Origin of the sequence: Mucilaginibacter sp. L3T2-6 (genome assembly GCF_030519355.1) — a bacterium.
Classification (GTDB): Bacteria; Bacteroidota; Bacteroidia; order Sphingobacteriales; family Sphingobacteriaceae; genus Mucilaginibacter.
Genome location: NZ_JAUMKC010000012.1, coordinates 1 through 57,671 on the forward strand (window position 1 = coordinate 1; position 57,671 = coordinate 57,671).

The window sequence follows — 57,671 nt, forward strand, 5'->3', positions numbered from 1 at the left end:
CAAAATTCAAACACCTAAAATAAAAAACCATTAATATAAAAACCGCCTCATAAACTAGTTATGAGACGGCCTCTTTTGTATTAGTCAAGTTCGCGCTTACAGTTGTATAGACACTTGCAAATGCCCACCTAAACCTCTTTCAACTATGTTTCTTAGCGTAGATATACGCACATCCTTGACACTATTTTCCACTTTAGAGATGTAGGCTTTGGTAGTTTCGCACTTTTCTGCCAACTGGGTTTGAGTCATTCCCTGCGCCAAACGGGCTTCTTTGATCATCACCCCGACCAAGAATTCTTCAAAACCCTTTTCGTATTCGTCCCTGGATAGTGTGCCTATTGGGCCATATTCCCTGTCCTTAAGTTCCTCGAATGTTGTAATATCTTTATTTACTGTTTTCATATTCTTTCTTAATTTTTAAAGCTTTTTCAATTTCACTTGGCGGTGTCTTCATCGTTTTTTTGTGAAATCCGTTCATCAATACAACCAGTTTTCCTTTGTCAAAAAAACAAAATATCCTAAAAATGTCACTACCGGCCTGAACCCTGATCTCGTACAAACCATCAGTGCCTTCTAAGTGCTTTAAATATTGCTCAGGCACCTGAGCGACCGTTTCGATCACGTCAAGCGTCCATGTTATCCTTTTTTTAACCTTCAGCCGCTGGGACTCGAAAAAGTCTAAAAAGTAGCGCTTATAAAAAATTGTTTTCCTTACTCGTTCCATACAAATATAATTATTGTTGCCCTAATGGGCAACTTTTTTTGAATTTATTCATGTTTTAATTACCTATGAATGATTGTAAAATGCTGTTGGTTAAGCTTTGCCTGTCTTATGCCGTCGCTGCCTTTGCTGTCCTCTTTTTCACAGTCAGCTTACTTTGCAATTGCTGCATATCGGAACTGATCTTATGATCCATGACTTTCGCATAAATCTGCGTGGTCTTGATACTTGTATGCCCCATCATTTTAGCAACGCTTTCAATCGGAACCCCATTGTTTAGTGTAACAGTAGTGGCGAATGTGTGCCTGGCAATATGGAAAGTCAGAAGCTTTTTAACTTTGGCGATGTAGGCTATTTCTTTCAGATAGGCATTCATCTTCTGATTGGTCATCACCGGCAGCAAAGTATCTTCAGCTATACATTGCGGATGCTTATCATAAGAGCGGATGATTGCTAAGGCAACAGGTAGCACGGGAACGCGAGACAATGTATCCGTCTTTTGTCGGTGGGTATATATCCACAAATTGCCATCGATCCCTTTAACCAGTTCCTCACGCTTTAACTTGTGTACATCTACATAGGCAAGCCCTGTATAGCAACAAAACACAAAAATGTCCCTGACAGTGTTCAGACGCTCCACACCGAATTTCTTTTTATAGATCCGTTCTAATTCTTCTTTCGTCAGCACTTCCCTGTGAACGGCCTTTTGCTTGGGTTTATAGTTCAAATAGGGGTCAACCGTCAGCCAGCCATTACCCAAACAGATGCGGACGATTTTACCTAAGTTCTTTATGTATTTGATCGCTGAGTTATTACCACATTTGCGGACGCTGCGGAGGTAATACTCAAAATCGTTTAAAAATGAAAAACTGATTTTTTTTACTGGTATATCCGAAACATTATATTGCCATTGCATAAAATCCTTGGTGTGCATCAGGCAGGTTTTGTAACGCTGTAAGGTGCTTCTTTCAAATTCCTGCCCGAGCAGGCTTTCCATCTTCGCATTGTGATCTTCAAATACAGTGACAAGTGTGCGGGCTTTTTCTACCTTTCCGATAAACCTGTTCTTGAGCGTTTCCGCTGTAACCTCATCTTCATTGATCGTCATCAGATTATGCAACTCCTGCGCTTTGGCCTGTAAGGTGTCCAGGTACATATTTAAAACACGCACATCTTCTTTAGTGCCGTTAGCACGGCCGGCTTGCACATTCCAGCGGGAAGGGTCACAGGTTTTTCCGGTGGATACTTCGGCACGTTGCCCTTCAACAGTAAATCGTAAATAAATCGCGACGGGACCGCTTTTGTAGGTTGCTCTTTTTTTCAAATAGAAAAGCAAATTAACTTGTGTTCTCATTACAAATGATTTTAAGTGAAACAAAATTGTTTATTTCGTCACTTGCAGTCAAGATGTTTAACGATTGAACAGGCTGTAATACAATACGTTACAGCGTTCCTGGTGAGCATTCGGGCTTCTCAAATATGCTCACCGTAACGCTCACCTTTTTGATGGTAAAAATTAGATATTTTGGCATATTTCAGAAAACAAAAAGGCCTGTAAACATTTAATTTACAGGCCTTTAGTTGTTTTTAACTTTGTTATTGGCGGAATGGACGGGACTCGAACCCGCGACCCCATGCGTGACAGGCATGTATTCTAACCAGCTGAACTACCACTCCGTTTGGGACTGCAAATATACGCACCTTTTTTTCTTACGCAAGCCCTTTTTTAAAAAAGTTGATTTTGTTTAGAAAATAGCCCCCAAACTTCAAAAAAGCGCATTTTTAAGCGCCAAAAGCGTATTGCCGGCTAATGTACCAATGCAATTTATCTATCCGGCTAAAAAATAGTATCCTGCAAAAAATAATGATCTGATATTTATAGATGAACCTTCCCTCTGAGGTAAGGGTCGGCATCGGGCTGATTCGGTAAAGATTCGGTGAATGGGCTTGACTGTAAAATAAAAAGATCGGGACGAACGTAATTGAATTTTTCTCGGGCGTTTTAGAACATGAGTCGGCAAATTTTCATTTATTTTTCATAAATCGCATTCCCGGGCCAATTAAATTTGCGTTTTTGATGTAAAAAATTGTACATTTAGGCCTTAGATTAAATATCCTGGCAACAAACATATTTGCGACCGGGGTGATAATAAAATTTTAATTGTAGTTTTTTGGGGAAAGCTGTTCATGAAAAATGAACAGCTTTTTATTTTTTGAAGTTCAGCACCGTAAGCTCCGTTCAAAGAAAAGAGCTGTATCTACATACGGACAGTCAGGCACTTAAACCTGCCTTTAATGCGCGTCTACAGGCAGTTTTGCTGCCTTTTTAAATGGCTGCAGGTATAGCAGCGGGATAGAAAACAACATCACCAAACCCGACATCCAGTACGCATCATCGTAGGTTAGCAGCAATGTTTGTTTTACCACGGCTCCTTCTATAGCCGCATAAGCCATATGGGTTGCATCAAGCATTGATTTACCTTTTGCCAGAAAGCTTTGGGTTAACATATTAAGTCGTTGCGTAAACGCCGGGTTATAAGGGTTCACATGCTCCAGTAATATGCTCCGGTGGAAGCCGGACCTGATGTGTATTACCGTGGTCAGCACCGCGATACCGAAAGAGCCACCGAGCTGGCGCATCATGTTATTTAAACCGGTGCCCTGGCCAAGTTCGGGGCCTTTAAGGTCGGCAATGGCCAACGTAGTTAAGGGTACGAATAACAGGGCCATGCCCACACCACGTATCAGCAACGGAATCAGCACGTCTTTTTGGCCGGTAGCCAACGTCGAGTTGCTCAGCATAGTGGTGAACACGAAGAACAGAAACATGCCTGCAGTCGCCATGAATTGTGCAGGTATGCCTTTATTGAGCATCTTACCAATAAATGGCATCATAAAGATGGTACATAAACCGCCGGGAAACAACAGCTCACCGGTTTGCTGTGCCGTAAAACCGAGCAAATTCTGGCAAAATACCGGGAACACGAATACCGACCCATACAATCCAAACCCGAGTACGAACGACGTAAACATACCCACGGCAAAGCTGCGGTGCCGCAGGATGCCAAAATTAACTATCGGATAATCGATACTTAACTCTCTCCATATAAAAAGGATAACACCTAATACAGCAGTAATGGTAAGCACCAGGATGTATGTCTTTGCGAACCAGTCTTCAGACTCGCCCTTTTCCAAAATAGTCTGCAAACTTCCTACTGCTATGGCCAGCAGCGCTATTCCCCACCAGTCGATGGGTTTCCCTTTTTCATCTTTCGGAGTTTCCCTGATAAATGTATATGCACAGAATGCAGCTATCGCGCCAACCGGGATATTTACGTAAAAGATCCAGCGCCAGTTATAATGGTCGGTAATGAATCCGCCTATGGTTGGTCCTACAGTAGGACCAACAACGGCGCCAAGGCCAAACAATGCTGTAGCAGTACCAATTTGCTCGCGGGGCCAGGTTTCAACAAGGATAGCCTGCGATGTTGATATCAAACCACCGCCTGCAACGCCCTGCAGTATCCTGAACAGAACCAATTCATCGAGACTTGTTGCATTACCGCACAAAAAAGAAGCGATGGTAAAAACTATAATCGAGGTAATGAAGTATTGTTTTCGCCCAAAGCGGCTGCCTAACCAGCCGGACATAGGCAATATGATAACATTTGCTACGGCATAACCCGTAACCACCCATGCGATATCCTCCAGGGTGGCGCCCAGGTTACCCTGTATATCAGGCAGGGATACGTTTACTATCGTGGTATCTATCAGCTCCAATAATGAAGCTACGATAACCGTAATAGTGATAATCCATTTCTTAAAGCCGGTTTCAGCCATTTTTTCTAAGTCTTATGTCCGCAGTCGTCAGTCTTAAGTCAGTCCATTCCCCCGTCAAGCTGACGCGAAATCCTGGCTCAAAACTTTGGACTAAATTATTCCTTTACTCTTACCGAAACATTTACGCTCATTCCCGGGCGTAGTTTGGCAAGGTCTTCTTTTGACGCGTTTATCTTAATTTTAATAGGAACGCGCTGAACAACCTTCACAAAGTTTCCGGTGGCATTATCTGGTGGCAGCAGCGAAAATTTGGCGCCTGTGGCAGGTGAAAAATTGTAAACTTCGCCTTCAACCTTCATTTCGGGATAGGCGTCAACTTCAATATTTACCTTTTGCCCGTTCCTGATCTTGTCCAGTTGTGTTTCCTTAAAATTGGCAGTAACATAAATACTGTTATCATTCACTATTGAAAACAGGGTCTGCCCTGCCTGAACCAGCTGACCTACCTGGACGTTCTTTTTAGAGGTAATACCGCTTGACGGGGCCTTAACCCAGGTGTAAGATAACTGCAGCTTAGCATAGTCAACATCAACCTGTTTCTGGCTTACGCCGGTATGGGTTACATTTAGCTGGCTTTTGGTTGTGCCAACCTGTTCCTGGGCTGCCTTAAATTGGTCTTGCGCTGCGCGGTAATTAGCTTGTGCAACTTCCAGATCGGCTTTAGCCTGGTCGAATTGCTGCTGAGTTATAGACCCGTCTTTTACCAGGTTGGCGTAACGGTCGTAATCTTTCTTCACCTTATCCAGGCGTGCTTTATTAGAAGCCACCTGTGCTTTCGCACTGGCCGAATTTGCGGCGTTAGCATATATCTGCGATTCACTTACACCGATATTAGCGCTTGCGCCTGTTACTGCCGCTTCTGCCTGCTCAAGACGCACTTTATAATCACGGTCATCAATTTTTACGAGTACCTGATCTTTGTTTACGTGTGTATTTTCTTCAAAATAAATGCTGTCAACATAGCCGCCGACGCGGGCTACTACAGGGCTTATGTTACCGTCAATTTGGGCATCATCGGTATCCACGTGTTTACCGTAATATATGTATTCCTTTATACCGAAAATTATACCCCCTAGCAAGATGATGCCCAATATGATAGGTATAACCTTGTTAGGCTTTTTTTTCGGCTGATTTTCCTGTGTTTCGTTTGACTTTGCCATCGTATATATTGTTTTGGAGTTCTGGGTTATTTGTTAAGTTTTCCGGTTGATTTCAATAGGGTATAGTATGCAAGCCCTGCGTCGGCTTTTGCCAGCTCAAGATTTATCTGCGCCTGGTAAAGCAACGTTTCAGCATCGGCCCGGTCTGTTGCCGATGCGATGTTACTTTTATATTTCGATTCCAGGATTTTGTTATTTTCGCCAGCCTGTTCAATCGAGGTTTGCAGCAGCTTTATCTTATCAAGCGCCTGTAAATAGTTCTGGTAATTTTGATTTACTTCACGTTTAACGTTGTCCAGCTCGATGTTTTTATTGATCAATGTTTCCTCGCGCTGAATTTTTGCTTCGGCTATTTTATTTTTGTTGGTCCACAGCGCCGAAAAGTTCCACTTTAGCCCTAAACCAATAGTTACCGGGGTAATATAACTGCCACTTTTCGGAATCGGATTGGCAGACACATCAACGTAATATCCGCTTACAGAAGCACCCAGCGTTGGCGTAGAGTTAGCCTGGATATTTTTGATACTTGTTTCTGCATATTTGGTACGCAGGTCAGCCTGCTTAAATTCCTGACGACTACTAATTGCCGTATCGATATAGTTTGCCAAAGGCGCGACCGAACGTTCAGCCTCGGTGATCTGCGCGATATTGAGCTGAGTACTTTCGTTCAAACCCAAAAGCACATCAAGGTTGTAGTTAATAATCTTACGGTTAGTTTCCAGGTCTATACCGTTTAGTTCAATGTTTGAGCGCTGTAACTGAAAACGCAGTACATCGTTCTTGGTTACCAGGCCCTGTTCAAAAAAACGCTGTGATTGCTTGATCTGCTGATCTATCGACCTAAGATTCTGCTCAACTACCTTTTTGCTTTGCAATACTTTGTATAGATTATAGTAGGCATTTATGATGTCGTAAGTTATCTGGTCCTTATCAATGTCTGCATCAAGACGTGCAACCTGTGTCAGCAGATCGGTCGACTCTTTGGCATAACGCAACTTACCCCCGCCGAAAATCGTCTCGTTAAGCGACACAATGCCTAAAAACGCGTCAGCACTTTTAGGCAGCGAAATAGTTTGGGTACCGAATGCCAGCTTATTGGCTGGTATCTGCGCGCGGTTATAATCAAAGCTTACGCTGCCGCTTGGCAAAACATTATCTTTAGCCTGGTTATATTGCGATACAGCGCGGTCAATTTTACTTTGCGAAAGCTTCAGCACCTTACTGTTATCAATACCAAGCTTAATGGCTTCGTCAAGTGTAATGGTCCGGTCTTGTGCTTTTGCGGCCGCCGCAAGCAGCAGGGTAAGCAGCGCGGCAGGTATTAATATACGCAGAAAGCTTTTCAGCGTACTGTTCATAGCGGTAGGGATGTTATTGTTTGATGTGGTCATTGTCGGTCATTAAGTAGGCTTTCAAAAGTCGTTTCATATATGTTTTAATGCGAGGCTTGAGCTTCTCTTCCATCAGCTTTTCGTCGCGGACATCGTACCCCAGTATCAGTGATGATAATTGCGGGGTATTAAGTATATAGTTTTTAGTACCGAATATGGTAGCGATGACCATTTCGCAATCTATGTCGGCAAAAAAACTGCCGTTTTTAATGCCTTCGTCCAATATTTTCCGTATCTCTTTCACATTAACCATCAATATTTCCGTTATCTTATCGGTAAGCTCCCAGCGTTTGTTCATCGATATTTCCCTGTTGATCAGTTTCTGAAAGCAGTTGTTAACGATAATGCGATCGACATACTTGTCTATGGAAGTGGACAGCTTGTCCCACGAGCTCATGGTTTCATCATTGCCAATATTTTGCAACAGCGTTTGGAATGATGAGATTTTCCGTTCGAAAATTGCCAGGAACAATCCCTCTTTCGACCCGAAATAGTAATTAAGCATCGCCATATTCACCCCAGCTTCGCCCGAAATCAAGCGGGTGGAAGCGCCATCAAATCCAAGATCCGAAAACACGCGCTCGGCAACATCAAGGATGTGGTCTTTCTTATCTGGTTTATCAGTTTTTTCTTTCTCCATTGCTTTTTCCTTGACCAAAATTAATCAAACGATTGATTGATAATATCATCAATTTGTCAGTTTTTGGTAATTAGCTGATATTCAGCCATAAAAAATTAATCAATCGATTAACAACCGGAGGGTAATTATTGTTTCAAGGAAATAGTTAAATAGACCATTAAGCTACGTGGTCCATTCCGGGGCCCGGCTTTTAATCCCAGTATCGATTATTGCTGTAAATACCCAGGGCAATTTTCAGCCGGATAGAGGCAAGGAAACAAGATGGCCGGCTTTGGATGCTCTGTACTCCGTTAAGGGTTTACTTTACTTTAACCGGACACGAATCAGCAAATATCGGTGGCGGCTGGATTTACTCTTGTTTTTGATGCCATTTTCATTTGGGTTAATCTCTGGTATGTCTGCAAGATTGCCGGGAATAGCAGCATGCGTGCGGTCGCTACCACTATCTATTCTACCTTATATCTCAATATTTGTCTTCCCAGATTTCCATCTGCATCAATACCCTCAATCACCACCCGGTAAGTGCCTTTGCCATCCGCATTAAAATAGCTGAAAGATGCTTTGCCATTTTTATCGGTGATGATATTCGGGTTCCAGTAAATGGTGCTGCGCAAATCTGCCATTTTTTGATTGGTGTGCGGGTTATCATATTGTGGCGAGTAAAACTCGCGGGCTTTGTAAAATCCGTTTCCGCGATAAACAATTACCCCGGGAGCATCTTTGTAATAGTTGTTGATTGGCTTTGCACGTTTAGTGGTAACGATAATGAGACCGGCTGCTCCCTGGTTTCCGTAAATCGCTCCGTAATTTGGGCCCAGTAATATCTCTATACTTTCAGTGTCGTTAACTTCAACGTCATCCAGTGGGCCCCGCCTGATGCCGCCTGGAAGGACATATTCAGAATTAAGCATCGGCGTGCCATCAACAACTACAACCATGGGCTTAGGGATAATACTCCTATTGGAAGTGGCCATGTGGGTAATTGGATCAAAACTTAGGCCGGTCGCTTTGGCCCTCAATGCATCCCACAAAGTTGTATAACCGGAGGTTTCGTGCCAATCAGATGTAATTATCTGGTCGGCATTGCCTTTGCCGTTCAGGTTTTGCGAATATTCAAGTGGGGTGATCTTTTTATCCCTTATTGTCACTTCCTTTAGCATTCGGGCATGCTCATTTATGCCATACTTTAATTGTTCTGTACGTTGCTGTTTGCTGTTTAAAACATAGAATGCTAATGCAGACTCGCTGATGTTTTTGCGCGGTGAAGGAGCTGCCTGTATGATTGCTGCGGAGATCTGCTTATCGGGCACAATATCCAGATCTTTGTCCCCTTTTGGGCTCCTTGCCTGAATAACAAACCGGGCATTGCCGCTAAAGTCAAGGTTATCGAAAATAAACTTGCCTTCAGCATCGGCAACCGTATCAAGCAATAAGGCCGCCCGTACCCCTTTGCCGAATAGTCTTACCCTCGCGCGGGGTACAGGCTTATTATCCTTCTTTACAACCCCGCTTATAGCCAGCGTTTTTTCGGGCCGGTATCCTTCTGCAGCATAGATATTATTTAATACCGCTTTCCATTTAAAACTCCTGTAACCATGCGTAAGCATTACCAGGTCGAGCTCTTCTTCGGCTTTCTCATCATTTCGGGTAAAATAATACTCCGGCTGTTCAACATAACCGCGTAGTTCAGCAGTAAGCAACATGCTGCTCATTATAGTTGGTTCACCAAAATCATCTGCGTAAACTTTACCCTCGTCTATCACAGCTACAGAGTAATTCCCCGGAGCAGCCCCATCTTTGTCGTCGGCCTCTAATTGTAACTTAACTTTTTGACGCGATGAATAAATGTTTTTCGCCGTTAGCTTAAGCCGGGCGCTGTCATTCCGGTTAATGAATGCAAGCCGTTCATTCAGCGGTTCACCGTCAGCCGTAAACAGCGTAAATTGGACAATGCCCCGGGGAAAACGATTTTTTGGGATTACAGTTGAAAAAAAACGGCTTGCCCCCCCGGTTTCAGCAGTATAATAAACCACTCCTCCAGACTGGGCTATCAGGTTGAGCTTATTCACTTGCGCGCCTGCAGGCGCCGCAATCCGCAACCTTATGCTATCTGGGCCGGCAGCGTTCACGGTTAAGGTATATCCCTCATTAACTGCTGGCGGCAAAAGCATTGTATGCACTGTGCCATCCGCAAAAGTTATATTGGCCGAATAATGCCTGCCTGCTCCGGGAACAAAAGCAAAAACCCCCATACCTAAATGGATTGATTCAAACGTGCAAACCTCGTTCCCGGCATCATCACTAACTGTTCCTTTCACATCAGTACCCAGACCGTCGGGCGAAACTGCCCTAAATGCTATTTTGGAATAATTGCCCGTCACCAATGTGCCGCCCTCGGGCATAAATTGAACGTCGTATGCTTTGGGTGTATGTTTTTTTGTGACAGAAGATGCGCTTTCGGGGATTGCGGGCTTTTCAATTTTACCAACGGGAATTTCCTTTTCAAATAAAGAGTTTTCACCTTCGTTAAGCATCCAGTTAGTATAGGCCTGTATCCGGTAAATTCCGCCTTTCAGCGTATCCGGCAGGTTAAAATCACCCCAGGCAAGGCCGTTGTTAAGCTTTAGCTTAATTGTTCTCTCCGGGTTACCGTCCGGGCCGATTAAATCTACATTAAGGACGCCGCTTAACCCGGACAGTCGCCTGCCATTACCTCCTCCTGTTACATATGCCTTAAAATAAATAGTGTCGTTAACCGCATAATAAGGTTTATCCGTTTGCAGGTAAACCTTTTCGGCCTTAATGCTGTCTTCGTATTTCTTTAACTTATTGGCAACTTCTTTTATTTTCGAGTTTGCGTAAATCTTTTTAATCCCATCTTTCTGGTAATCTACGGGCAGCAGGTTTGCTATGCCCATGCGGGCCCAGGCGCCGTCGTAAGTTATACATTGCGGATTTAGCAAGGCGCCGTTGCTATCAAAAAGGGCCGGGATTTTTGTAAAGCCAACAAGGGTATTACCCGCATCTTGTAAACGGGTATAACTACCTGTGGCAAAATGATGGTATTTATTATAAGTAATATACAGCCGGTCGTTATTATTTAAAAGCTCGTACATACCATCCCTGTCGGGGCCTGTAGCCACCGGTGGCGCCTGTTTTTGCTGCATGTATGTTTTTTTATCGACATAAATAACGGTATCGGGCTGGTTATCCTCTTGCAATGGTAAACGCAAAACCCTGAAACCCTCTTCAAAAGTGGTATTACTTGCCGCTGCCCTTAAAAACTGCATCCGCGAACCTTCATAAGCCGCCAGGCGGTTCTTTGTCCATTTCTTTTCCTGCGCAGCAGTACCGCTCAGTTTTTCAAACAAAACGTATCCATGGTAGCTAAACGAGGTTATGTCAAAAATGGAATTATCAAGGGTGAAATCCTTTAGCAGGTATTTTATTTTATAACCGAGCGCCTTATTTTCAATTTCAATAAAGTCTGATGAAGAAGCTGTAAGCAGGCCTTTCTGCTCATCATAATTTAGTTGCAATACCCCGGAGTTTAATACTTTACACTCTTTGGCCTGGTCTGTGGGGCCTAAAAACGCCGCCAAAAACTTATCATAAGCCTTACGCCAGTGGCCGTCGGTTCGTGTAGCAGCTACCGTAACCGCTTTCAATGAAAGTGTTTTAGGAAACAGCATAATCACCTGAAGGTCTAAATCCTGGCCACTTATTACAACCGGTGTCTCAAGTTTTTCGAAGCCGAGCAGTGATATGATGAGATTGTATTTGCCGGCAGGTACGTTTTTAAGGGTGAACGTCCCGTCGTCCGCTGTTGTTGTACCAATTGTACTGTTACTTAAAAATACACTTGCATGGGAAGCAGGTTTAGTGTCGGCCTGGTTAATTACTTTACCTGTTATGGTGGATTGTGCGGATAAAGCCGCAGGCAGAATAAAGAACAGCCCCCAAAACAGCAATATCAGTGTTTTATTCAAGTGCATAAGGCAACCGCGGTTAGTCAATAGCTGTTTATTCAGACTTTGATTTTAGTTTATCCCTGCTTATATCTGTAACATTCAGTGCACCGGCCGCGCACGAAGAAATGATAAGTTTTACGCTAAGGTTTTCATTAAACTAAAGCTATGCAATCTGCCTGATTAAAACAACTATTTATTTAGTTTTTATTTTGCAGCGATATGTTACCGGCAGTTATTAATCGCTGGCTAACTATATACAGGCTCCCCCAGCAACCGCCCGCAAAGTTGCACTGCGCTGGTAAACGCATCTTCATGAAAGCCGTATTTAAAATAGCTGCCGCAAAAATATACCGGCCCGTTTTGGTTTAATTTATGCAACTCTGCCTGGGCTTTTATGGCGGGAATATCAAAAAGCGGATGTTCGTAATCCAGCTCTTTAATTATTTTTTTAGGGTCGAAGCCCTCATGCGGATTTATCGATACAAAATAATCTTTGTTGTTTGATACCCCCTGCAGCTTGTTCATCCAGTAGATGGTGGTGGGCGTAAGTTTGCCGTTCTGCATTTTTATACTATAATTCCAGCTGCTCCAGGCTAATTTGGCTGCTGGCATAATGCTGCTGTCGGTATGCAACACAGCCTTGTTGTATTGATATTTAAAATTCGATAAAAGGCGTTGTTCATCATTCGTCGGTTGTTCAAGCATAGCCAAGGCCTGATCGCCATGTGCAGCAATAATTACCCGGTCAAAACTTTCAGCGGAACCATCAGAAGCATGAACCGTAACGGTTCCATCAGCATTGCGGCTAACTTTTACAGCCTTGCGGTTAACCAGAATATTATCCTTAAACGGCTGTATTAATATTTCGCGATAGGCCTGGCTGCCATTTTCCAATGTATACCATTGATGCTGGGTATCCAGCCCGAGAAAACCGTGGTTCAGGAAAAAGCGGATTAACGTTACTGCCGGAAAATCCAACATCTGCTCCATGGGTGTTGACCAAACCGCGGAACTCATCGGAACCAGGTATTTCCATAACATTTCCTCGCCGTACTTAAATTCACGGATGTATTGCCCGATAGAATAATCAGCATACCTGGGATCGTTCAGTATTTTCACGCTTTCTTTATTAAAGCGGGCAATCTGGCTCAGCATCCTGATGTATTTCAGGTTGAAAATATTCTTCCGCTGCGCAAACAGGTGGTTAATGCTGCTGCCGCTGTACTCCAGCCCGCTTGGCAAATGCTGCACGCTGAACGACATATCAGTTTTCTTAACAGGAGCCTTTATCTCATCGAACAGTCGGCACAAATTAGGGTAGGTTTTATAGTTAAAAACCATAAAGCCGGTATCGATGTAAACGGGCTTCCCGTCTTCATCAACGGTAACCGTATTGGTGTGACCGCCAACATAGTTGTTTTGCTCATAGACAGAAAGGGCAGTATGCTGGTGTAAAAAGTGCGCGCAACCCATGCCGGCAATGCCGGTACCGATAATGGCAGTGCGGCCTGCTAAATCTCTAAAACGGGAGTTTATTCCTGGATGATTCATTTGTTAGTTCTGTCTTTGCTGTTTTTCCTGTATCAATCAGCGAGGCTGTGGGCGCCTTATTTATGATTCCCTTCAAAAAGGTTTCTACCGCATAGGTCGATAACTGACCGCCGGGGCCATTTAAGTTATAATCAAAGCCATGTGTAGCCCAGGGCAATTTAAGCCAGTAATGTTTAATACCGTTTTGTGCTAATTTCAAATTCAAACGGCGGCTATGTTCAGGCGACACCAGCACATCGTTTTCGCCATGAATAATAAGCGTTGGCGGCGAATACCGGTTTACAAATTCCAGCGGCGAACAGGCCGAATACTTGTGCGGCGCCTGCTTGTACGTTCCGCCAATGTATTGCTCCATTACCTTGCGCGAGTTCATTATCCAGGGGTTGGAGGGAATAGAATATCCCCATACCATATCTGCCGGACCGTAAAAATCTACAACAGCTTTAATGCCTGGATCATTAAGGGTATAGGCGGCCAGCAAAGCTACCTGTGCACCGGCAGACCGGCCTAACAATATAAATTCGCCGGTATCTATGTGCAGTTCTTCGGCATGAGCGCGGCAATAGTCTATTGAGGCCTGGACGTCTTCAACCGGCGCCGGTGTTTGCCATTTAGGCGCCAGGCGGTAGTTTATGGACGCCACGTTATACCCTTTGGCAGCAAGATAGCTGTTTAGTTCCGGCAGTTGCCGGCTATCACCGCCAGCCCACGAACCACCATGGATCATGATAACGCAAGGCTTTTTGCCTGGCAATTGCGACGGGTAATAATCTATCGTCAGCGCAGTGTCCTTATAATTTACATAAGTAATGGTTTTGTAGGCAACGCTTTTCACACCTTTAAACATTCCAAAGAAACTGAAAGGCGTTTCAGCAACAGGCTGTATATTCAACGCTTTGCCCATACCAGCCTTTATATCTTTAGCTACCCGATAAGCCCTTACCACGGGCGATAAAAAAATCATCAGCGTTACGAACCCTAAAATACTCCCGGCTATTTGCCATTTCGGCATCCAATAGCCAAGGGCCAATGCAACTATAGTTAAAATAGCAAACAGCCATGGAAACTCTGTTGTGCCGATCGCCAACAGCCATAAGTGATACTCCGGCGCCCTGAAAATACTTAGCAGCGAAATGAGGAACAGGATGAGAATAAGAAAAAAACGAATCATTTATTGGTTTTTGGATGGCTGAATCATTAGGCACAAATATTGCATCTTTACGATGTTCTGTGGAATAAATAATGGCTTACTATCCATTCGTTGCCCCTGTTGTAATTCCACAATTCGGCGCAGGCCATGTAAAATATCCGCCAGTAACACCACCATTTAAGGGCTTGGTCTTTGCCATAAGTTTGCTCAAACAGCGGTATAATTTCGGCCTTGTGATTATCCATGTTCTTCAGCCAGGCTTCCGCAGTTTTACCGTAATGGGTTCCGTTTACATGCCAATGCTTTTCTACCACAAGGTCATCGTTAAAATAAAATAGTAAGTCGTCGCTGGGCATTATTCCGCCCGTAAAAAAGTACTTGCTCATCCAATCTGTTTCATCAATCACTTCAAACAGGTATGTATATTCCTTATGGGTGAATATATGAATGAACAATTTGCCATCCGGTTTCAGAAAGGATGCCACCTTGTTCATTAGCTTTTGATAATTGCGCATGTGCTCAAACATCTCTACCGATACCACACGGTCAAACTGCTCGCCGATAGTGAATGTGTTCATGTCGGCGGTAATCACCGTCAGGTTTTTAATGCCTCTTGCTTGCGCTTCAGCATCGATAAATAGTTTCTGCGTTCTTGAATTAGAAACTACTTTAAACGTACTTTCCGGATATTTCACGGCCATGTACAGCGACAGCGAGCCCCACCCACAGCCCAACTCCAATACATGCTGGCCATTTTCAAGTTCCGCCCGGTTACAGGTAAGGTAAAGCATATCATCCTCGGCCTGGTCTAATGAACTTACGCCGGGCCTGAAATAGCAGGAGGAGTATTTTAAATTTTTACCAAGGCAATACTGGTAAAATTTGGTAGGGACTTCGTAATGCTGCTGGTTAGCATCGGCCGTATTGACAGCGATAGGCGATGTTTTTAATTGATCGATCAAACTCATCAGGTGCGCCTGTTGTGCTTCAACATTGCCTTTGTTTTCATAGCGGAGGCGCTGCTTTAATAATTTCCGTATCCCCTGTCTTAATAAAAAATCGGGAATTTTATTTTGTTCAATCAGTTTGTCGTACCACATGTATAAAATTTGGCAACTGCCCGTGTTTTTGATTTTTTATGATTACGTTTTTTATTGATCTGAGGATTGCAAAGCATAAAATTTAACATACATTAGAATGGCGGGCAACAATCAGGATAGTTAAATAAGGCATCTTTTTTAAGTTCTGACGCTTGATCTTAATTCCTGATTCTTTTTTTCACCCATGGCACAAAAACGCTAACCCTTTGCTGGTATTTTTTAAACTCCTCCGGCTTTGAGCGTAATGATTGCTGCTCGGTTGTGGGGATGCCTGTCACCTTTAACAGCAGGTATAATATTATAGCCGGACTGATAATGCCAATATATCCGTATGGAGACCCCAATGCAAAAACGAAGTACGACATCCACATCAGCCATTCGAAAAAATAGTTGGGATGGCGGGAATAGCCCCACAAACCTGTGTCGCACACTTTACCTTTATTTGCAGGGTTTTTCTTAAACGCAGCCAGCTGTGCATCAGCAATCGCTTCGCATATTACACTTACGGCCCAAAGGGCTGCGCCTGCATATTCAAATGGTGAAAGCGCGGTTTCTTTATTCAGCGTGATGATAAAAAACGGCACGGCCAGCAGTACGTTCGACACCGCCTGCATCTGAAAAAAACCGAACATCTTTACTTCTGCGTTAGCTCCCCATTCTTTGCGGATGTGTGCATACCGCGGCTCTTCCTCATGCAGGTGTTTTAACACCCTTACTGCCAGGTGTGTGCCCAAACGGATGCCCGCAATAATCACCATGCCGCATATCAGCAGTTTCCGGGTTTCAAACCCCGGGGCCAGTAAGAGCAATATCAGGCCGATTACAGGGAAGTTGTATGACCAAAAAATATCTACCACTCCCGCGTTTTTTATTTTATATGACCATAGCCACACCAATGCCATTATTAAACAACAGGCAACAAGGCAGTAAATTACCAGACTGTAAATCGAGCTATCCATTTTATTTGCTAAAAAATTCCCGCAATCCTTCGTTAGGCTTAAGCTTAAACAATTGTATCAGTATATAAGCGCAAGTGGCTATGCTGCCTAAAGCTACCAATAATACCAGCCATAAAATAATCAACACAATGTTTTTCTCTTTGTAACATACCCATAAAAATATAGCGGTTACATTGGCGTAAAAATCCCACAAGGTGGCGCGCATCCAGGGTATCGACCCTAAAAAATCCCATTCCTTAAAAAGATTACTGTGCAGGCTGGTATTAATTACCTGGTAGCACATCCAGCAAAACAGTATCGTAAAAAATATTTTGAGCCCGGTTATCATATTGCTGAATCTTGCTTGGCCTTGATAAAGTTGAATTTAAAGATAATGTTGTTGAAAATACGGCTTTAATGCTAAACTGGTTTTACCGAAGCCTTTGATATAGAAAATATTTTAATACAGATGCTTTTTATAACCTGCCTCCATATACCTGATGTAATCATTTATCGGTTCAGGCTTATATTTGTATTGCAGCAATATGGAAGCGCCCGTCCAAATATTTCGTAAGATCATCCATATCGATATGGATGCTTTTTATGCATCGGTTGAGCAGCGCGACAATCCGGACTACCGCGGCAAACCCATAGTTGTGGGAGGCCCTCCCGAAGGCAGGGGCGGCGTGGTAGCAACGGCGAGTTACGAAGCGCGTAAATTCGGCATTCGGTCGGCTATGTCATCAAAGAAGGCGGTACAGCTTTGCCCGCATGCCATATTTGTAAGGCCCAGATTTGACGCCTATAAGGAGGTGTCGCGCAAAATCAGGGAGATTTTTAGCCGATACACCGATTTAATTGAGCCGCTATCGCTGGACGAGGCTTATCTGGATGTAACTACCGACAAGCTCAATATCGGCTCCGCTATCGAAATCGCGCAGCAAATTAAACAAGCCATTAGGGACGAGCTGCAATTGACAGCCTCTGCAGGTGTTTCGGTTAATAAATTCGTTGCCAAAATAGCATCAGACATTAACAAGCCCGACGGACTGAAATTTATCGGCCCGTCGGCCATAGAAAATTTTATGGAGAAGCTCCCGGTGGAGAAGTTTTTTGGCGTTGGGAAGGTGACAGCTCAAAAAATGAAGAACATGGGCCTGCACACGGGCGAAGACTTGAAAAAACTAACCGAAGCTGAGCTTACCCGGCATTTCGGAAAGGTGGGCAGGTTTTACTTCAACATTGTGCGCGGCATTGATAACCGGGAGGTACAGCCACACCGCGAAACGAAATCATTAGCAGCCGAAGATACCTTTCCGTATGATTTGACTACCATTGAAGAAATGGAGACCGAGTTGGATAAAATTGCAATAACCGTATGTAACCGTCTGCAGCATTATCAGTTAAAGGGCCGTACAGTAACTCTCAAAATAAAATACAGCGACTTTAAGCAAATAACCCGCAACCAATCGTTCGCCAGCGGTATAAATGACCTGGAGACGATCAGCGCTACTGCAAAAAAACTACTGGCTGCTACAGAACCTGAGGATAAGAAAATAAGATTGCTGGGGATATCCCTTTCTAATTTTGGCGAGGTGGTGGTAAGAGCGAAAGGAGAAAAGCAAAGCGACCAGCTCAGCTTGTTCCCGTTTTGAATTTTCAGGATAAAGATCAGGAATGGCGGACACCGCCGGCAGCCGGAACCTGCTTGTATGCCTTAAATACAGGGCAATCGCAGCCTTTTTTAAAAATACCGCATGACGATAGCGCCACTATTCCCAAAAACGCCAAAATGGTCAACCTGCTTTTTTTCATCTGCTTAATGCCTTTGCTGTTATAAATATACTGAATGTTGCCATTAAAATACCAATGACATCTGCAAAAAGATCGTCCCACTCCCCGCTGCGCCAGGTGAAAAAATAATGCTGCAAAATCTCAATCATGCCACCGTAAGCAATAGCAATAACGGTAATTGCCAGTAATGCATTGTGTGGCAACGCCCGCGGTGTTTGTTTGCGCGCATAGCCCCACGCCATTAATACCGTAAACACAAACAATAACCCGCAATGTACCAGTTTATCAAACCCTGCAAAAAACAGCGGCGACGTTGAAACATCGCCCAGTTTAATGCTGCATACCGTTAAAATAAATAAGGCCCACAAAATTGCGGGCCAGTAATATCTTAAAGCAGGTTTCATTATGCGCCTACAAGCGATTGATAGCTCTCTGCCGATAACAAGCCCTCTGCTTGCGAAGCATCAGCAAGGGTAAGTTTTACCATCCAGCCTTCGCCGTATGGGTCGGAGTTAACCAATTCAGGGCTTTTATCAAGCGCCGGGTTAATTTCGGTTACAGTGCCGGTTACAGGCATAAACAAATCCGACACGGTTTTGACAGCCTCAACGGTGCCGAAAACTTCGTCTTTGGCAACTTCCTTACCAACAGAGTTAATGTCGATATAAACAATGTCGCCAAGCTCGCGCTGTGCAAAATCGGTGATGCCAACTACAGCGGTATCGCCGTCAACCTTTATCCACTCGTGGTCTTTAGTGTATTTTAATCCTGCCGGAAATTCCATAATGTTTTAATTTGATGGGTCAAAAATAACAAAAGTTTGGGGTAAGGCAATAGCACAGATAAAAGAGTAGCAGGCGCCGCGCGTGAGGGCAGTTGCGCGCAGTTAAAGCTGTGCTGTTTGACCAGAATGCCAGGGGATACAAACTGTCGGAGTAATTCCGGGATTACAAAAGAAACTCTATACACAGTGTGGAGAAAGTCAACAGTGCTATATTAATTACTTGCTTATCAACTGCCTAATTCTCATCATTTTAAACACAACACTCATCTTTGGCACACTTATGTGCTATGCAATTATATCATACAAAATTTAAAAATATACTATGAAAAGATTGTTTCTATCAGCAGCAGTAATAGTTGCAGGTTTAGCTTCAGTAAAAGCAAACATTTTACAAACCAACATGCACACTGTTGCAATTGTGGCCCAAACTGATACCGCAAAGAAAAGCCCTGTTAAACTGGATGCCCTTCCTGACCCGATTAAAACTGTTTTGACTACCGATGTTTTTAAAACATGGGTTCCTACAGAAGCCTATTCGGTTACAGCCGGAAATACCCAATATTTTGAGGTAGATGTAAAAAAAGGCACCGAAACCAAAGCTTTAAAGTTCGATAAAGACGGAAAAATAATTCAATAAACCCCAATCATATTGTTTTATCACCCCGAAAGGCCCCAAATACCGGGGCCTTTTGTATTTTTGCCATGCAGTATACCTTGAAAATGGCGAAAATATTAATAGTTGAAGATGATTCTACCTTCGTTCAATTATTGGAAGGCTTTTTAAAAAAGCACGGCCATAGCATTGTTACGGCTAAAAATATTAAATCTGCCTTAAAACTTATTTCAGAAAATACCTTCGATCTTTTATTGCTCGACTATCGCTTACCCGACGGCACAGGTATGGATGTACTTGAAAATGTCCGCGAGGCCAGCGGGGATGCCCCGGTTATTATCATGACCAGCTTTAACGATGTGCGTACTGCTGTAAAGGCTATGCAATCGGGGGCATTTGATTACATTACTAAGCCGGTAAATCCGGAAGAGTTGCTGATGATAATGGGCGAGGCAATAGGCGGGAAAAAGCAGGCTGCTGGAACAAAAACAAGCCCCGAGTTTGTAAAAGGCGTTAGTGCACAGTCGGATAAGTTGTTTGAACATATTGATGTGGTAGCGCCGACGGATATGGCTATATTGATACAGGGCGAGAGCGGTACCGGCAAAGAATATGTGGCGCGGGCTATACACCGGCAAAGTAAACGGGCTACCAAACCATTTGTGGCTATAGATTGCGGCGCGCTATCTAAGGACCTTGCCGCCAGTGAATTATTCGGCCATGTTAAAGGGGCCTTTACGGGCGCAATTGCTGATAAAAAAGGGGTGTTTGAATGGGCGGACGGCGGGACTTTGTTTTTGGATGAAGTAGGTAACCTGAGTTACGATGTGCAGGTGAAACTGCTGCGCACTTTGCAGGAAAAAATAATACAACCACTGGGCAGCAACAAACAAATTCCCGTTAACGTCAGGATAATAACAGCAACTAACGATGACCTGGTACACAGCGTCGGCGAAGGGGGCTTCAGGCAGGACCTTTACCATCGGATAAACGAGTTTAAAATACAGCTTACCCCCTTACGGGCGAGGGGCGGCGATATGGACATATTTATCAGGCATTTTATAAAGCTTGCCAATGCCGAGCTCGGTCGGAACGTTACCGGCATTGACGCTGAAGCAAAAACCATTCTTCACAAATACGATTGGCCCGGCAACCTCCGTGAGCTTAAAAATGTAATTAAGCGCATGGTGCTTTTGAGCCCTTCGGAAATTGCCGGGGCAGACACGTTGCCAGACGAAATGTTGTTTTCTGTATCTAACAACATCCCACAGAACCGCGAGTCGGATCTCAAAGCCCAGAACGAGATAAACGAAAAGCAGCTCATCCAAAAAACACTTATCCAGGTAAAATACAATAAGTCAAAGGCGGCAAAATTGCTGAACATCGATCGTAAAACGCTTTATAGTAAAATAGAGCGGTATGGATTGGATAGTTAAAATCAGTCTTGAATCGGCAGACTGAAGTCTAAGCCAAAACTATTATCTGCTTCCTGCTCAATATTTCAGATTATTTTCCATGTATGTTATAAAAATTGTAATCCGTCATGGGCGCATCGGTAAACCCGAGGTTGCGGCCGATGGTGATGATTTGCCCGCGGTGATAAGTGCTGTGATTAATGCATTGCATAATATACTCAAAATTTTGAAAATCGCACTGAAACCATGGGCTGATAACCTTTGTGTTTTCAGTAATTTCGTCGCTGGCCATCCCAGCGACATAATCCGCAAGCTCGTCTGATTGTTCAACCAGTGCAACAAAAGCATCTTCAATGGCGCCATTGAAAGGGCCGGCTTCGTTCGGCTCAGCGCCACTGATAACTGATAGCCAATAACGTTCAGTTTGCCAGATATGCACCATGGTAGCCTTGATTGTGGTAAAGCTGGATGGTACCTCCCGGGCCAGTATCTCAGCGGGTTTCGTGCGCAGCCAGTTTACAAGCGTGGCATTTGCCCACAGGTTGTAGTCGGCATAGTTTCTAATTAAATTCGCCAAAGGCGAAACGTTTACGTCTGTTAAAATGGTTAATTCCTGCTGTTCCATAATGTTGTTTGATGTATGAAACAAAGAAACAAGGAGACGATGACAGCCCTATGTCAGCAGTAAAATAGCGATGAATTTATTTTATGTAATGGAGGCCTATTCCTTTCGCGCCACCTGGCTGTTCACCTCAATTTCTTTCAGCAATCCGGGCGAGTTGACCGTGCTGGTAAAGGCTTTGTCAGGATTATTATGAGATAGCTTTTCCAGGTCATTATCCGTTTGGTCAAGTTCTTTAAACAAAGTTTGAATTTCAGTTAAATGGGAATTGAAAAACTTCACCTTGTTGTTATAAGCCGACAACTTATCGTTAACGGTCCTGGCCGAATCGGTTTTCGCCGTATCGGGCGGAATTATGGTGTATGGTGATAAGTTCCTCACAGTGGTTTGAATAGGTACGATAGAGGGCGATGGGTCTTTAGGATCAAGCGGCTGCAGGGTTAGCTTCACCGGGTCGGGATTGTAGGCGACAAGGCTTTTATATTCGTCGACGATCGCTGCAAGTATATTATGCTGGTTACTGCGCGTTTCTGCAATTATCTTGTTTTGAACGTTCTTTTTAAAACTGTTAAATAATAACGAGGTAAAATCATAAGCCTTGGTTCGTAATACCGCGTTTTGAACAGAATAATAGTTGCTTAAGGTTTTATTCTTGGTATACATTACCCCCAGGTTGGTGCTGAAAACCTGGGCCGGAGAGGCTATTGACAGATCGGCCTCGTTGCCAAAGTTGTAGTATTGCCTTCCAAAGATCTCCAGGTCGTCAATGCGCTCATAGGATGACAGGAAATAAAGCCGGTAGCGCTGGTACTGCTGGTCGGGATTGTCAATCTGGGCATAGCAATTCTGCAAAAATGCCTCAACCGATTTATCATTGAAAACCTGGTAGATATTTGCAGCGGGTGTTGGTTTCCAGCGGATAAGCGAAAGCTTTGCCTTAAATTCAAGCTCAGCCGTGTTGTTTACGCGCAGTGAATCAAACATTTTAGCCACAAAATATGCCACCTGCGCATTCGCCATCCCGCTGCGGCCTTTATTAACCATAGCATAAAGACTATCCTGTATGGTTAAATAGTTCTCGCTGCTGTTCCAGAATGACGGTTCGAGTGGTGGAAGCAACAGCCGGTTGGTTTTAACATCAACAAAAATAAAAGTACCTAAGGGATAAACGTTCTGGAAATTCTTCTCGAGCATCGAGAGGCTGCTCATCGACGTAGAGTCCATTTTTAACAAAAAGTTCAGCACCTTATTATGTTCCAGTTTAACACTCAATCCTTCGAGCGATTCGAAGTTAGATATCTGTTTTTCGGGAATGATAATAGGAACATAAGTAATTTTATCCTTGTCCTGCAGCAGCAGGTCGTAGGTCTTTTTTATGGTTACCGAGGTTTCATCTTCTGCATCCTGGCCGTAAAATGCTATTGTGTCATTTTTCGCCACGGATATGGCTTTTATTTTCTCCTCTCCCGGGCGCAGTTTAATGAGGGTTTTTAATTTAAACTTCCCTTGCGGCGTCGTGATTTTATAAAAAACCGCGACGCTTGTTTTAGCAGTATTTTTTACCTTAAACTTAAAACCGCCTGCGCCGGCAAATACCGGCGAGATCAAAAAAAATAAAAGTAAAAGTCCAAATAATATTGTAGTGGATTTGCGCTTACTTAAAAGACCAGCAATTGCCCGGTGACCGGTGCTGGTGGCACAACAAGGATGAGCGTTCATTATTTTCGGTATAAAAAAATATGTAGCAGCAACCAATATAGCGCAGTTAATAAGCCGCGGATTGCTGTTAACACGCCCGGGCAAACATACCGCTGCCCGGGTAACAGGATATTTTACGAATAATTAAAAATTAGCCCTTACCTCTTCTACGCTTTTGCCAACTTTCCCAAGGGCACTGTCTGCAAATTCTTTTGCCTTGTCGAACCAATCAGGAGCTTGGTCTGCCAGGTCGTCGATGATAGAACGGCCGTTTTCATTTTTCTTTGTGATGTAGTTAATGCCGTATCCCACGGCAGCGCCAACTATAATAAATTTTAATAAGTTCATGGGTAATTTATTTTTTAAATAAAACGGAGATTTCAGGGGAATGTTTTTTACAGCCGTATATTTACCTGAGCCGGTATATTAAAAGCGTTAGTTTAAAGTCCGCAATTTTCGGGTCGGTTTGGGTCTGATGGCGCTGTACTTTTGTTATGTACAATTAAGGAAAACAAAAATGAAAGACCAGGAAATAACAAATTATAGCCGGATTGAGGACGCAATCGGCTATATCAGGACCAACTTTAAAACGCAGCCAACCCTGGATGAAATAGCTGAGAAGGTGCACTTAAGTCCTTTTCATTTTCAGCGCATATTTACGGAATGGGCAGGTGTGAGCCCTAAGAAGTTTTTGCAATACATCAGTATTGACCATGCGAAGAAATTGCTGAGCGAACAGGCGACCTTGTTTGACACTGCGTTTGAAACCGGCCTTTCAGGCACCAGCCGCCTGCATGACCTGTTTGTAAATATCGAGGGCATGACACCCGGCGAGTATAAAAACGGAGGTGAAAACTTATCTATTAACTATAGCTACGCCGAGAGCCCTTTTGGCAACATTATGGTGGCATCCACACCGAAAGGAATTTGCCACATAGCCTTTGCCGGAAGCGAAGCTGAAGGATTGACAACGCTGCAAAGAATTTTCCCTAACGCAGCATACAGGCCCATGGTAGATATGATTCAGCAAAATGCCCTCTACATTTTTAAACACGACTGGAACAAGCTAAATGAAATAAAACTGCATTTGAAAGGTACCGATTTTCAGATAAAGGTTTGGGAAACATTGCTGAAAATTCCCGTGGGGAAATTATCTACCTATGGCAATATAGCCAGCAAGCTTGGGCAGCCAACAGCTTCAAGAGCAGTGGGCAGCGCGGTGGGCGATAACCCGGTAGCATTTTTAATTCCCTGCCACAGGGTGATACAATCCAGCGGAGCGTTTGGAAATTATCATTGGGGCAGCAACCGTAAAACCGCTATGATTGGCTGGGAAGCGGCACAGGCAGAGGCTTTGAATTAAAACCACAGATTTAAAAGATGACCACGATCAAGCAATCCATCCAAAACATAAATTGGCCTGCTGTAACAGACAGCATGAATGATAACGGCTATGCCCTTATACGCGGACTGATAAGTGATGAAGAATGCAGCAATCTTATCGCTAATTACAGCAACAACTCTTTATACCGGAAGACTGTTATAATGGAGCGTTACCGTTACGGCCTGGGGGAATACCGGTACTTTAATTACCCCCTGCCGCCCCTGGTTCAGCAAATCAGGGAGGCGGTTTATCCTCAACTGGCGCCAATTGCCAATAATTGGATGACGGCACTAAACATCCAAACTACATTCCCTGATACATTTGCAGAGCTGCAGCAATTGTGCCACAGCAATAACCAGGTAAAGCCCACCGCATTGATCCTGAAATACGGTAAAGGGGGATTTAATACGCTTCACCAGGATTTGTACGGCGACGTATATTTCCCAATGCAGCTGGTTATATTTTTGAGCGAACCGGACAGCGATTACACCGGCGGCGAATTTGTGCTGACGGAGCAAATACCCCGCGCACAATCAAAGGCAATTGTTTTGAAGCCACGTAAAGGCGATGTATTGATATTCACCACCAATTTCAGACCGGTTAAGGGGGCAAAGGGGTATTACCGCGTAAATATGAAGCATGGGGTAAGCCAATTGCAAAGCGGTGAGCGATATACCCTGGGCGTTATTTTTCACGACGCACTTAGCTAAAAGATTCAGGTCATTTACATCCCGTTTTTTGCAAGCCGAAGGTTTACAGGTACTTTACAGAATTTTGCTGCAACCTTGTCATAAATATTTGATAATAAGATAATTAAATGTTTACAGGTGCTTAAAACTGTAAAGGGTATTTAACCTGTACTGGATAGGGGTTAAAGCCTTGCTTTAACGGAAGATTTATAGGGGGCTATACATGCAATTGTCACTTAGGTTGACAGCTGCGGTGTCACGCACGTCCTGATCCTCATCCCTGCCATGTCAGCCATTTCAACACACTAAGGCCCTTTAAATTCTACCCTTATTCATACTAAAAAAGTATTAATTTAGCTTTTTATTTACGGGAGGGGCCACCGTAATTGTCCGTCTGATTTTTTGGAGAGCTAAATGATTAAACAGTATACGATTTCAGTACTTCGTTCCGGCGTATGCAGAATAGTATGTTTTTTAATTTTTATGGGGTTTGGCCTTCAAAGCAACGGACAGGGCCTTCAGTTTAACTCGAACGACAGCCTGCTTAGCAGGCGCACCTCGTACCTGGTTTTTAAAAAAGACCCGCCTAAGTTTAATGGTAAGCTCGATATTAATTTCGACCTCTCTTTGTGGGATATAGAGCACCTCGGCTATATTCTTAACATCACCGATACTAAAAACAACTCATACAGCCTAAGTTCGATACACTTAAACAATGCGCAGTTTTTAAATTTTAATATCGACAGCAAAAGCAATAAACTGCAAATCCCGCTTCCGTTGGGCCAGCTTAAAAGGCATATCTGGATGCCGGTAAAGATCCACCTTGACCTCAATGCAAATACCGTAGGTATCCATATAAATGGCAAATGGTACAGCGCCGGCGGATTTAGCTTTGATGGCGCTATCCGTCCCAGGATATATTTCGGTAAAAACGAACATTATTCTGATGTCCCCAAGATGGCTATCAGGAATTTAACAGTCACCGACGGCGACAAGAGTTACACTTTCCCATTAAACGAATGGAGCGGGAAAGATGTTTTTAGCGGCGATGGCGACGTTTTGGGAACAGTAGATAACCCGGTATGGCTCATTAATGAGTCGTATTTCTGGGCGCCGAGATTTACCCGTGGGTTTGCGCAAGTAGCAGGTATAAATTTTGATGAGGCGGCACAAAGACTGGTGATATTTAAAAGTGACTCGCTGATTTCGTACGATGTTCAACGGAACAGCATATCATCGCAAGCTTATCAAAACAACTGCCCGGTACCCCTGCATCTTGGTAAAAGCATTATCAATACCCGGGAAAACAAACTTTATGCTTATGAAACCCTGAAAGCGCCGAAACAGTTACAGCCGGCACAAAGTATTGCTTCCCTTGATTTAAACACGCTGAGATGGGATGTTACCGGTGCGGCCACAATTGCTGAACAACGCCATCATCACAATATTTTTTACGACAACCGCCAGGATAAATTTTATCTTTTTGGTGGTTATGGCTCATTTAAGTACTATAACGACTTTTTTGAGTATAACAAACAAACCGACAGCTGGGACAAGGTACCGTTTAATGGTGATAAGATAATGCCCCGCTTTTTCTCCGGCTTTAGCCAGGCAGATGCAAATAACGATGTTTACATATTTGGTGGCTATGGCAATCAAAGTGGCAACCAGGTGGTTGGCGGGCAACATTTTTATGATCTGTACCGGGTTAATCTAACCACGCATACCATCAAAAAATGCTGGGAAATAAAACCGCCTGCTGTGGACTTTGTGGCGGCAAACAACCTGATCATCTCAAAAGATAAACAACATTTTTATGCAATATGCTACGCGCATGATAAACCCAAAACCAGCTTAAGCCTGTATAAGTTTTCGATTAAAGATGGCTCATACGAGGTGGTAAGCGGTAACATACCTGCCAAGGGCGAGCGTATTGAAAGCGACATCAACCTGTTTTATAACCCGAGACAGGAAGTATTTTACTGCACCATACAAGAATTTACCTCACCGGATGCGTCAACTATCCGGGTGTATTCGCTGGCGTCGCCCCCGGTAAGACAGCAGGACTACCTGGCATCTTTGAAAACCACGATTTCCCATGGCTGGGCAAGCCGGTTGCCCGTGCCTCTGTGGTTTATTATATTGATTATTATTGGCGCTGGTGCTGTAATTGTTTATTGGAAGAGAAGGAAAAAAACAACCGGCGTTGCCGATAACACCGGGCTGGATATCTCAGTGCCTGCCGTAAACAAAAAAGACGATGAAAAGCGCGCTAATGCCGTTTATATGCTGGGCGATTTCGCGGTTTACGATAAAAACAGCCGTGACATAACGTATATGTTCAGCCCGAAAATAAAGCAGCTGTTTATTTTACTTCTGTTAAACAGCGGCGAAGAGCACGGTGTAGTGTCAAAGCGAATTGCTGCGACGCTGTGGCCCGAAAAGGAAATTGGTAAAACAAAAAATATAAAGAACGTTACTATAAATCACCTGCGCGGCATCCTTGCTGATATTTGCGGCATAGAGCTTACTTTTATCAACGACACCTATCGCTTTACTTTCACTGAGGAATTTTTCTGTGATTATTGCACGGTAAGCCGGGCCATAGCAAACCTGAACAATCACTCTAACGGCGAAGGGAAGAATATCCTCGATTGGCTCGACCTGATCGCCCGGGGCTGCCTGTTGCAGCATGTACCCGAGCCATGGCTGGATGATACCAAGCAACAATATGAAGAATCGCTGATGCCATTGCTGCTGCCGGAGGTAAAACGCATTTACGAAGAAGGGGATTATCGCAAAACAATGGAAATTGCCCGCGTGATCTTAAACGTTGACCCATTTAACGACATAGCGATTAAATATAAGCTTAAAGCTTTGCGCCGCACCAAGGGAATTGAATTTGCTCACAAGATTTACAACGACTTTGCTGCTGAATACGAAAAATCGTTAGGAGAGCCGTATGCTGTTCCTTTTGAAAAGATTTGTGCGGCGAAATAACGCCTGCCGTATTTACAAAGTTTTCAAAATTTTGCAAGTCCTGTCATCCACGCTAAATATCCATCTTATCTGTGTAGGATCGTATAGATACGCCCTGAATACCCAATTGGCGTTATCCATTCCCGAAGGTATATGCTATACGCCCCTGCAGATATTTATTCCCCTACCCGGTTAAAATACCGGTTAATTTCCCGGGGTTAATAAAATTTTAAAAGAATTAACCCCTTTTTTAACCCATCCTTTAATACAGGCCTGTATAATATTGTTTCGCCTAATGAAGAGCAGCCGGTTTTAACCAGCCTGAAAATCCTGTAACTCCGATTTAGGAATTTTATAAACCAACTAACCAATTTATTTATGAAGAAACTTTTTACCAATTATGGTGAATGTTGCTACGTTCATCATCGGGGTAAAAATTGGAAAGCGCTGTTAAAGACCTTTGCGCTCAGCCTGTTTTTACTCCTCACAATGCAAGCCTTTGCCCAGGCGCAAAACACAGTTCAGGGAACAGTATCTGACGAGAAGGGCGAGGGCATACCGGGCGTTTCCGTCAAGCTGCAGGGAACGTCTGCCGGCACAGTTACTGATATAGACGGCAAATTTTCAATTAATGCTGATAAAGGCGCCACCCTGGTATTTACCTTTTTAGGCTACCAGGAAAAAAGTGTAGTGGTGGGCGACAGCAAAAATCTTAAAGTAAACCTTACCCCGACATCATCAACCCTAAATGAAGTGGTGGTGGTAGGTTATGGTACGCAAAAGAAAGCGTCGCTAACCGGATCAGTTGCGGCTGTAACCAGCAGGGAAATTGTTACCACTAAAAACGAAAATGTTGAAAACATGCTTACCGGTAAGGTTGCAGGTTTACAAGTGGTCCAAAACACGTCGGAGCCGGGCGACTTTGCCAATAACATTGCCATACGCGGCATGGGCAACCCGCTGATTGTTATTGACGGTGTTGAGCAGCCTAACTTTTCAGTTACCGGCGGTAACGGCGATAACAGCGTGGGCACAAGCAACATATTTTCGAGGCTTGATCCGAACGACGTAGAGAGCATCTCGGTTTTGAAAGATGCTTCGGCAGCGGTATATGGCGTTAAGGCGGCAAATGGGGTTATCCTCATCACAACAAAAAGAGGCAAGGCAGGCACGCTGCAATTAAGCTACACCGGTACCTATGGCTGGCAGGTGCCGTCGGGTTTACCAAAACCTGTGAACGCTACCGATTACATGACTTTGTATAACCAACAGGCCTTACACCAGGCCAATGGCGGCAAGCTTGTATTTACGCCCGAAGATTTCGCTGCTTACGCAAACGGAACCAAAACCAGCACCGACTGGTACGACGCGACTTTCAGGAAATCGGCTATGCAGCAGCAACATAACCTTACTGCTACGGGCGGTACCGAAACCACCCAATACCTGATCAGCGGCGGTTTTACCGATCAGGATGGCATACTGCAAAGCAATGATCTTAACTATAAGCGTTATAACGTGCGCTCGAATATTACCAGCAAGGTCGGCAAAAACCTTACCGTAAACTTAAACCTGAGCGCTATATATGACAGGAAAAACTCCCCGGCGCAATCATTCTGGTGGACAACCAGGGAGGCCTGGCGCGAACTGCCCACCCAAACCATTTATGCCAACAATACTGCGCCTTACTATTTGAAAGGACAGGTTGATGGCGGCAACCCGGTTGCTTATGGCGATGCAGATGTAAACGGCTACAATACACAATCCAATAAATTTTTTGACGGATCGCTGAGCCTTGAGTATAAGGTTCCGTTTGTTAAGGGCCTTTCATTGAAAGGCTTGTACAGCTACGATGAGCAGATTCAGGACAATAAAATATTCCAAAAGTCATATAACCTGTATGAGTATGATGATGCTACCAAAACGTACAGGCCTACATTAAACAACTCGCCTGCATTTGTGCAAAGGCAGTATTTCGATTATCCAAAAAATACCGACCAGTTTTCCATCAACTATAACAGGGAATTTAAAGGCGGCCATAAAATAAGCGCATTATTGCTTTATGAAGGCAACCTGCAAAGTGGCGACAACTTTGCAGCCTACAGGCAGCTGGCTATTCCGGTAGATCAGATCATTGCAGGTAACTCCGCCAATCAGAATGCTACACAGGATGCTGCTAACGACAGATTGTATTCATACGCCACCAATTCGGTAGTAGGTCGTTTAACCTATGACTACAAGGGTAAATACCTGGCTGAATTTAGTTTCCGTAATGACAAGTCGTCCAGGTTTGCACCAGACCAGGGCTGGGGATTTTTCCCATCAGCATCGGTGGGCTGGCGCGTCTCTGACGAAAGCTTCTGGAAAAACTCATCTGCACTATCCTTTATAGAAAACTTAAAATTGCGTGCGTCATATGGTGTCCTGGGTGATGATGGATCGCTATATTACCAGTTCCTAACCGGGTATAATTATCCCGCGGGCGGTTCAAATAACCAGCTTCCCGGTGGAGCGGTGTTCGGAAATACCTTTATCAACTCTGTTCAAAGCAAAGGTATCCCTAACCCCACTATTACATGGTCAACCTCGCATACATTTGACGCGGGTGTAGACATGGACCTTGCTAAAGGATTATTCAATGTCACCTTCGATTATTTCATACGCGACCGGAGAGGTCTGCTTGCTTCCGCAGTATTGCAGGTTCCTGATGTATTGGGAGCGCCTCTTCCGCAGGACAACCTGAATGGCGACAGGACACAAGGTTTTGATTTCGAAGTTGGCCACCACGGCAGTATCGGCAAATTCAGATACAACGTAAAAGGTACATTCCTTTATACCAATACCAAAAGCACAGCCAGGGCGGAATCTCCGCAGGGCAATTCTTACCTCGACTGGCAGCGTAACAATACCGGCCGAAACCAGGGCATACAAATGGGCTATGGCGGCGAAGGCCAGTACCAGAACTACCAGCAGATCCTGAACAGTGGTGTATTTGTAAACCGCGGAACAGTTGTAGGCGATTACATTTACCAGGACTGGAACGGCGACGGTCAGATTGATGGTAACGACGTTCATCCGATTGCCTATGGCGGCGGTCCGAACAGTGGCCCGGGCGTGATCCCTAAAATCACTTACGGCTTAAACATCGGCGGCTCGTACGAAAATCTCGATTTCAACTTGTTATTCCAGGGTACGGCTATTTACAGCATATCATATGTGGAGCAGCTGAACATCCCGCTGTGGGGCGGCGGCAACGCATTAACCCAGTTTAACGATAACTGGCACCCTGCCGACCCAACTGCCGATCCGTACAATCCAAATACCGTATGGGTGCCGGGCAAATTTGCCTATACCGGAACCACCGCCAATACGGGCTCATCCTTTGGCTTTCAAAATGCCGCTTATTTAAGGCTTAAGAGTGCCGAGCTTGGCTACACTTTGCCGGCCAGCGCATTAAAGGCAATCGGTGTAAAGGGCGTAAGGGTATTTGCAAACGGCTATAACCTGCTTACGTTCACCAAAGTTAAATATGTAGACCCGGAGCATCCAACCGGTACATACGGGTACCTGTACCCCCTCGACAAATTGTTTAACATTGGCCTGGATGTAAAATTCTAATCAGTAAAGTATCATGAAAAAATTTAAATATATAATACTATTTGTATGCTTAGCAGCGGGTATTACGGCTTGCCGAAAGCTGAATATTCCGCCAAAAAATATCATCCAGGATCCTGACGTTTTTGGGTCGACGGGTGGTGTTCAGGCTTATATGGCACGCCTTTACAGCGAGTTGCCAATCGAAGATTTCAGGTATTCGCCTGATATGGGCTTAAACTTCTTCTGGATTATTAAACCTACGCCTGCTACTACAGGCGAGGCATTAAGCCGCGACCAGGGAGGTTCATCGTCTGAAAATTTTGGCGACTGGCACTGGGACGTATGGGGAGGAAATTATACCACCATACATGACTGCGACTATTTTATACAAACCCTGCCGGCCTACGCCAAAAATTATACACAGGCACAGGTGAACGCATGGCTTGGTGAAGCTTATTTTGTTAGGGCGATGACTTACTTCGCGCTGGTAAAACGCTTTGGCGGCGTGCCGATCGTAAACAAGGTGTTAAACTATACGCCAGGTTCGGACGTAACCGATCTTAAAGTTCCGCGCGCTTCAGAAAAAGCAGTATGGGACCAGGTGGCCAGCGACCTTGACTTTGCAATAAACAATCTTCCTGAAGTGAATGCTGACTATGGCGACGGCAGCCGTGCCAATAAGTATGTGGCGGCGGCATTTAAATCGAGAGCGATGCTGTATGCAGGCTCCGTTGCTAAATACAATAAGATAACCCTGTTTGATAATGATCATAACCAGTTGTGCGGAATGCCGGAAAGTGAGGCTGCAGGATACTTCCAGAAAGCTTACGATGCTGCAAAAATGCTCGATGGCAAATACAGTCTTTACCTGAGTGCATGGTCGCCAACTGATAAGAACGCGCAATATCAAAACTTTGTGAACCTGTTTTCAGACCCTGCCAGCAAGGAAAACATTTTTGTGCGTGAATATCAATATCCAAACTCGGTGCATGGCTATGATGCGTACAATGTTCCGCGCCAGCTGATGGGTCCTAACGGATATTCGTCTGAGGTTAACCCTACCCTTGATTTCGTTGAGAAATTTGATGGTTTGCCAAAAAATCCTGATGGTACCCTGAAAACCCTTGATGCCAGCGGGCATTATCAGTTATTCAGCAATACGATGGATATTTTCGCCAATGCCGAGCCAAGGCTGCGTGCAACCGTTATCCTTCCGGGCGATGTATTTAAAGGGCAAAACATCGAAATACGCCGTGGCATCTATACCGGGTCGGCTGCCGGCGGAATCAGCCCGTTGTTGCCTGCCGGGTCAAAATCGCAGTACCCGACAGCAAACCTGGTGGTATCATCAACTGCGGGCCAAACCGCTTACAAGCTGCCTAACGGTGACCTGATGAACCCTGCGGGCCTGAGCGGTGTATTTACCGGCGATCAAACCTGTGCTATTTCGGGCTTCTCGGTTCGTAAATGGTTAAACCCTAACCTGGCTACATCACAGGTATTGGAAAACAACGAAACCCAAACCTGGATCGAGATGCGTTACGCAGAGGTTTTACTTAACCGCGCGGAAGCTGCTGCTGAATTGATGAGCCTGGGGCAAACCGGTTCAATCAATACAGCTGATCCTTTTACCATTGTTAACCAGATCCGCTCGAGGGCCGGTGCTGACTTACTGACCGGTGCGGGTGATGCTACCATAGATGTTGTGCGTAATGAAAGAAGGAAAGAGCTGGCGTTTGAAAACAAAACCTATTGGGATTTGAGAAGGTGGAGGATTTTCGACAAAGAACAAAATGGCACTATCTACCGCATCCTGATGCCGTTCTATTCGGCTGACGCCGGTAAATATTTCTTCGACCAGCGTACCGACGAGCGTAATGATGTATACACTTACGATACCCGCTGGTATTATGAGCAGATACCGGGCGGCGCTATCTCGAAGAGCAGTAATTTAATACAGAACCCAGGCTATTAATTGAAACGAACATGAAAAAGATATTTTATTATGCTGCATTGTTGATGGCTGTTGGCGTTGGCAGCTCGTGCAATAAAACAGATAATTATGCAGCGCCATCGAGCACTATAACCGGCAGTACGGTTGATGAAGGCACCGGGCAAACCGTGCAAACCGAAATTGGCGGCGGCGGTACCCGTGTGAAGCTGCTGGAAACAAGTTACAGCGCTAACCCCGTTCCGATTTATTTTCAATCGAAACAGGACGGTACTTTTAACAATACCAAAGTATTCCCGGCTACTTACAAGGTTTCGGTGGAAGGACCTTTTGTGCCGCTTGTGCAAACCGACAATACCGGGACTGTAGTATCTGACTCGAGCCAGACTATCGTGCTGAAAGACCAGGCCACGCTTAAATTTAAAGTTCAGCCTTTTTTAAGGGTCGAATGGGTTGGCAAGCCGGTGGTTAATGCCGATAAATCGGTTACAGTACAGGTGAAAGTAACCCGCGGTACCAGCAATCCCGCGTACCAGCTGGATGTAACTAACATTAACCTGTATGTTAGCAATACCCAGTACGACGGCCAAAACAATTACGATCCAAGGTATTCAACGCTAACTTCGTACAGTGGCTCGAATGGCACTGCGCTTTTAGGCCAAACCATTACTATAACTACAACCGGAGGGGCGCTGCCTTTACAGGATGTGTATTTTAGGGTTGGCGCAAGAATAAACGCCGGTCTTAATCAATACAATTACAGTACACCGGTTTCGGTGACATTTTAATTAGTCTTACGTCGGGGAGTCTTGAGTCTGCAGTCAAAAAGCGACTAACGACTTAAGACCCCAGACTGAGGCAAGAAAAGCTGCACGGTTCGCCTCGCCGAAATCGTCTTCAAAGGGGAAGACTTTAGCAGCTGAAGCGTTAGAACCCTCTCCTTTGAAGGTCAGGGTGAGGCAACAATGCAGCCTGGGGAAGAAAACGATCGGCTAAAGAAAAAAAAGCCCTGCTTCTATCGAAAAACAGAACTACTACTAAATGAAAAAATCTATCCTTTTATCAGGTTTGTTATGCGCATCGGTAAGTGTGTTTGCGCAGAACACAAATCCTGTTGTTTCTAAAGAAAAAACTGCGTTTCAAACCAGCAGCCCCTGGATCCCGGAGATTGATGTGCGCTCTGATATCGCGATTGTGTATGGCGCAAACGACCGTAAGGGAATGACGTTTGAGCAGCGCGTAAAGTCATGGCGCGACCATGGTTACGAGGTCAACTTTATGACAGGCATAGCCTGGGGCGAATATTTTGATTACGTATTAGGCAAATGGGACGGAAAGAATCACATGAACGTGACACAGATCAATATCAAAGGTGATTCTATTATGCACGGTCATAACATGCCTTATATAGTGCCTGATCAATCGTTTATAGACTATATGAAAATGGTGGTGGTGAAAAAGGTTATTGATAATAACATCAGCACCATATTTTTAGAGGAGCCCGAGTTTTGGGCGAAATCCGGTTATAGCCCGCTTTTTAAACAGCTCTGGCAAAAATATTACGGCTTCCCGTGGAGGCCGCAGGATGCTTCGGCAGAGGATACCTATCTCTCCAGTAAGTTGAAGTATCATCTATATTATGACGCCATAAAACAGGTGTCGGAGTACGCCAAATCCTACGGCAAAAGCAAGGGGATGAATATTAAGGTGTTTATTGCCACCCATTCACTGGTTAATTATTCTTCATGGCAGATTGTTAGCCCGGAGGCAAGCTTAGCCTCACTGCCCAGTATTGATGGCTATATAGCGCAGGTTTGGACGGGCACCTCGCGTGAGCCTACTTATTTTAACGGCGAGAAAAAAGAGCGTGTTTTTGAGAATGCCTTTCTGGAATACGGCTCAGCTGTATCAATGACCGCGCCTACCAAACGCAAAGTGTTTTTATTGACCGATCCGATCGAAGATCGCGTACACGATTGGAGCGATTACAAGCGAAACTACCAGGCCACTTTCACCGCCAAGCTGCTATACCCCATGGTGAATAATTACGAGGTAATGCCTTGGCCTGAAAGAATATACACCCATCCGTACCCGGTACCCAACAGCAAGGAAAAAATATTGATCCCGAACTTTTATTCAACCCAGATGCAGGTAATGGTAAATGCCTTGAACAGTATGCCGTTATCATCAAACAAAGTATCGGGTGTAAACGGCATTGGCGTGCTGATGAGCAACTCGCTGATGTTTCAGCGCTTCCCAACGCATAACGGATTTGAGGACCCGCAGTTCTCTATTTTTTATGGACAGACCCTGCCGCTGGTAAAACGCGGCGTGCCTGTGCAGACAGTCCACATGGAAAACCTGGGCTATCCGGCTACATTAAAGGATATTAAAGTATTGGTGATGAGCTATGCCAATCAAAAACCGATGACGGCTGATGTGCACACCAATCTTGCCAAATGGGTGAAACATGGCGGCGTGCTGGTGTACATTGGTAAAGACGATGACCCGTATCAATCAGTGATGGAATGGTGGGATACCAAAGGCAATAAGTTTAAAGCCCCGTCGCAACACCTGTTTAAATTGCTTGGCATCAATCCAACCAAAGAGAATGAACACTTTAAGATCGGCAAGGGTACGGTTTATGTGTTACGACAAAACCCGAAAGACTTTGTAATGACTGCCAATAATGATGGCGCCTACATTGGCCTGCTAAAGCAAGCCTATGAAAAGGACGCCAAAGCGGGTGAGCTGAAATTTAAAAACAGCTTCTACCTGGAAAGAGGCCCGTATGATATTATTTCAGTAGTTAACGAGAATGCCGACAGTCAGCCTTACAAAGTTACTGGTCCGGTGATAGACCTCTTCGACCCGCAATTGCCCGTGCTTTCCGAAAAAGAAGTTAAACCGGGAGAGCAGGCACTGCTGTATGTTGTAAACCGCGTAGCCGACAAAAATAAACCACAGGTGCTGGCTGCTGCGGCAAGAGCTTATGACGAAAAAGTGCAGGGCAATAGTTATTCATTTGTAGTAAAAAGCCCGGCCAAAACAATGAATGCCATGCGCGTATTGTTGCCGGCTCAGCCTAAAACAACTACAGTTACCAACAGTGCGGGTCAAACCGTCAGCGATGTACAATCATTGTGGGATGCGTCATCAAAAACACTTTTTATGGGCTTTGCCAACAGTCCGGACGGTGTAAAAGTTGAGCTGACGTGGTAAAAGATCCTTTTTTTTGAGAGAGAGGTTGGTTGCTCCTGCGTGCGAGCGATTGCACGCGGGAGTTTTTTGAAATTTAAAAGGCGCATTCGCACTTCCGCATTAAAATAGATTATATGAAAAAAATCACTACCATAATTGCCCTGCTTCTACCTGTTTATTTAATCGCCCAGCCAACCGGTCGGATAACCGACCCGGTTGATCTGGTTAACCCGCTGATGGGGACGGATTCTAAACCGTCCCTATCGAACGGAAATACCTATCCGGCAGTGGCATTGCCCTGGGGGATGAACTTCTGGACGCCGCAGACAGGAAGAATGGGCGACGGCTGGCAGTACACTTACAATGCGGATAAAATATTAGGTTTCAAGCAAACCCACCAGCCTTCACCATGGATGAATGATTACGGAATGTTTTCCATTTTCCCTGAAACAGGCAAGCTGGTTGTTGATGAAACGAAACGTGCCAGTTGGTTTTCGCACAAGGCCGAAATAGCCAAGCCTTACTATTACAGCGTTTACCTGGCCGATTATGATGTAACTACTGAGATTACACCCACTGAACGGGCGGCCAGCTTCCGCTTCACCTTTCCGGAAAGCGACAGCTCGCATATTTTAATAGATGCATTTGATAAAGGCTCTTACATTAAAATTATCCCGGGTGAACGCAAGATCATTGGCTACAGCACTAAAAACAGCGGCGCAGTAACCGATAACTTCAAAGACTATTTTGTCATTTATATTGATAAACCTTTTGAAATTGCATCAACCTGGCACGATAAAGATATTGATAACGGCAAGCTGGAGTACAACGGAGATCATGCGGGTGCAGCCATCAGCTTTAAAACAAAGAAAGGTGAGCAGGTGCACCTGCGGGTGGCCTCATCATTTATCAGCATGGAACAGGCTGAGCTTAATTTAAAGCGCGAACTGGCGCATGACGGCTTTGATCTTGTAAAACAAAAAGCCAAAGCCACCTGGAATAAAACGCTGAACCGTTTAAATGCCGAAGGCGGAACAATCGATCAAACGCGCACATTTTACTCGTGCCTTTACCGGATGCTGTTCTTCCCGCATAAAATGTTCGAGGTGGATGCAAAAGGGCAGAATGTGCACTACAGTCCGTACAATGGTAAAACTATGCCGGGTTATCTTTTTGCGGGCACAGGCTTTTGGGACACTTTCAGGGCTTTGTATCCGTTCCTTAACCTGGTTTACCCATCTGTATGTAAACAGATGCAGGAAGGCTTGATTAACGACTATAAAGAAGGTGGCTGGCTGCCGGAATGGAGCAGCCCGGGTTATGCCGACTGCATGATCGGAAATAATTCTGCCTCGATTGTGGCAGAGGCTTATCTTAAAGGTGCGCGGGGTTATGATATCGAAACGCTTTACCAGGCTTTGAAACACGGAGCCAACAATGAAGGCCCGAATGCTACTGGTCGCCGCGGGGTGGAATATTACAACACCCTGGGCTACGTTCCTTACGATGTAAAAATTAATGAAAACGCCGCCCGTACGCTGGAATATGCTTATGACGACTTTGCTATTTATCAACTGGGCAAGGCATTGGGTAAGCCGGCATCGGAAACGGATGTCTATAAAAAGCGCAGCCAAAACTATCGTAACCTGTACGACACGCAAACCGGACTGATGCGCGGAAAAAATAAAGATGGTTCATGGGAAACACCCTATAATCCATTTAAGTGGGGCGATGCCTTTACGGAAGGGAACGCCTGGCACTATACCTGGGGCGTTTTTCACGACATACAGGGATTAATTAACCTGATGGGCGGAAAAAAGCAATTTGTTGCCAAGTTAGATTCGGTATTTACACTACCGCCGGTATTTGATGACAGTTATTACCATACGGTTATCCATGAGATACGGGAGATGCAGATTGCCAACATGGGCCAATATGCGCATGGGAACCAGCCTATCCAGCACATGATTTATCTGTACAATTACGCCGGCGAGCCCTGGAAAACTCAGTATTGGGCACGCGAAACCATGAACAGGCTCTATAAAGCTACGCCGGATGGATACTGTGGCGACGAGGATAACGGGCAAACTTCCGCCTGGTATATTTTCTCCGCAATGGGCTTTTACCCGGTAACTCCCGCCAGTGATCAATATGTATTAGGCGCGCCACTGTTTAAGAAATTAACCATCAACCTGGAAGATGGCAAAACCGTCACTATTAACGCTCCAAAAAACAGTGCCGGAAATAAATATGTAAACAGGCTGACCATTAACGGAAAACCGTACGGACTCAACTGGCTTAGCCATAAAGCTTTGATGGGCGGGGAGGTGCTGAACTTTGATATGTCGGCAACGCCGAATAAGCAAAGGGGAACAGAGCCTAAAGATGTACCCTTTTCTATGTCGGCGGAGAAGTAGAAGTTAGCAAACGCTTCGGTAATTGGTTTTTCGACTGGCCATTTTACCTGTAAAAGGATAATATACGGCAGCCTTGCCGGGAGTCTGAATATTGCGGATGGAATTTAAAGCTTCAGCAGACGTTTGGTAAATATGTAATTTCTGCTATATTTACCAAACGCCTTTTAAACCTGACACGCCTGCAAATGAGATCGATTTACCGGTATTTACTGCTGCCTGCTTTTTTGATGTTTGCAAAATCAGCGTTCCCCCAGCAAAATACGCGGCTGAATTCCATTATCAATGGTGTAAATAATATCCGGGAATCATTACCAATCGAAAAGCTTTACCTGCAAACCGATAAAGATAACTATGTGCAGGGCGACACTATTTGGTTTAAAGGATACCTGGTTAATGCAGACTACCTTACGCCAGCTACCCGCAGCGGCCTGCTTTATGTGGAGCTTGATGACGTAAACAACGCGTATGTTACCCGCATGCTGGTGCCGCTTGAGTCGGGCTTAACCTGGGGGAATATTTCGTTGAGAGAAAGCGATGTGCCGCCGGGGAGCTACACCTTGCGTGCGTACACCAACTGGATGCGGAATTTCGGCGAGGATTATATTTTTAAAAAGCAGATATGTGTAGCTGCAACAGGAAGCCGTGACCGATTGGTAACCGCAGACTTCAGGCAAACCGGTGCCAGCCTGCAGGCAAACCTATTGCTTACCGGCCGCGACAATAAACCGGTTCGGCTACAGGATTTAGAGTTAAAAATATTAAACGGGAAGAAGAACCTGTTCCATAAGAAAACCCAAACGGGTGTTGATGGCAGGTTCGATGTCAGCTTTATCATCCCTGAAAACACAAACGCGCAAAACCTGTCCATTAATGCCAGGGAAATTATTGAAGGGCAGGAAACGAATGAGCTGACTATCCCGGTTGTCATCAACCGCCTGAACCACACTGACCTGCAGTTTATGCCAGAAGGCGGCAACCTGGTGGGTGGTATAGCCGCTAAAGTAGGCTTTAAGGCTGTTGGCGAGGATGGTAAAGGTGTAGCAGTAAGTGGTGTAGTTTACAATAACAAAAAGGAAAAAGTTGCATCGTTTCAATCTGTACACAACGGAATGGGTGTTTTTTCGTTCGTTCCGCAACCCGGCGAAATTTATACGGCTAGCCTTGACCTTCCGGGCGGCGGCACGAAAAATTACGCCTTACCGGCAGTAAATATTTATGGTACAAGCTTGCAGATCGATCAGGCAGCAACTGACTCGGTAAAAGTGAAGATTTCCGCCCATACGGCCGGTGCCGCCGATTATTATTTGGTTGCTGAATCCAGGGGTGTAGTGTGCTATGGTGCACACCTCAAACCGGGTCAAAGTGGCTTCACAATGGCGATACCCAAAAGCATATTCCCGACCGGCATTGTCAGGTTTACCTTATTGAATGCAGCTAATCAGCCGTTGAATGAACGTATTGTTTTTATAGACAGGCACGATGAAATGAAGATTGATGCCGGGCCAACAGAACAAGCCTACAACCGGCATGATAGTATTGCCATGCAACTGCAGGTAACGGATAAAAATGGCAAGCCGGTACGCGGCAGCTTTTCGATGGCGGTTACCGACGACAGCCAGGTAAAAACCGACAGCCTGGGCAATAATATAGTGAATTCGTTGCTGATGACATCTGATTTAAAAGGAACCGTTGAGGAACCGGGCTATTATTTTAGCGGCAGCAGCGCGGATAAGGCAGCCGCCCTGGATGCACTAATGCTTACCCAGGGCTGGGTTGGATATGACTGGAAAGATATTTTCTCGCCGCCCGCAAAGCCGTTGTACACAGCTGAAAGCCAGTTTAGGGTAACCGGCAGGGTTACTAATATGTTTAATAAGCCTATTGAAAAAGCAGGCGTAATTTTGCTTTCAAAAAAACCTGCATTTGTAAAAGATACTGTGACCAGTAAAGATGGCCGCTTCACTTTTACAGGTTTTGCGCCTGTTGACACCGCGGCTTTTGTAATACAGGCCCGGCGAAAGGGCGGTGGTAACTTTAATGTGGGAATTGAGCTGGATGAATTTAGGGCCCCGGTATTTAAAAAAGAGCAAAGACAGCAAATCCCCTGGTATGTTAACTGCGATACGCTTTTACTGCATAATCGCGACAGCAAATTATCGCAGCAGCTTGCCGAAGAAAAAATACAGGGAACAGGCACGATGTTAAAAGAGATTACCATTAAGGATAAGAAGGTGATAAAAGATTCGAAAAATCTTAACGGTCCGGGCGGAGCTGATTTTATATTGGATGAAAAGGATATGGAAAAAGGCGGGAAATTATCACTTTATGCTTTTCTTCAGAAAAAATTTCCTGACTTTTACCGGAGTCTGAAGCCCCACATTGATCCGACAAACCCCGGCCCCGACACGCCGATTTACCGTTTAAAAAACCACATAGTAAATCTTATTATCGATGGCGTGTTTATCGATAAATTAGAACTGCCAGTGGATCTTTATATGGACTACCTTACCGCTGAAGATATTAAAGGCGTGGAAATAATGTACCGGGCCAAATATGCATTAGCGTATGAGCCTGCCTTTATACAAATAGAAGCGATAACTCCGGACAGGTTTGTTCCCATATACCTGGAAATAACTACCTACAGCGGTAATGGAGCATTTCTTAAAAATGTGCCGGGAGTGGCAATTTACAAGCCGCTGCCATTTACGCTGCCTAAGCAATTTTACCGGCCCAGGTATGCTGCAGGCAGCCCGGTAAACGGCACCGACCAGCGCTCAACTATTCATTGGGAACCTAATATAGTTACAGATACCGCCGGCTGCGCAACGGTTGGTTTCTATAGCGCTGATAAGCCGGGTACTTACACCGTGATTATACAGGGAACAGATTTGAATGGGCAATTTGGGTATTTGCGGAGAAAAATTGTCGTTAAATAATTTTTATGAGCAGAAAGATAACCTGGCAGACCAGAATTATATTGTTGTTAGCCCTCGTAGCAATAGTGGGTTTTGTCCCATGGGAAACCTTGTTCCCGATAGAGATAAGAAATAAAACATTAAGAGCAATGGCAAATGGCTGCCTGGGTTTTGGCTCATTATTTTTGCTGGCTTGCTTTGGCTTTCCCAGATTCTTAAGCCGTTTTAAGGGCTTCGCGCAGGGTATTCTTTTTCTTTTGACCCCGTTACTAATTCTCGGCGCTGGTATCGGCTGGCTGATTTCTGTAATTTTTCCTCCGTCTGGCTGGAACGATATAGCATTATATAAGAATGGCGACGAGTATCTCGTTATTCAAAGATTCGACAGCTTTGCATTTGAGAGCAATGAGCAATGGCGCATACTTCGAACACACGTTCGTGCCGGCATCGTAAGATGGATAGAGGAACAACGTCCGCTAAATCCACAGGCTGGCGATTATATGAAAGACAAGGATAATATCACGTTTTTAAATAAAGCCTGGCATAAAATCGAAATAGAGGAGTAATCTCAATAATGGCTAATTGGCCAATGAATCTTAATAAAGAAAACCTATCTGATGTTTTTCCGTATCCTGCTTAACGACGTTGGCGTAACTCCGATAAATGATGCCAGATATTTCTGCGGAATCTTTTGAATATAGGGCGGCTTTGTCAGCAAATCAAGATAACGCTGTTCGGCTGAATCACGCTGCAATGCAGTAAACCTGTCGAGTAAAGTGAGGATGGCATCTTCCCAGAAACAGCGCATCCATTGCTGGGTTTTCGGCTGCGTGATGTAGAGTTTGGTCAGTTCGCTTTTGGGCAGATATAAAACTTCGCTGTCCTCGATGGCTTGTAAAAAATATCCTGTTGGCTTTTCGCTGATAAAACTGTAAATGTCTATTGCAGAGGAATTTTTGAATGCGAACCACACCGATATTTCTATTTCTTCAGCAACATAATACAGCCGCAGGCAACCTTCCTGCACAAAAACAAGGTCCTTGCAAACGGCGCCTTTATCCAGCAGAAATTCATTTTTTTTGATGGAGCGCTTCTTAAAACGACCTGCAATGTCATTCAGTTCATCCTCTGTAAAGGGTGCATATTGGGCAATAAAGGCTTTAAGATCTGCCGACATCCTGTGTTTTTTTGATTGGGTTTTAAAGATAGGCTTATGCCTGTAAAAAAGAAAATGCCTTATGGCAATTACGGGGTTATTCAACAGCTTCGGGCACATTATATTCCTGCATCGCTTTTGCTAAACGGTGTAATTTTTGGGTAAGCAACAGGATATTATCTTTTCGTTTTTGCGACAGTTCTTTACCGGCAGATAATTCTATTTCAGCCAGCCGGAAATCTTCAGCAAGATCACGGGCGCCTGCCTGGGCGGTACGGCCGGCTACCCGGTGCGTAACCAGCAACAACTTATCCATATCGCCGGCTTCCATAGCAGCTGCAATTTCTTTTTCGTCGTTAAAACTGTCCCTTGCGAAGCTGGCAAGTATTTTGGCCGTTTGTTCGGCGTCGCCAAAAGTCATTTTTTCAATGGCTTTAATGTTTATAACGGGCTTATCGGTCTCTGCCGTTTTATCTCCGCCCACCAGGTTAACCAGGTCTGTTTCCCGGAAGGGTTTCATCAGCAAACCATTAAAACCATGTGCCAAAACCGATTCACGTTCTCCCGGCAGTGCCTGCGCGGTTAACGCGTAGATTTTTACGTCGGCAGGTATGCTGGCGCGCATCAGGCGGCAAAGCTCTGTGCCGCTCATTTCGGGCATGCGAATGTCCATCAGTAAATATTTAACAGCATTATCCCACACTGTGTGTAATAAATCGTGCGGCGAGTTAAAGCAGCTATATTCAATTTTATTTTGTTCGAAAATCCGGGAGCAAAGTTCCAGTATAAAACGGTCATCGTCTATAATCCAAACCTTGGGTTTTGCCCCTGCTTCAACAGAATTATGGGATTTTTCAATATCAATTTCCGGCTGTCCGGCCTTCTCAAATTTCAATACAAAGCTAAAGGTGCTGCCCTTACCCGGCTTACTTTTAACATTCATAGAGCCACCCTGGCGTTCGATCAACTCCTTTGTAATTGGCAGACCAAGCCCCGTGCCGTTACGTGCTTTGTCTTCGTGTCCGGCTTGTTCAAATTCATTGAATATTCTCCCGATATCATCCTCAGTTAGCCCAACGCCGGTATCTGTTACCTTAAAGTGGTAACTAATGTGGCCGCTGGTGATTTTCCCGGTTACAGACAAAATTACCTCGCCCTGTTCGGTAAACTTTATAGCATTACCCAGCAGGTTGAATAAGATCTGTTTCAGCCTGAACGGGTCGCCCATTACCCGGTTCGGCACGGAGGGGTCAAAATTCGTATGGAAATTCAAGCCTTTTCTGTCTGCTTGCAGCTGCATTACAGCCACGGCCTCATTAAGCAGCTCAAGCATATCAAAAGGTTGGCTTGCAAAGCTGAATTTGCCCGATATGATGCGGTTATAATCAAGCACCTCGTTCACAATCTGCATCAGGTGGCCCGATGAACTATAAATAGCTTCAATGTCTTTTTTCTGCGGATGTTCTTGCTGCCGTACCATTTCAGCATACCCGATAATAGATTGCAATGGCGTGCGGATCTCGTGGCTCATGTTGGAAAGGAAGCGCTGTTTGGCCATTGAATGATATTCGGCTTCTTCTTTCGCCGCCTCCAGTTCTTTACGATATTTGTTGATACGCGATATATCTCTTAAAATAAAATAAACCAGAAATATAGCCAGCACTACAAATGCCAGTATAATAGTGCCGATACGTTCTATATTCCCCCTCACCATTTTACGGGCAGCAAGTGTGTTTTCAGCGGTTTGCTCAACTACTTCGTCCTCAACTTTTTTAAGGATGGAGAATATCTGGCGCATAATACGTTCACTCGATCGTATCAGCACCGTTTCGCGGTTTACAAAGGCCTCACTCTTTTGCTGCTGAACTTTTTCCAGGTCGCGCATAGTTTGGCTCAAACCCTTCAGCAGGCTATCCTGTATGGCTTTGGCCAGTGTATCATGCTTAACCTTTAACTCCTCGGCTACTATCTGGAAAGGCTTGCTCAGCGAGTCGGTGTCTTTTGCTTTTTTCCGCCCGAAAAGCTTTTGGAAGAAATTGCGGTTGTCCTTTTTCTCCGCAGTGGTTACCCCCTGGTAAACTGTGGTGGTGGAGGTCTTTTTTTCGGTTGATGTGGCCATACTGTCGGCCTGTTGGGCGGTTTGGTTAACAATATCGTTCAAGCCATCGATCTGGGCGGAGAACGACTTATTATCGATGAGCCCCTCTCTTACTTTTACATAACTTACAAATAGCCTGTCCCGGTCTTCCAGGAGGTTTTTAAGAGTATTTAAACGCCGGACCTGGGCCGACTTTTGGGGGTAAAGACTCTGGAGCGTATCTATTTTCCGGCTTAATATTTTTGAATCGTTAAAACCATAATATTTATCCGGGTTACTTACCGAACGCGCGCGCTGCACCTGGTCAATACGGGCGATGCCGCGAGACAGATCATTAACCAGCCGCAGCTTGTCATTTGGCGCAGATATATTTTCAAAGGCGGTCAACATGGCCGTAAATGCATCTTTGCTGGTGCTCCAGGCCAGAAATAAAGCAAGGCAGGCCAGTGTTGCTGCAATGATTATTTTTCCTTTTACAGACCGTATGAACGTTTTTTTATGCACCTTATGTTTGTTATGAACAACAGTTATACATAACGCAAAAACCGGCCAGATGTGTGCATTGTTATGAAGATTGCGGCGAGCCGGAGACGTTGTTTGGATTATAGTCTTATTTAAATTGCTGATTTACAATTACTTGCAAAGTTGTAAAAACAAAACTATCTGATAGTCAGTATTTTAGATAGTGTTCGGGGTGTTCCGCGAAAAAACCGAACGCTAAAAGACATTTTCCGGAGGCTGGCTTTTTGAACCGGAATTTGCAGCATTCAGTAATCAACAAAACTTTAGCTAACAGGGCGCATGTTCGTCAAATTGAAAGATCCCGGCCGGTGCCAGCTATTGTTTTGCGAACTCATAGGCCCCACGCTCCACAAAGTCTGCAACTTTTATCCTCACCCCCTTTACACTGCCGTTTTGTACCTGGAACGGAAAGACCGCTTTGCCTAAGGTCGGGTCTGAGAATGTGGCATAAAAACGGTTACCACCCAACGGCTGCAGGTGTACGTACATTTTAGGGTGGTGCTCAAATCGCATTTCGAGATCGTTATTCTCGCCTTGTGTAACCACCATGCTGCCGTACAGGTCGTTTACATATTTGCCCGTATAGCTTGATGGCGACAATGCAGGTTTTAAATTCATTGCAACTGAATCACGCAGCTTTTTATCAGCAGCCTGATCGGTAGCGGCATTATTTTTAAATTTAGTCAGATACGCATCGGTATAATCACGATACGGCAGTTTAAAATAGGCGTCCATAATTTCCCAGCGCAGCGCTTCAAAAAACTCGTTTTGATCGGTATTGGTTAGGATAACTATACCAAGTTTGTCCTGCGGTACCAGTGTTACCGATGACAAATAACCGTTTACGCCGCCATCGTGCATCACCAGCCGGTGGCCGGAATAGTCTTGCAGGAACCACCCGAGCCCATAAAGTTCGTAATTAGTTTCGCCGTTAAGATGGGTTATGCTGCCCACAATATCCTGTGGCTGGCGCGTGGCCTGTATAGCTGCCGCCGGGATCACCTGGCGCGGGCCCACTTTGCCATCATTCAACAAAGCCAATACCCATTTGCTCATGTCGTTTATGGAGGAACAGATGGCTCCGCAGGGCGCCATTCCATCCAATTGAGCATAAGGAATAGGTGATAGCCGCCCGTCAATTAATGTATGCGGAACGGTGCGATTTAGGGATTTGGGCATGTCTGCCGAAAGCGCCAGGGTATTGCTCATGCCGAGCGGGGCGAAGATATTTTCCTTCAAAAACACTTCCCAGGGTTTGCCGTAAGCAACGGGAATGATTTCACCCGCCGTTAAGAATGCCGCATTGGTGTAGCCCCATTTAGTACGAAAGGGGTATTGGCGTTTGAGCATGCCGAGCCGTTTGATAATTTCTGCACGGCTTAAATTGGTATTGTAAAATGTAAAGTCGCCCTGGAAGGTCTCAAATCCCAGGCGATGGCAAAGCAGATCGCGGATAAGCACATCATCAGCCGGTTTGCCTTCTATTTTAAATTGCGGCAGGTATTTGGTAACCTTATCATCCAACGAGAGCTTATTCTGGCTTTGCAGCATAGCAAGTGCCGTTGCTGTAAAGGCTTTGGTATTGCTGCCGATCATAAAGAGCGAGTTTTCATCCACCTTTGCCGGCTGCCCGAGCTCCTTGATGCCGTAGGCCTTCATCAATACGACCTTTCCGTCTTTGATGATACATACCGCAGCGCCGGGAATGCGCCAATTGGTGAGTGAGCGGTTGATATAAAAGTCGAGGCTGTCTTTAATAAACCTGCTCCTGTCGGTATGCTGTGCTTGAGCAAATACTACACAATAGAAAATGCCAACCGCACAAAGAAGTATTTTTTTCATTACAGATATTATTACGGGCTATAAAGTGCTAATTTAACGCAAAATTTACAAGCCAACTATTGTAAATAGAACAAAACAAATAACTGACCGTATGATTAAAAAATGTTATCAATCAAAACTTGTGCCTTTATTCCTGCTAGTTCTGCTTCTTTCGCAGTTTTCGGTACGCGCGCAACGCGGCCGGACGCATTGGGCAGCCGACGGCTATCAATACTACCGCGTGCAGGACGGCAACGGAATAGTTGAGCTGGATACCCGCGATCCGGCAAAGAAAACCGTGCTGGTAAGTAACGAAATGCTGACCCCTCCGGGTAAAACCCCGCTTAAGGTCTCTAACTTTTCAATTTCGGAAGACGGACAAAAGGTATTATTATTCACCAATACCAGGCGCGTTTGGCGTTACAACACCCGCGGCGATTACTGGGTTTACGATATGGCTGCGAAGACGCTTAAGCAATTGGGCGCCGCGCGACCTGAATCATCCCTGATGTTCGCTAAACTATCGCCCGATGGTAAAATGGCAGCTTATGTAAGCGAGCATAATCTTTTCACCGAGGACCTGACTACCGGGGCAGTTAAGCAATTGACCACGGATGGTTCAAAAAACATAATCAATGGCACGTTCGACTGGGCTTATGAGGAAGAATTTGATTGCCGCGATGGTTTCCGCTGGTCGCCTGATAGCCGGAGCATTGCTTTTTGGCAGATGAACACCGGTGATACAAAAAAATACCTGATGCTGAATACAACAGATTCTATCTATCCGTATGTAATCCCGGTAGAATACCCCGTGGCCGGCGAAAACCCAAGCTCGTGTAAGGTTGCCGTGGTTGACGTTAATTCGGGTAAGATCACATTTATGGATGTGCCGGGCGACCCCATTCAGCATTACATTCCGCGTATGGAGTGGACTACTAACCCCAACGAGATTATACTTGAGCAACTAAACCGTGCGCAAACCGAAAGCAGGATTTTTACTGCCAACATATCAAACGGCACAGCAAGAGTTATTCATACTGAAACAGATAAAGCCTGGATTGATGGTAAGTCGCGCTGGAATGGCGGCGACCCGGTGGGATGGGAATGGATAAACAAAGGCAAAGAGTTTTTGTGGATAAGTGAAAAAGACGGCTGGAGACACATTTCAAAAATCAACCGCGATGGTAAAGAAACGCTGATCACCAAAGGAAATTATGATGTTGAGGCGCTCGATCTGATCGACGAAGCCAACGGTTACATTTACTTTATGGCTTCGCCTGATAATGCAACTCAAAGGTATCTGTACAGGATAAAGCTTAGCGGTGGAAATGCAGAACGGGTAACGCCTAAAGATGAGCCCGGAACCCATAGCTATGAAATATCGCCAAACGGCAAAATAGGGCTGCATACTTTTTCAAACATCTACACACCGTATCAAAGCGAGGTGGTAAGCCTGCCGGATCACAGGCACCTTAGCGGAACGGAAATAAAGCTGAACACTGATGCTAAAAACAAACCGGAATTTTTCAAAGTAAAAACAGTTGATGGAGTGGAGATGGACGGCTGGATGGTAAAACCAACCAATTTCGACCCGTCCAAAAAATATCCTGTTGTATTTTATGTTTACAGCGAGCCTGCAGGCGCTACGGTAACCGATAGCTATGGTACTGGCCGTAACGGCGAGTATATAGGTAACATGGCGGATGATGGGTATATTTATATCTCATTAGATAACCGCGGTACGCCGGCGCCTAAAGGAGCTGAATGGCGCAAGTCTATCTACAAGAAAATAGGCATCGTTAACATAGAAGACCAGGCCATGGGCGCGAAGGAAATTTTAAAATGGCCTTTTGTCGACTCGACACGTGTAGCAGTTTGGGGTTGGAGCGGCGGCGGCTCATGTACACTTAACCTCATGTTTCAGCATCCCGAAATCTATAAAACCGGTATAGCTATAGCCGCAGTGGGCTGGCAGCTAACCTATGATAATATTTACCAGGAGCGTTACATGGGCGTGCCGGTTGACGAGGCAAGCCGGCAGGTATTTATACAGGGCTCGCCGATAACTTATGCCAAAAATCTGCGTGGTAACCTGTTATATATACATGGAACCGGGGACGATAATGTACACTATAAAAACGCCGAAATGCTGATAAATGAACTGGTAAAATACAACAGGCAATTTCAGTTGATGTCGTACCCTAACCGTTCGCATGGCATTTATGAGGGGCCGGGTACCACGCAGCACCTGCGCACTTTATATACACAGTATTTAAAAGAGCATTGCCCGCCGGGAGGAAGGTAGAGGTCACCAGGTGCTTTTCCAAAGCGACTGGCTTTAAAACCAATCGCTTTAAATTGTAATGTCACAAAAAAAAGCCGCGGGAACATCTCGCGGCTTTGTATTAACTGGCTGGTTTAATTTAAAATATCATATCGCCGGTTTCTCCGTTATAGTCTGTCGATTTTACCGGCCTGGCTTGCCCGTCATTTTCAAAATCTGTTTTGCGGCCAAGCAGTGTAAAGTTTTCGGCTACCACTTCTGTAGTGTATTTTTTTATACCTTCCTTATCCTCGAAGGATCGGGTACGCAGTTTCCCCTCGATGTAAACGAGCTTACCTTTTTGCAAAAACTTAGCGGCAACATCGGCAAGGCCCCTCCACATTACAATATTGTGCCACTCGGTTTGTTCAACCTTACGACCTTCTTTGTTAAAACTTTCGGAAGTTGCCAGCGGAAAACTTACAACGGAAACACCACCTTCTAATGTGCGGGCCTCGGGGTCTTTGCCCAAATGGCCTACCAAAATAACTTTATTAACGCCAGACATATTTATATTGTAAAGCAACAAAAAATATATTACAAATTAAAAATATTTTTTATAAATATAAATACAATCTTGGGTATAGCAAGGTTTTTTAAATCTTCAAATCGGATAAATCTCCAGCTGTCTTTAATTTTTTCCGGGGGGCCTTGCATGGTTATAAGGCGTACAAACAATCGCTGATGGGTTAATATATGCTTCTTTACGGGAGATATTTCAGTGATTTTAAGGTTCCTCCCGAAATAGCCGGTAACATCAGGGTGAGTAATTAATTCATTAATATTTGATCCGGAATCGGTTTCAACCAATGGCAAGTCATACATGTTTGCCCAAATATCTGTATCACTGCGCTTATTTACCAGCAGGCGGTCACCGTCGGTAATCAAAAAATAATTAAAGTGCCGCTCGCGTACTTTTACTTTATTGAGTTTAACCGGCAGGCTATTAATGGCGTTGTGCATAAAAGCATAGCATCCTGCTCTTACCGGGCAAATACCGCAAACCGGATTTTTTGGTTTGCAAATAACCGCGCCCAGCTCCATCATTGCCTGGTTATGCATACCTGGTTTTTGTTGGTTAAGGAGCTCGTTTGCGGCATTTTGAAATATTTTTTTTCCCCTTGTACTGTTTATGGCTTCGTCTATGCCTAGGTATCTGGCTAATACACGGTAAACATTGCCATCTACAACTGCTCTGGCTTCGTTAGATGAAAATGACGAGATAGCGGCAGCTGTATATTCACCTATGCCGGTTAGTTTAATCAGTTGATCGTATTGTGCGGGGAAGATTCCGTTGTAGTGCTCTTGTACCAGTTTTGCTGTTTTAAGCATATTGCGCCCGCGGGAGTAATAGCCTAATCCCTGCCAAAGTTTTAATACATCGTCTTCGGTGGCCGCTGCAAAGCCAGACACGGTAGGATATTTTTCTAAAAACCGGGTGAAATAGGGCAGGCCTTGCTCAACGCGGGTCTGTTGCAAAATTATTTCGGAAAGCCATATAGTATAGGGGTCGGTCGTGTTGCGCCATGGCAGATCGCGCTTGTTATTTTGATACCAGTTCAGCAGTTCGTTGTTAAAATCCATCGGGACAAAAGTACTAACGAAAAACCGGTGATTTATGGCATATTTTTTTGCCTTTAAGCTGAATTTCAGCAGGTAATAAAAAAAATATGCTATTTATTTCAAACTTTGTTAATAAAGAGATACTTTTGCAACCCCAAATCAGTTAAGTAATTGAATAATAAATAAAAGAAAAGCAGATATGACTAAGGCAGAAATTATAACTGAAATCTCGTCAAAGACAGGTATCGAAAAAGTAGACGTACAGGAAACTGTTGAGGCGTTTTTTAAAGTTGTCAAAAACTCTATGATGGGTGGCGAAAACGTTTACGTAAGGGGTTTTGGAAGTTTCGTTGTGAAGAAGAGGGCTAAAAAGACAGCACGCAATATTTCGAAGAACACTGCCATCATCATTCCTGAACACTTTGTGCCAAGCTTTAAACCGGCAAAAACATTTGTTGACAAAGTAAGAACCGGTAACAAGGTTAGCAAGTAATTTCTGTCTGCCATGCAAAAAAAACAAATAATCGTCCTTGTAGCAGTTTTCGCTGTCATGGGCGTTTTGTTTTTTATGCCGGTGAAAGGTCTGGTAAAAAAAGATGATCCGGGGCATTCAAAAGCAACGGTGGCGCAGGCCCGGCCGGTAAGTAAAGCAGATGTAGCATCGGTATCGGCTACAGCTAAAGCCGCAATAGGTGCGGCACTGTCTGCGCAGGTTACCGATGCTGAAACCCAACTGAAGAACACGGCCGATGAAGCGGGCAAACTAAACCTTGAAAAAAAATTAGCGAAACTGTGGGATGATGTAAACCAGCCTGCACCTGCTGCATTTTATTACCAGGAAGTTGCCCGTAAAGAAAACAAGTTTGAGGATTGGGTAACCGCCGGCAGCCGCTTTAACGATGCCTTTACCAGGGCGACGCAGGATACTGCAGCGCAGCCATCGTTTGTTGCAAACGCAATTGAAAGCTACAAGAACGCCGTTAAGTTAAAACCGGCAGACCTTGACGCAAAAACCGGTTTAGGTGTTGCTTATGTTAACCAAACCAGCCTCGGTATTGCAGATGCGGATGGCGGCTCGCCAATGCAGGGTATTATGCTGCTGCTGGATGTAGTAAAGCAAGACCCTAAGAATGTAAAAGCAAATTTAAGCCTCGGCCTGTTTGCTATGAAAAGCGGCCAGTTTGAAAAGGCTGTATCCCGCTTTAAAACTGTTATTGAACAAAAGCCCGAAGCTGAGCCATATTTTTATCTGGCGGAAAGCTATAAGGAATTAGGACAAAAAAAGGAAGCTGTTGCAGCTTACCAAAAATGTAAAGAGTTAGTTGCTGACCCGACCTTCGGGCAGAAAATTGATGACTACATAAAGGAATTAAAAAATTAATTACACACTTAAAAAAATTACTATTATGCCCAGCGGTAAAAAACGTAAAAGACACAAAATGGCTACCCACAAACGTAAAAAGCGTTTGAGAAAAAACAGACATAAGAAAAAATAAGCGGCGTTGCTTATAAGTCGATAGTCTTTAGGCGTCAGTCTAAAGTCTATTTTTATTTTCCTGATTTTGGACTCAGGACTACGAATTGAGGACTATCGGCTCTCCATGCACACGCGAATACCCCTTGCTTATATTTCCTGTTTAAATATAACAGGTGAAGTTGTTTTTTTACCCACTAATTAACGTGCGGTTACTGTAACCGCTTTAAGAAATGGAGTAGCAGTTGATAAAAGAATTAATTATCGATTCATCCCCCGGCGGGACTACCATTGCATTATTACAGGACAAACAACTCGTAGAACTTCACAAAGAGCAGATCAGCAACAATTATACTGTTGGTGATATTTATCTTGGCCGGATAAAAAAGATCATGCCGGGGCTAAATGCGGCCTTTGTTGACGTTGGCTATGAGAAAGATGCCTTTTTGCATTATCTTGATTTGGGGCCGCAGGTGCAAAGCCTGCTAAAGCTTACCAAACAAGTGCGTAGCGGGGGATATCAGTCAAAGCTTTTAGATAACTTTAAGCTTGACCCTGACATTAACAAGGGAGGTAAGATCTCTGAGTTATTGTCTAAAAATCAGCTCATACCGGTTCAGATAGCTAAAGAGCCTATATCCACCAAAGGCCCGCGTTTAAGCTCTGATATATCTATAGCCGGACGTTACGTAGTATTGGTGCCTTTTTCGGAAGTTATTTCTATATCTAAAAAGATAAAGAGCAACACCGAGCGTACCCGTTTGCGTAAAATTGTTGAAAGTATTAAGCCAAAGCATTTTGGCGTTATCATCCGCACTGTATCCGAAGGCAAAGGCGTTGCCGAGATGCAGAAGGACCTGCTTGATTTAATATCGAAGTGGGAATCATTTATTACACGTCTGCCATCTATCGAGCCTTCGAAAAAGGCGCTCGGTGAAATTGACCGCACATCAACTTTGCTGCGCGATATTTTGAACCCCGATTTCCAGCACATATATGTGAATGATAACAGCATGTATGAAGAGGTAAAATCGTATGTACACAATATATCGCCGGAGTTGGAGAACATCGTAAGGTTTCATAAAAACAGCTCGCCGATATTTGAGCATTACGGTATCGATAAACAGATAAAAGGTGCATTTGGTAAAACGGTTAACCTGGCCGGAGGCGCTTACCTGGTTATTGAGCATACCGAAGCGCTTCACGTTATTGACGTAAACAGTGGTAACCGCACCGCCAACAAAGAAAACCAGGAAGAGAACGCTTTTCAGGTAAACAAGGAGGCAGCAAAAGAAATTGCCCGGCAGCTAAGGCTGCGCGATATGGGTGGTATTGTTGTTATCGACTTCATCGATATGCACAAGCCTGCTAACCGTAAGGATTTGTTCGATTACCTCCGTGCCGAAATGGCGCACGACCGGGCGAAGCATACCATCCTGCCACCAAGTAAATTCGGTTTGGTGCAAATTACACGCCAGCGTGTGCGCCCCGAGATGAACATTGTAACCAATGAGGTTTGCCCGGCGTGTAATGGTACCGGTACCATCAGGCCCACTATATTATTGCTTGATGACATCGAAACCAATTTCAATTACATTTTGGTTGAGCAAAACGAGAAGAACATAACCCTTTGCGTTCACCCTTATATCGAAGCTTATATTAAAAAAGGCTTTATTAACCGCCAGATAAAATGGTTCCTGAAATACAATCAGTGGATAAAGGTTAAAAGCAACCCGAACTATCAGATTACCGAGTTTCATTTTTTCTCAGGCAAAGACGAGGAAATTAAACTTTGATGTGCGGATAATGAATTACAGGATGTGCAAATTTCGAAGGAGATTTGCACATTTTGTTTTAGGGGGAAGAAGAAGCAAAAGGGCGGGTTTAAGTTACAGGGCAGATGATCTGTTAACTTTAGAAGTATGGATGTCCGGCTTCCTGGCGGAAGACGCCATTCCATTGGAAATGTCGATAATATCAAGAATGTTTACCCGGTAGTAAACGAGGTAGACTGTACAGGAAATGACGCCGTAATTAAGAATGAACAAGCCTGTTAAACATATTAATCGCTAATTTTGGCGCAGCTAAACACCCAAAAATGTCAATATCAACAGAAAGTGAAAAAATTGGTATGCAGCAGGCCAGTGATGCCGTAGCTATTACGCTCAGAAAAATGCGGGAGTACGCTAAACCCGGCATCTCTACCCGCGAGCTTGACGAATATGGCGGTGAATTGCTGGCACAGTTTGGTGCGCATTCGGCGCCAAAGCTCACCTACGATTTTCCAGGGTACACTTGTATCAGCATTAATGACGAGGTGGCGCACGGCGTACCTTCGGCAGATAAAATTCTTAAGGAAGGCGACCTGGTAAATATCGATGTATCGGCGGAACTAGATGGCTACTGGGCCGATAACGGCGGCTCTTTTGTATTGGGAGAGGATATCCACGGACATGGCAAACTGGTACAGGCGTCGAAAGATATACTAAAGAAAGCGATCAGCAACATTAAAGGCGGTGTAAGGATATCGGAAATAGGCCGGTTAATTGAGACGGAAGCCAAAAAAGCCGGGTATACAGTTATAAAAAACTTAACCGGGCATGGCGTTGGCCGAAGCCTTCACGAGGAGCCGCACGAAATTGCCAATTACTGCGACCGGTATAATGTTACGCGTTTCAAAAAGAATTCGGTAGTAGCGATAGAAACATTCATCTCAACACGGTCGACTATCGCTGATACACAGGAAGACGGCTGGACGCTAAGCGGTAATAAAGGAGGTTTTGTTGCGCAGCATGAGCATACAATTATAGTAACCGGGGGCGATCCCGAGATACTTACGTCGCAAAATGGTATTTGGGAATAAATCTTCAATACCGGGGTATGATAACCTTCTCCCTTGATTTTTGAACGTCTTTATACTTTTAACCGGTAAAAGAATTTTTGTAAAGCAAATGGATAAAGCTCGTTTAATTCGTTTTATTCAACAAGTGCTGCCGATGAGTCCGGCCAGGCTTGCATTGATCGTCGAAAAATTCAAGCCGATGAAAATTAGCAGGAATGGTTTTCTCCTGAGAGCAGGTGCGATTTGCAGTCAATCTCATTTCATCGATAGCGGTATCGTAAGGGCCTATACCTATGACCTTGAAGGTAATGAAGTAACGACCGCATTTTATACACAAGACACTTTCGCAAGCGATATGCTCTCGTTTTTTAAAAGAAATGCTGCGAAAGAATATCTGCAGGCCGTTACCGACTGTGAAACATGGTTTATAACTTATGGGGATATGCAGGAGAGTTTTCATGCCATCCCCGAGTTTCGTGAGTATGGACGTCTGAACATAGTAAATCAATACAATATCCTGAAGGAAAGGATGCTGTCGGCGCTGCAGGAAACCGCGGAGCAGCGATACGTTAACTTAATTAATTCAAGCCCCGAAATTTTTCAAAACGTACCTTTAAAATATATTGCCTCATACCTCGGCATCACCGACACTTCGCTAAGCAGGATCAGGAAGGATTTTGCCAGGAAGTAGCCATTATCGATTTCTTGCCATTTGCGAAGTGTAAGCGCCGGGATTTGATTTTCCTTTGTTGTATTAAAACTACATCAAATGGCAAATCACTTATCAGGCATGCCCCTTTGGGCAGTCTTACTATTCTTAGCGACCTTTCTTTATTCTATATTCTTTATTACCAAACCGGTTAAGCGGGCTGCGCTGGATGCGGGCCTCACGCCGCAAAAATCGAAGCGTATACAAATTGGTATTTTTATTTTTTACCTGGTGTACCTGGCGTATGTTTCGGTACTTTCATTAAAGGGTACATTCGATGTGAATTCATTACCGCCCAGGGTAATGGTTTGGGCCGGTATGCCCTTGCTGCTCATCCTATTTGTTTTTGTCGGAAATACAAGGCTGTTTAAAAAGCTGCTCAGGGCAATTACATTGGATTCGCTGATCGCCTTACATATATTCAGGTTACTCGGGATATTTTTTATTCTTATCTATTTTTATCACCTGCTCCCTGCAAGGTTTGCCTTTGCGGCCGGCCTTGGGGATATCATTACCGCAATTTTGGCAATCCCTGTAGCAAGGATAGTTGTAAAGAAAAACCCATGGCGCGAAGCCGCCGTTTATGCCTGGAATATTTTTGGTATACTGGACATAATTGATCTGCTGATAATCGCCGTTATTACC

Annotated in this window: 43 protein-coding genes and 1 tRNA gene (1 of these 44 running past the window's edge); 20 read left to right on the plus strand and 24 right to left on the minus strand. The window is 44.5% G+C overall.

The window, feature by feature from the left end; genetic code table 11:
* Positions 1-96 precede the first annotated feature (96 nt).
* The 14 genes from Q3W13_RS14100 to Q3W13_RS14165 all read right to left on the minus strand — a co-directional run bounded on the left by Q3W13_RS14100 (position 97) and on the right by Q3W13_RS14165 (position 16,811).
* Positions 97-402 carry a helix-turn-helix domain-containing protein gene (locus tag Q3W13_RS14100; protein WP_302864806.1) on the minus strand — a complete coding sequence of 102 codons (306 nt, stop codon included), beginning with the start codon at positions 400-402 and terminating at the stop codon, positions 97-99.
* Positions 386-724, minus strand: a complete 339-nt coding sequence (locus Q3W13_RS14105) for a type II toxin-antitoxin system RelE/ParE family toxin (RefSeq protein ID WP_302864807.1) — start codon at positions 722-724, stop codon at positions 386-388. Before Q3W13_RS14105 ends, Q3W13_RS14100 begins: the two co-directional genes overlap by 17 nt.
* Before the next feature lie 106 nt (positions 725-830).
* On the minus strand, positions 831-2,075 hold the full coding sequence (locus Q3W13_RS14110; protein WP_302864808.1) for a site-specific integrase: 1,245 nt from the start codon (positions 2,073-2,075) through the stop codon (positions 831-833).
* 246 nt (positions 2,076-2,321) lie between these two features.
* Positions 2,322-2,398, minus strand: a tRNA-Asp gene (locus tag Q3W13_RS14115).
* 615 nt (positions 2,399-3,013) lie between these two features.
* On the minus strand, positions 3,014-4,561 hold the full coding sequence (locus Q3W13_RS14120; protein ID WP_302864809.1) for a DHA2 family efflux MFS transporter permease subunit: 1,548 nt from the start codon (positions 4,559-4,561) through the stop codon (positions 3,014-3,016).
* Between the two features lie 95 nt (positions 4,562-4,656).
* Positions 4,657-5,721, minus strand: coding sequence for an HlyD family secretion protein (locus Q3W13_RS14125; protein WP_302864810.1), 1,065 nt, complete (start codon positions 5,719-5,721; stop codon positions 4,657-4,659).
* 26 nt (positions 5,722-5,747) lie between these two features.
* Entirely contained in the window at positions 5,748-7,112 is a 1,365-nt protein-coding gene (locus Q3W13_RS14130; RefSeq protein WP_302864811.1) for a TolC family protein, read from the minus strand.
* The gene (locus Q3W13_RS14135) at positions 7,093-7,752 is read right to left on the minus strand and encodes a TetR/AcrR family transcriptional regulator (RefSeq protein WP_302864812.1); all 660 of its coding nucleotides are present in this window, start codon (positions 7,750-7,752) and stop codon (positions 7,093-7,095) included. Before Q3W13_RS14135 ends, Q3W13_RS14130 begins: the two co-directional genes overlap by 20 nt.
* 446 nt (positions 7,753-8,198) lie before the next feature.
* Positions 8,199-11,747 carry a carboxypeptidase regulatory-like domain-containing protein gene (locus Q3W13_RS14140; RefSeq protein ID WP_302864813.1) on the minus strand — a complete coding sequence of 1,183 codons (3,549 nt, stop codon included), beginning with the start codon at positions 11,745-11,747 and terminating at the stop codon, positions 8,199-8,201.
* A 222-nt stretch (positions 11,748-11,969) separates the two neighbouring features.
* Positions 11,970-13,274, minus strand: a complete 1,305-nt coding sequence (locus Q3W13_RS14145; protein WP_302864814.1) for an NAD(P)/FAD-dependent oxidoreductase — start codon at positions 13,272-13,274, stop codon at positions 11,970-11,972.
* Positions 13,243-14,445, minus strand: a complete 1,203-nt coding sequence (locus Q3W13_RS14150; RefSeq protein ID WP_302864815.1) for an alpha/beta hydrolase — start codon at positions 14,443-14,445, stop codon at positions 13,243-13,245. Before Q3W13_RS14150 ends, Q3W13_RS14145 begins: the two co-directional genes overlap by 32 nt.
* Positions 14,446-14,492: 47 nt before the next feature.
* Positions 14,493-15,524 carry a cyclopropane-fatty-acyl-phospholipid synthase family protein gene (locus tag Q3W13_RS14155; protein ID WP_302864816.1) on the minus strand — a complete coding sequence of 344 codons (1,032 nt, stop codon included), beginning with the start codon at positions 15,522-15,524 and terminating at the stop codon, positions 14,493-14,495.
* Between the two features lie 158 nt (positions 15,525-15,682).
* Positions 15,683-16,426, minus strand: coding sequence for a DUF1295 domain-containing protein (locus Q3W13_RS14160; protein ID WP_302864817.1), 744 nt, complete (start codon positions 16,424-16,426; stop codon positions 15,683-15,685).
* A gap of 58 nt (positions 16,427-16,484) precedes the next feature.
* Positions 16,485-16,811, minus strand: coding sequence for a DUF1475 family protein (locus Q3W13_RS14165; protein ID WP_302864818.1), 327 nt, complete (start codon positions 16,809-16,811; stop codon positions 16,485-16,487).
* 196 nt (positions 16,812-17,007) lie between these two features.
* On the opposite strand from Q3W13_RS14165, the gene dinB reads away from it, so the two are divergent.
* Positions 17,008-18,117, plus strand: a complete 1,110-nt coding sequence (gene dinB / locus Q3W13_RS14170) for a DNA polymerase IV (RefSeq protein WP_302864819.1) — start codon at positions 17,008-17,010, stop codon at positions 18,115-18,117.
* A 156-nt stretch (positions 18,118-18,273) separates the two neighbouring features.
* On the opposite strand, the gene Q3W13_RS14175 is transcribed toward dinB, so the two are convergent.
* Positions 18,274-18,660 (minus strand): VanZ family protein, encoded by a 387-nt coding sequence (locus Q3W13_RS14175; RefSeq protein WP_302864820.1) that lies wholly within the window; start codon positions 18,658-18,660, stop codon positions 18,274-18,276.
* Positions 18,660-19,040: a glycine cleavage system protein GcvH gene (gene gcvH, locus Q3W13_RS14180; protein WP_302864821.1), complete on the minus strand. Its 381-nt coding sequence runs from the start codon at positions 19,038-19,040 to the stop codon at positions 18,660-18,662. Before gcvH ends, Q3W13_RS14175 begins: the two co-directional genes overlap by 1 nt.
* A gap of 322 nt (positions 19,041-19,362) precedes the next feature.
* On the opposite strand from gcvH, the gene Q3W13_RS14185 reads away from it, so the two are divergent.
* Both Q3W13_RS14185 and Q3W13_RS14190 read left to right on the plus strand, forming a co-directional pair.
* On the plus strand, positions 19,363-19,677 hold the full coding sequence (locus tag Q3W13_RS14185) for a hypothetical protein (protein ID WP_302864822.1): 315 nt from the start codon (positions 19,363-19,365) through the stop codon (positions 19,675-19,677).
* A gap of 83 nt (positions 19,678-19,760) precedes the next feature.
* On the plus strand, positions 19,761-21,089 hold the full coding sequence (locus tag Q3W13_RS14190) for a sigma-54 dependent transcriptional regulator (protein ID WP_302864823.1): 1,329 nt from the start codon (positions 19,761-19,763) through the stop codon (positions 21,087-21,089).
* A gap of 70 nt (positions 21,090-21,159) precedes the next feature.
* Here the strand turns inward: Q3W13_RS14190 and Q3W13_RS14195 are convergent, their stop codons facing one another.
* The 3 genes from Q3W13_RS14195 to Q3W13_RS14205 form a co-directional block, all read right to left on the minus strand.
* A complete protein-coding gene (locus Q3W13_RS14195) occupies positions 21,160-21,693 on the minus strand; it encodes a DinB family protein (RefSeq protein WP_302864824.1) in 534 nt (177 codons plus the stop codon).
* Between the two features lie 96 nt (positions 21,694-21,789).
* Positions 21,790-23,409, minus strand: coding sequence for a hypothetical protein (locus Q3W13_RS14200; protein ID WP_302864825.1), 1,620 nt, complete (start codon positions 23,407-23,409; stop codon positions 21,790-21,792).
* A gap of 123 nt (positions 23,410-23,532) precedes the next feature.
* Positions 23,533-23,736: a YtxH domain-containing protein gene (locus Q3W13_RS14205; protein ID WP_302864826.1), complete on the minus strand. Its 204-nt coding sequence runs from the start codon at positions 23,734-23,736 to the stop codon at positions 23,533-23,535.
* A 169-nt stretch (positions 23,737-23,905) separates the two neighbouring features.
* Here Q3W13_RS14205 and Q3W13_RS14210 point away from each other — a divergent pair, with 169 nt between their 5' ends.
* From Q3W13_RS14210 to Q3W13_RS14255, 10 genes are all read left to right on the plus strand, one after another.
* Positions 23,906-24,751: a methylated-DNA--[protein]-cysteine S-methyltransferase gene (locus Q3W13_RS14210; protein ID WP_302864827.1), complete on the plus strand. Its 846-nt coding sequence runs from the start codon at positions 23,906-23,908 to the stop codon at positions 24,749-24,751.
* 17 nt (positions 24,752-24,768) lie between these two features.
* A complete protein-coding gene (locus Q3W13_RS14215) occupies positions 24,769-25,482 on the plus strand; it encodes a 2OG-Fe(II) oxygenase (RefSeq protein ID WP_302864829.1) in 714 nt (237 codons plus the stop codon).
* Positions 25,483-25,944: 462 nt separating this feature from the next.
* Positions 25,945-28,461: a kelch repeat-containing protein gene (locus tag Q3W13_RS14220; protein ID WP_302864831.1), complete on the plus strand. Its 2,517-nt coding sequence runs from the start codon at positions 25,945-25,947 to the stop codon at positions 28,459-28,461.
* Between the two features lie 357 nt (positions 28,462-28,818).
* On the plus strand, positions 28,819-32,055 hold the full coding sequence (locus Q3W13_RS14225) for a TonB-dependent receptor (protein ID WP_302864832.1): 3,237 nt from the start codon (positions 28,819-28,821) through the stop codon (positions 32,053-32,055).
* 13 nt (positions 32,056-32,068) lie between these two features.
* The gene (locus Q3W13_RS14230) at positions 32,069-34,009 is read left to right on the plus strand and encodes a RagB/SusD family nutrient uptake outer membrane protein (RefSeq protein WP_302864834.1); all 1,941 of its coding nucleotides are present in this window, start codon (positions 32,069-32,071) and stop codon (positions 34,007-34,009) included.
* An 11-nt stretch (positions 34,010-34,020) separates the two neighbouring features.
* On the plus strand, positions 34,021-34,773 hold the full coding sequence (locus Q3W13_RS14235) for a DUF3823 domain-containing protein (protein ID WP_302864836.1): 753 nt from the start codon (positions 34,021-34,023) through the stop codon (positions 34,771-34,773).
* A 253-nt stretch (positions 34,774-35,026) separates the two neighbouring features.
* Positions 35,027-37,207 (plus strand): hypothetical protein, encoded by a 2,181-nt coding sequence (locus Q3W13_RS14240; protein WP_302864838.1) that lies wholly within the window; start codon positions 35,027-35,029, stop codon positions 37,205-37,207.
* Positions 37,208-37,320: 113 nt separating this feature from the next.
* Positions 37,321-39,603 carry a GH92 family glycosyl hydrolase gene (locus Q3W13_RS14245; protein ID WP_302864840.1) on the plus strand — a complete coding sequence of 761 codons (2,283 nt, stop codon included), beginning with the start codon at positions 37,321-37,323 and terminating at the stop codon, positions 39,601-39,603.
* Positions 39,604-39,788: 185 nt separating this feature from the next.
* Positions 39,789-42,539 carry a carboxypeptidase-like regulatory domain-containing protein gene (locus Q3W13_RS14250; RefSeq protein WP_302864842.1) on the plus strand — a complete coding sequence of 917 codons (2,751 nt, stop codon included), beginning with the start codon at positions 39,789-39,791 and terminating at the stop codon, positions 42,537-42,539.
* 5 nt (positions 42,540-42,544) lie between these two features.
* Positions 42,545-43,084: a hypothetical protein gene (locus tag Q3W13_RS14255; protein ID WP_302864843.1), complete on the plus strand. Its 540-nt coding sequence runs from the start codon at positions 42,545-42,547 to the stop codon at positions 43,082-43,084.
* A 44-nt stretch (positions 43,085-43,128) separates the two neighbouring features.
* Here Q3W13_RS14255 and Q3W13_RS14260 read toward each other — a convergent pair whose 3' ends face one another.
* From Q3W13_RS14260 to Q3W13_RS14270, 3 genes are all read right to left on the minus strand, one after another.
* Positions 43,129-43,695, minus strand: a complete 567-nt coding sequence (locus Q3W13_RS14260; RefSeq protein ID WP_302864844.1) for a Crp/Fnr family transcriptional regulator — start codon at positions 43,693-43,695, stop codon at positions 43,129-43,131.
* Between the two features lie 76 nt (positions 43,696-43,771).
* Entirely contained in the window at positions 43,772-46,276 is a 2,505-nt protein-coding gene (locus Q3W13_RS14265; protein ID WP_302864846.1) for an ATP-binding protein, read from the minus strand.
* A gap of 333 nt (positions 46,277-46,609) precedes the next feature.
* A complete protein-coding gene (locus Q3W13_RS14270; protein WP_302864848.1) occupies positions 46,610-48,136 on the minus strand; it encodes a serine hydrolase in 1,527 nt (508 codons plus the stop codon).
* A gap of 91 nt (positions 48,137-48,227) precedes the next feature.
* On the opposite strand from Q3W13_RS14270, the gene Q3W13_RS14275 reads away from it, so the two are divergent.
* On the plus strand, positions 48,228-50,420 hold the full coding sequence (locus Q3W13_RS14275; protein ID WP_302864849.1) for a DPP IV N-terminal domain-containing protein: 2,193 nt from the start codon (positions 48,228-48,230) through the stop codon (positions 50,418-50,420).
* A gap of 118 nt (positions 50,421-50,538) precedes the next feature.
* Here Q3W13_RS14275 and Q3W13_RS14280 read toward each other — a convergent pair whose 3' ends face one another.
* Both Q3W13_RS14280 and mutY read right to left on the minus strand, forming a co-directional pair.
* Positions 50,539-50,946: a single-stranded DNA-binding protein gene (locus Q3W13_RS14280; protein ID WP_302864852.1), complete on the minus strand. Its 408-nt coding sequence runs from the start codon at positions 50,944-50,946 to the stop codon at positions 50,539-50,541.
* A gap of 29 nt (positions 50,947-50,975) precedes the next feature.
* Positions 50,976-52,022, minus strand: coding sequence for an A/G-specific adenine glycosylase (gene mutY / locus Q3W13_RS14285; protein ID WP_302864854.1), 1,047 nt, complete (start codon positions 52,020-52,022; stop codon positions 50,976-50,978).
* Positions 52,023-52,200: 178 nt separating this feature from the next.
* Here mutY and Q3W13_RS14290 point away from each other — a divergent pair, with 178 nt between their 5' ends.
* The 6 genes from Q3W13_RS14290 to Q3W13_RS14315 all read left to right on the plus strand — a co-directional run.
* The gene (locus Q3W13_RS14290) at positions 52,201-52,494 is read left to right on the plus strand and encodes an HU family DNA-binding protein (protein ID WP_302864856.1); all 294 of its coding nucleotides are present in this window, start codon (positions 52,201-52,203) and stop codon (positions 52,492-52,494) included.
* A 12-nt stretch (positions 52,495-52,506) separates the two neighbouring features.
* On the plus strand, positions 52,507-53,382 hold the full coding sequence (locus tag Q3W13_RS14295) for a M48 family metallopeptidase (protein ID WP_302864858.1): 876 nt from the start codon (positions 52,507-52,509) through the stop codon (positions 53,380-53,382).
* Between the two features lie 338 nt (positions 53,383-53,720).
* The gene (locus Q3W13_RS14300; protein WP_302864859.1) at positions 53,721-55,271 is read left to right on the plus strand and encodes an Rne/Rng family ribonuclease; all 1,551 of its coding nucleotides are present in this window, start codon (positions 53,721-53,723) and stop codon (positions 55,269-55,271) included.
* 302 nt (positions 55,272-55,573) lie between these two features.
* On the plus strand, positions 55,574-56,338 hold the full coding sequence (map, locus tag Q3W13_RS14305; protein ID WP_302864861.1) for a type I methionyl aminopeptidase: 765 nt from the start codon (positions 55,574-55,576) through the stop codon (positions 56,336-56,338).
* An 88-nt stretch (positions 56,339-56,426) separates the two neighbouring features.
* Positions 56,427-57,008, plus strand: coding sequence for a Crp/Fnr family transcriptional regulator (locus Q3W13_RS14310; protein WP_302864863.1), 582 nt, complete (start codon positions 56,427-56,429; stop codon positions 57,006-57,008).
* Between the two features lie 78 nt (positions 57,009-57,086).
* Positions 57,087-57,671: the 5' portion of a hypothetical protein gene (locus Q3W13_RS14315; protein WP_302864865.1), read on the plus strand. The gene runs 147 nt beyond the window's last position; 585 of the gene's 732 nt are visible here — the first part of the coding sequence; its start codon is at positions 57,087-57,089; its stop codon lies beyond the right edge, outside the window.

Excerpts from the sequence above, each read along its gene's own strand:
- Q3W13_RS14100 (WP_302864806.1), bottom strand. The coding sequence starts at position 402 with ATGAAAACAGTAAATAAAGATATTACAACATTCGAGGAACTTAAGGAC.
- Q3W13_RS14105 (WP_302864807.1), bottom strand. The coding sequence starts at position 724 with ATGGAACGAGTAAGGAAAACAATTTTTTATAAGCGCTACTTTTTAGAC.
- Q3W13_RS14110 (WP_302864808.1), bottom strand. The coding sequence starts at position 2,075 with ATGAGAACACAAGTTAATTTGCTTTTCTATTTGAAAAAAAGAGCAACC.
- Q3W13_RS14120 (WP_302864809.1), bottom strand. The coding sequence starts at position 4,561 with ATGGCTGAAACCGGCTTTAAGAAATGGATTATCACTATTACGGTTATC.
- Q3W13_RS14125 (WP_302864810.1), bottom strand. The coding sequence starts at position 5,721 with ATGGCAAAGTCAAACGAAACACAGGAAAATCAGCCGAAAAAAAAGCCT.
- Q3W13_RS14130 (WP_302864811.1), bottom strand. The coding sequence starts at position 7,112 with ATGACCACATCAAACAATAACATCCCTACCGCTATGAACAGTACGCTG.
- Q3W13_RS14135 (WP_302864812.1), bottom strand. The coding sequence starts at position 7,752 with ATGGAGAAAGAAAAAACTGATAAACCAGATAAGAAAGACCACATCCTT.
- Q3W13_RS14140 (WP_302864813.1), bottom strand. The coding sequence starts at position 11,747 with ATGCACTTGAATAAAACACTGATATTGCTGTTTTGGGGGCTGTTCTTT.
- Q3W13_RS14145 (WP_302864814.1), bottom strand. The coding sequence starts at position 13,274 with ATGAATCATCCAGGAATAAACTCCCGTTTTAGAGATTTAGCAGGCCGC.
- Q3W13_RS14150 (WP_302864815.1), bottom strand. The coding sequence starts at position 14,445 with ATGATTCGTTTTTTTCTTATTCTCATCCTGTTCCTCATTTCGCTGCTA.
- Q3W13_RS14155 (WP_302864816.1), bottom strand. The coding sequence starts at position 15,524 with ATGTGGTACGACAAACTGATTGAACAAAATAAAATTCCCGATTTTTTA.
- Q3W13_RS14160 (WP_302864817.1), bottom strand. The coding sequence starts at position 16,426 with ATGGCATTGGTGTGGCTATGGTCATATAAAATAAAAAACGCGGGAGTG.
- Q3W13_RS14165 (WP_302864818.1), bottom strand. The coding sequence starts at position 16,811 with ATGATAACCGGGCTCAAAATATTTTTTACGATACTGTTTTGCTGGATG.
- dinB (WP_302864819.1), top strand. The coding sequence starts at position 17,008 with ATGGAAGCGCCCGTCCAAATATTTCGTAAGATCATCCATATCGATATG.
- Q3W13_RS14175 (WP_302864820.1), bottom strand. The coding sequence starts at position 18,660 with ATGAAACCTGCTTTAAGATATTACTGGCCCGCAATTTTGTGGGCCTTA.
- gcvH (WP_302864821.1), bottom strand. The coding sequence starts at position 19,040 with ATGGAATTTCCGGCAGGATTAAAATACACTAAAGACCACGAGTGGATA.
- Q3W13_RS14185 (WP_302864822.1), top strand. The coding sequence starts at position 19,363 with ATGAAAAGATTGTTTCTATCAGCAGCAGTAATAGTTGCAGGTTTAGCT.
- Q3W13_RS14190 (WP_302864823.1), top strand. The coding sequence starts at position 19,761 with ATGGCGAAAATATTAATAGTTGAAGATGATTCTACCTTCGTTCAATTA.
- Q3W13_RS14195 (WP_302864824.1), bottom strand. The coding sequence starts at position 21,693 with ATGGAACAGCAGGAATTAACCATTTTAACAGACGTAAACGTTTCGCCT.
- Q3W13_RS14200 (WP_302864825.1), bottom strand. The coding sequence starts at position 23,409 with ATGAACGCTCATCCTTGTTGTGCCACCAGCACCGGTCACCGGGCAATT.
- Q3W13_RS14205 (WP_302864826.1), bottom strand. The coding sequence starts at position 23,736 with ATGAACTTATTAAAATTTATTATAGTTGGCGCTGCCGTGGGATACGGC.
- Q3W13_RS14210 (WP_302864827.1), top strand. The coding sequence starts at position 23,906 with ATGAAAGACCAGGAAATAACAAATTATAGCCGGATTGAGGACGCAATC.
- Q3W13_RS14215 (WP_302864829.1), top strand. The coding sequence starts at position 24,769 with ATGACCACGATCAAGCAATCCATCCAAAACATAAATTGGCCTGCTGTA.
- Q3W13_RS14220 (WP_302864831.1), top strand. The coding sequence starts at position 25,945 with ATGGGGTTTGGCCTTCAAAGCAACGGACAGGGCCTTCAGTTTAACTCG.
- Q3W13_RS14225 (WP_302864832.1), top strand. The coding sequence starts at position 28,819 with ATGAAGAAACTTTTTACCAATTATGGTGAATGTTGCTACGTTCATCAT.
- Q3W13_RS14230 (WP_302864834.1), top strand. The coding sequence starts at position 32,069 with ATGAAAAAATTTAAATATATAATACTATTTGTATGCTTAGCAGCGGGT.
- Q3W13_RS14235 (WP_302864836.1), top strand. The coding sequence starts at position 34,021 with ATGAAAAAGATATTTTATTATGCTGCATTGTTGATGGCTGTTGGCGTT.
- Q3W13_RS14240 (WP_302864838.1), top strand. The coding sequence starts at position 35,027 with ATGAAAAAATCTATCCTTTTATCAGGTTTGTTATGCGCATCGGTAAGT.
- Q3W13_RS14245 (WP_302864840.1), top strand. The coding sequence starts at position 37,321 with ATGAAAAAAATCACTACCATAATTGCCCTGCTTCTACCTGTTTATTTA.
- Q3W13_RS14250 (WP_302864842.1), top strand. The coding sequence starts at position 39,789 with ATGAGATCGATTTACCGGTATTTACTGCTGCCTGCTTTTTTGATGTTT.
- Q3W13_RS14255 (WP_302864843.1), top strand. The coding sequence starts at position 42,545 with ATGAGCAGAAAGATAACCTGGCAGACCAGAATTATATTGTTGTTAGCC.
- Q3W13_RS14260 (WP_302864844.1), bottom strand. The coding sequence starts at position 43,695 with ATGTCGGCAGATCTTAAAGCCTTTATTGCCCAATATGCACCCTTTACA.
- Q3W13_RS14270 (WP_302864848.1), bottom strand. The coding sequence starts at position 48,136 with ATGAAAAAAATACTTCTTTGTGCGGTTGGCATTTTCTATTGTGTAGTA.
- Q3W13_RS14275 (WP_302864849.1), top strand. The coding sequence starts at position 48,228 with ATGATTAAAAAATGTTATCAATCAAAACTTGTGCCTTTATTCCTGCTA.
- Q3W13_RS14280 (WP_302864852.1), bottom strand. The coding sequence starts at position 50,946 with ATGTCTGGCGTTAATAAAGTTATTTTGGTAGGCCATTTGGGCAAAGAC.
- mutY (WP_302864854.1), bottom strand. The coding sequence starts at position 52,022 with ATGGATTTTAACAACGAACTGCTGAACTGGTATCAAAATAACAAGCGC.
- Q3W13_RS14290 (WP_302864856.1), top strand. The coding sequence starts at position 52,201 with ATGACTAAGGCAGAAATTATAACTGAAATCTCGTCAAAGACAGGTATC.
- Q3W13_RS14295 (WP_302864858.1), top strand. The coding sequence starts at position 52,507 with ATGCAAAAAAAACAAATAATCGTCCTTGTAGCAGTTTTCGCTGTCATG.
- map (WP_302864861.1), top strand. The coding sequence starts at position 55,574 with ATGTCAATATCAACAGAAAGTGAAAAAATTGGTATGCAGCAGGCCAGT.
- Q3W13_RS14310 (WP_302864863.1), top strand. The coding sequence starts at position 56,427 with ATGGATAAAGCTCGTTTAATTCGTTTTATTCAACAAGTGCTGCCGATG.